Origin of the sequence: Streptomyces sp. NPDC028722, assembly GCF_040637655.1 — a bacterium.
In the GTDB taxonomy this organism is placed as follows: domain Bacteria; phylum Actinomycetota; class Actinomycetes; order Streptomycetales; family Streptomycetaceae; genus Streptomyces.
In genome coordinates this window covers 397,931-452,263 of record NZ_JBEZWU010000003.1, presented here as the reverse complement: position 1 = coordinate 452,263, position 54,333 = coordinate 397,931, and the positions used below count along the sequence as shown (strand labels likewise).

Annotated in this window: 59 protein-coding genes and 2 pseudogenes (2 of these 61 only partly in view); 35 read left to right on the top strand and 26 right to left on the bottom strand. The window is 72.4% G+C overall.

Annotation, left to right across the window (positions count from 1 at the left end):
* Positions 1–176, bottom strand: partial view of an ACR3 family arsenite efflux transporter gene (gene arsB / locus AB0F03_RS07390; RefSeq protein WP_361987412.1) — the 5' portion only. The gene continues 940 nt to the left of window position 1, outside the view; only the first 176 of its 1,116 coding nucleotides appear in the window; its start codon is at positions 174–176; its stop codon lies off the left edge, out of view.
* Positions 173–568, bottom strand: a complete 396-nt coding sequence (locus AB0F03_RS07385; protein WP_361987410.1) for a metalloregulator ArsR/SmtB family transcription factor — start codon at positions 566–568, stop codon at positions 173–175. Before AB0F03_RS07385 ends, arsB begins: the two co-directional genes overlap by 4 nt.
* 80 nt (positions 569–648) lie before the next feature.
* Between AB0F03_RS07385 and AB0F03_RS07380 the strand changes: the two genes are divergently transcribed.
* Both AB0F03_RS07380 and AB0F03_RS07375 read left to right on the top strand, forming a co-directional pair.
* The gene (locus AB0F03_RS07380; RefSeq protein ID WP_361987409.1) at positions 649–1,068 is read left to right on the top strand and encodes an ArsI/CadI family heavy metal resistance metalloenzyme; all 420 of its coding nucleotides are present in this window, start codon (positions 649–651) and stop codon (positions 1,066–1,068) included.
* A gap of 244 nt (positions 1,069–1,312) precedes the next feature.
* Complete coding sequence (locus AB0F03_RS07375) at positions 1,313–2,566, top strand: hypothetical protein (RefSeq protein ID WP_361987407.1); 1,254 nt, start codon at positions 1,313–1,315, stop codon at positions 2,564–2,566.
* 72 nt (positions 2,567–2,638) lie between these two features.
* On the opposite strand, the gene AB0F03_RS07370 is transcribed toward AB0F03_RS07375, so the two are convergent.
* From AB0F03_RS07370 to AB0F03_RS07360, 3 genes are read right to left on the bottom strand one after another with little or no spacing between them, the layout of a single operon-like run.
* Positions 2,639–3,820 (bottom strand): epoxide hydrolase family protein, encoded by a 1,182-nt coding sequence (locus tag AB0F03_RS07370; RefSeq protein WP_361987405.1) that lies wholly within the window; start codon positions 3,818–3,820, stop codon positions 2,639–2,641.
* Complete coding sequence (locus tag AB0F03_RS07365) at positions 3,817–4,101, bottom strand: DUF397 domain-containing protein (protein ID WP_361987404.1); 285 nt, start codon at positions 4,099–4,101, stop codon at positions 3,817–3,819. Before AB0F03_RS07365 ends, AB0F03_RS07370 begins: the two co-directional genes overlap by 4 nt.
* On the bottom strand, positions 4,083–4,922 hold the full coding sequence (locus AB0F03_RS07360; RefSeq protein ID WP_361987529.1) for a helix-turn-helix transcriptional regulator: 840 nt from the start codon (positions 4,920–4,922) through the stop codon (positions 4,083–4,085). The genes AB0F03_RS07365 and AB0F03_RS07360 overlap by 19 nt, the downstream gene beginning before the upstream one ends.
* Positions 4,923–5,088: 166 nt before the next feature.
* Here AB0F03_RS07360 and AB0F03_RS07355 point away from each other — a divergent pair, with 166 nt between their 5' ends.
* Together AB0F03_RS07355 and AB0F03_RS07350 are read left to right on the top strand one after the other, a co-directional pair.
* The gene (locus tag AB0F03_RS07355) at positions 5,089–5,490 is read left to right on the top strand and encodes a hypothetical protein (protein ID WP_361987402.1); all 402 of its coding nucleotides are present in this window, start codon (positions 5,089–5,091) and stop codon (positions 5,488–5,490) included.
* Positions 5,487–5,801, top strand: a complete 315-nt coding sequence (locus AB0F03_RS07350) for a hypothetical protein (protein ID WP_361987400.1) — start codon at positions 5,487–5,489, stop codon at positions 5,799–5,801. Before AB0F03_RS07355 ends, AB0F03_RS07350 begins: the two co-directional genes overlap by 4 nt.
* Before the next feature lie 97 nt (positions 5,802–5,898).
* On the opposite strand, the gene AB0F03_RS07345 is transcribed toward AB0F03_RS07350, so the two are convergent.
* From AB0F03_RS07345 to AB0F03_RS07330, 4 genes are all read right to left on the bottom strand, one after another.
* Positions 5,899–6,186, bottom strand: coding sequence for a DUF1416 domain-containing protein (locus tag AB0F03_RS07345; protein ID WP_356818050.1), 288 nt, complete (start codon positions 6,184–6,186; stop codon positions 5,899–5,901).
* 48 nt (positions 6,187–6,234) lie between these two features.
* Entirely contained in the window at positions 6,235–7,080 is an 846-nt protein-coding gene (locus tag AB0F03_RS07340) for a sulfurtransferase (RefSeq protein WP_361987398.1), read from the bottom strand.
* 125 nt (positions 7,081–7,205) lie between these two features.
* Positions 7,206–7,286 carry an Ms5788A family Cys-rich leader peptide gene (locus AB0F03_RS07335; RefSeq protein WP_351055874.1) on the bottom strand — a complete coding sequence of 27 codons (81 nt, stop codon included), beginning with the start codon at positions 7,284–7,286 and terminating at the stop codon, positions 7,206–7,208.
* 215 nt (positions 7,287–7,501) lie between these two features.
* The gene (locus AB0F03_RS07330) at positions 7,502–8,239 is read right to left on the bottom strand and encodes a DUF2993 domain-containing protein (RefSeq protein ID WP_361987396.1); all 738 of its coding nucleotides are present in this window, start codon (positions 8,237–8,239) and stop codon (positions 7,502–7,504) included.
* A gap of 130 nt (positions 8,240–8,369) precedes the next feature.
* Between AB0F03_RS07330 and AB0F03_RS07325 the strand changes: the two genes are divergently transcribed.
* Complete coding sequence (locus AB0F03_RS07325; RefSeq protein ID WP_361987394.1) at positions 8,370–8,633, top strand: DUF3099 domain-containing protein; 264 nt, start codon at positions 8,370–8,372, stop codon at positions 8,631–8,633.
* 39 nt (positions 8,634–8,672) lie between these two features.
* On the opposite strand, the gene AB0F03_RS07320 is transcribed toward AB0F03_RS07325, so the two are convergent.
* Entirely contained in the window at positions 8,673–9,035 is a 363-nt protein-coding gene (locus AB0F03_RS07320; protein ID WP_111583976.1) for a DsrE family protein, read from the bottom strand.
* A gap of 111 nt (positions 9,036–9,146) precedes the next feature.
* Between AB0F03_RS07320 and AB0F03_RS07315 the strand changes: the two genes are divergently transcribed.
* The 6 genes from AB0F03_RS07315 (at position 9,147) to AB0F03_RS07290 (ending at position 14,000) form a co-directional block, all read left to right on the top strand.
* On the top strand, positions 9,147–9,938 hold the full coding sequence (locus AB0F03_RS07315; RefSeq protein WP_361987393.1) for a hypothetical protein: 792 nt from the start codon (positions 9,147–9,149) through the stop codon (positions 9,936–9,938).
* On the top strand, positions 9,935–10,801 hold the full coding sequence (locus tag AB0F03_RS07310; RefSeq protein ID WP_361987391.1) for a hypothetical protein: 867 nt from the start codon (positions 9,935–9,937) through the stop codon (positions 10,799–10,801). Before AB0F03_RS07315 ends, AB0F03_RS07310 begins: the two co-directional genes overlap by 4 nt.
* Positions 10,798–11,736: a hypothetical protein gene (locus tag AB0F03_RS07305; protein ID WP_361987389.1), complete on the top strand. Its 939-nt coding sequence runs from the start codon at positions 10,798–10,800 to the stop codon at positions 11,734–11,736. Before AB0F03_RS07310 ends, AB0F03_RS07305 begins: the two co-directional genes overlap by 4 nt.
* A gap of 210 nt (positions 11,737–11,946) precedes the next feature.
* Complete coding sequence (locus tag AB0F03_RS07300) at positions 11,947–12,522, top strand: FABP family protein (RefSeq protein WP_361987387.1); 576 nt, start codon at positions 11,947–11,949, stop codon at positions 12,520–12,522.
* 65 nt (positions 12,523–12,587) lie between these two features.
* Complete coding sequence (locus AB0F03_RS07295; protein WP_361987385.1) at positions 12,588–13,025, top strand: transcriptional repressor; 438 nt, start codon at positions 12,588–12,590, stop codon at positions 13,023–13,025.
* A 9-nt stretch (positions 13,026–13,034) separates the two neighbouring features.
* Positions 13,035–14,000 carry a folate-binding protein gene (locus AB0F03_RS07290; RefSeq protein ID WP_361987384.1) on the top strand — a complete coding sequence of 322 codons (966 nt, stop codon included), beginning with the start codon at positions 13,035–13,037 and terminating at the stop codon, positions 13,998–14,000.
* A gap of 84 nt (positions 14,001–14,084) precedes the next feature.
* On the opposite strand, the gene dtd is transcribed toward AB0F03_RS07290, so the two are convergent.
* Positions 14,085–14,510, bottom strand: a complete 426-nt coding sequence (gene dtd, locus AB0F03_RS07285; protein WP_361987382.1) for a D-aminoacyl-tRNA deacylase — start codon at positions 14,508–14,510, stop codon at positions 14,085–14,087.
* Between the two features lie 198 nt (positions 14,511–14,708).
* On the opposite strand from dtd, the gene AB0F03_RS07280 reads away from it, so the two are divergent.
* From AB0F03_RS07280 to AB0F03_RS07250, 7 genes are all read left to right on the top strand, one after another.
* On the top strand, positions 14,709–15,329 hold the full coding sequence (locus AB0F03_RS07280; protein WP_361987380.1) for an aerial mycelium formation protein: 621 nt from the start codon (positions 14,709–14,711) through the stop codon (positions 15,327–15,329).
* Positions 15,330–15,807: 478 nt separating this feature from the next.
* Entirely contained in the window at positions 15,808–16,716 is a 909-nt protein-coding gene (locus AB0F03_RS07275) for a winged helix-turn-helix domain-containing protein (RefSeq protein WP_361987378.1), read from the top strand.
* A 114-nt stretch (positions 16,717–16,830) separates the two neighbouring features.
* On the top strand, positions 16,831–17,709 hold the full coding sequence (locus tag AB0F03_RS07270; protein WP_361987376.1) for a winged helix-turn-helix domain-containing protein: 879 nt from the start codon (positions 16,831–16,833) through the stop codon (positions 17,707–17,709).
* A complete protein-coding gene (locus AB0F03_RS07265) occupies positions 17,709–18,461 on the top strand; it encodes an HAD-IA family hydrolase (RefSeq protein ID WP_361987374.1) in 753 nt (250 codons plus the stop codon). Before AB0F03_RS07270 ends, AB0F03_RS07265 begins: the two co-directional genes overlap by 1 nt.
* A gap of 285 nt (positions 18,462–18,746) precedes the next feature.
* Positions 18,747–20,972, top strand: a complete 2,226-nt coding sequence (locus AB0F03_RS07260; protein ID WP_361987372.1) for an aminoglycoside phosphotransferase family protein — start codon at positions 18,747–18,749, stop codon at positions 20,970–20,972.
* 9 nt (positions 20,973–20,981) lie between these two features.
* On the top strand, positions 20,982–21,605 hold the full coding sequence (locus AB0F03_RS07255) for a TetR family transcriptional regulator (RefSeq protein ID WP_361987370.1): 624 nt from the start codon (positions 20,982–20,984) through the stop codon (positions 21,603–21,605).
* A gap of 40 nt (positions 21,606–21,645) precedes the next feature.
* A complete protein-coding gene (locus AB0F03_RS07250; protein ID WP_361987368.1) occupies positions 21,646–23,676 on the top strand; it encodes an AAA family ATPase in 2,031 nt (676 codons plus the stop codon).
* A 25-nt stretch (positions 23,677–23,701) separates the two neighbouring features.
* Here AB0F03_RS07250 and AB0F03_RS07245 read toward each other — a convergent pair whose 3' ends face one another.
* Both AB0F03_RS07245 and AB0F03_RS07240 read right to left on the bottom strand, forming a co-directional pair.
* Entirely contained in the window at positions 23,702–26,077 is a 2,376-nt protein-coding gene (locus tag AB0F03_RS07245; RefSeq protein WP_361987527.1) for an excinuclease ABC subunit UvrA, read from the bottom strand.
* 47 nt (positions 26,078–26,124) lie between these two features.
* Entirely contained in the window at positions 26,125–26,418 is a 294-nt protein-coding gene (locus AB0F03_RS07240; protein ID WP_361987366.1) for a hypothetical protein, read from the bottom strand.
* A gap of 174 nt (positions 26,419–26,592) precedes the next feature.
* On the opposite strand from AB0F03_RS07240, the gene AB0F03_RS07235 reads away from it, so the two are divergent.
* The 3 genes from AB0F03_RS07235 (at position 26,593) to AB0F03_RS07225 (ending at position 28,270) form a co-directional block, all read left to right on the top strand.
* Positions 26,593–27,066 (top strand): helix-turn-helix transcriptional regulator, encoded by a 474-nt coding sequence (locus AB0F03_RS07235; RefSeq protein WP_361987364.1) that lies wholly within the window; start codon positions 26,593–26,595, stop codon positions 27,064–27,066.
* An 82-nt stretch (positions 27,067–27,148) separates the two neighbouring features.
* Positions 27,149–27,811, top strand: coding sequence for a hypothetical protein (locus AB0F03_RS07230; RefSeq protein ID WP_361987362.1), 663 nt, complete (start codon positions 27,149–27,151; stop codon positions 27,809–27,811).
* Positions 27,812–27,919: 108 nt separating this feature from the next.
* Positions 27,920–28,270: a DUF2516 family protein gene (locus AB0F03_RS07225; protein ID WP_356944518.1), complete on the top strand. Its 351-nt coding sequence runs from the start codon at positions 27,920–27,922 to the stop codon at positions 28,268–28,270.
* A 196-nt stretch (positions 28,271–28,466) separates the two neighbouring features.
* Here AB0F03_RS07225 and AB0F03_RS07220 read toward each other — a convergent pair whose 3' ends face one another.
* From AB0F03_RS07220 to AB0F03_RS07210, 3 genes are all read right to left on the bottom strand, one after another.
* Entirely contained in the window at positions 28,467–29,768 is a 1,302-nt protein-coding gene (locus AB0F03_RS07220) for a fused response regulator/phosphatase (protein WP_361987360.1), read from the bottom strand.
* A gap of 283 nt (positions 29,769–30,051) precedes the next feature.
* A complete protein-coding gene (locus AB0F03_RS07215) occupies positions 30,052–31,161 on the bottom strand; it encodes an NlpC/P60 family protein (protein WP_361987358.1) in 1,110 nt (369 codons plus the stop codon).
* Positions 31,162–31,371: 210 nt separating this feature from the next.
* A complete protein-coding gene (locus tag AB0F03_RS07210) occupies positions 31,372–32,109 on the bottom strand; it encodes a class I SAM-dependent methyltransferase (protein ID WP_361987525.1) in 738 nt (245 codons plus the stop codon).
* Between the two features lie 354 nt (positions 32,110–32,463).
* Between AB0F03_RS07210 and mshA the strand changes: the two genes are divergently transcribed.
* Positions 32,464–33,801: a D-inositol-3-phosphate glycosyltransferase gene (gene mshA, locus AB0F03_RS07205; protein WP_361987356.1), complete on the top strand. Its 1,338-nt coding sequence runs from the start codon at positions 32,464–32,466 to the stop codon at positions 33,799–33,801.
* Positions 33,794–34,294, top strand: a complete 501-nt coding sequence (locus AB0F03_RS07200) for a YbjN domain-containing protein (protein ID WP_361987354.1) — start codon at positions 33,794–33,796, stop codon at positions 34,292–34,294. The genes mshA and AB0F03_RS07200 overlap by 8 nt, the downstream gene beginning before the upstream one ends.
* Before the next feature lie 18 nt (positions 34,295–34,312).
* On the opposite strand, the gene AB0F03_RS07195 is transcribed toward AB0F03_RS07200, so the two are convergent.
* Positions 34,313–34,858: a hypothetical protein gene (locus AB0F03_RS07195; protein WP_361987352.1), complete on the bottom strand. Its 546-nt coding sequence runs from the start codon at positions 34,856–34,858 to the stop codon at positions 34,313–34,315.
* Positions 34,859–35,019: 161 nt separating this feature from the next.
* Between AB0F03_RS07195 and AB0F03_RS07190 the strand changes: the two genes are divergently transcribed.
* Complete coding sequence (locus AB0F03_RS07190; protein WP_361987350.1) at positions 35,020–36,669, top strand: glycosyl hydrolase family 28-related protein; 1,650 nt, start codon at positions 35,020–35,022, stop codon at positions 36,667–36,669.
* Here the strand turns inward: AB0F03_RS07190 and AB0F03_RS07185 are convergent.
* Positions 36,651–37,445 (bottom strand): AraC family transcriptional regulator, encoded by a 795-nt coding sequence (locus AB0F03_RS07185; protein WP_361987348.1) that lies wholly within the window; start codon positions 37,443–37,445, stop codon positions 36,651–36,653. The genes AB0F03_RS07190 and AB0F03_RS07185 overlap by 19 nt on opposite strands.
* 73 nt (positions 37,446–37,518) lie before the next feature.
* Between AB0F03_RS07185 and AB0F03_RS07180 the strand changes: the two are divergent.
* Positions 37,519–37,731: pseudogene (locus AB0F03_RS07180) on the top strand (DUF2000 family protein); the annotation flags it as partial.
* A 14-nt stretch (positions 37,732–37,745) separates the two neighbouring features.
* Here the strand turns inward: AB0F03_RS07180 and AB0F03_RS07175 are convergent.
* The 4 genes and pseudogenes from AB0F03_RS07175 to AB0F03_RS07160 form a co-directional block, all read right to left on the bottom strand.
* On the bottom strand, positions 37,746–38,219 hold the full coding sequence (locus AB0F03_RS07175; RefSeq protein ID WP_361987346.1) for a carboxymuconolactone decarboxylase family protein: 474 nt from the start codon (positions 38,217–38,219) through the stop codon (positions 37,746–37,748).
* A 110-nt stretch (positions 38,220–38,329) separates the two neighbouring features.
* Positions 38,330–39,585: pseudogene (locus AB0F03_RS07170) on the bottom strand (MFS transporter).
* Between the two features lie 150 nt (positions 39,586–39,735).
* Positions 39,736–41,727 (bottom strand): stealth family protein, encoded by a 1,992-nt coding sequence (locus tag AB0F03_RS07165; RefSeq protein ID WP_361987344.1) that lies wholly within the window; start codon positions 41,725–41,727, stop codon positions 39,736–39,738.
* A gap of 12 nt (positions 41,728–41,739) precedes the next feature.
* Entirely contained in the window at positions 41,740–43,536 is a 1,797-nt protein-coding gene (locus AB0F03_RS07160) for a stealth family protein (protein WP_361987342.1), read from the bottom strand.
* 193 nt (positions 43,537–43,729) lie between these two features.
* Between AB0F03_RS07160 and AB0F03_RS07155 the strand changes: the two genes are divergently transcribed.
* The gene (locus tag AB0F03_RS07155; protein WP_361987340.1) at positions 43,730–44,491 is read left to right on the top strand and encodes a phosphoglyceromutase; all 762 of its coding nucleotides are present in this window, start codon (positions 43,730–43,732) and stop codon (positions 44,489–44,491) included.
* 171 nt (positions 44,492–44,662) lie between these two features.
* Here the strand turns inward: AB0F03_RS07155 and AB0F03_RS07150 are convergent, their stop codons facing one another.
* Positions 44,663–45,157 (bottom strand): hypothetical protein, encoded by a 495-nt coding sequence (locus AB0F03_RS07150; RefSeq protein WP_361987338.1) that lies wholly within the window; start codon positions 45,155–45,157, stop codon positions 44,663–44,665.
* A 423-nt stretch (positions 45,158–45,580) separates the two neighbouring features.
* Between AB0F03_RS07150 and AB0F03_RS07145 the strand changes: the two genes are divergently transcribed.
* Both AB0F03_RS07145 and AB0F03_RS07140 read left to right on the top strand, forming a co-directional pair.
* A complete protein-coding gene (locus AB0F03_RS07145; RefSeq protein ID WP_361987336.1) occupies positions 45,581–45,736 on the top strand; it encodes a hypothetical protein in 156 nt (51 codons plus the stop codon).
* Positions 45,737–45,810: 74 nt separating this feature from the next.
* Positions 45,811–46,149 carry a type II toxin-antitoxin system PemK/MazF family toxin gene (locus AB0F03_RS07140; RefSeq protein ID WP_361987334.1) on the top strand — a complete coding sequence of 113 codons (339 nt, stop codon included), beginning with the start codon at positions 45,811–45,813 and terminating at the stop codon, positions 46,147–46,149.
* Positions 46,150–46,210: 61 nt separating this feature from the next.
* Here the strand turns inward: AB0F03_RS07140 and AB0F03_RS07135 are convergent, their stop codons facing one another.
* A complete protein-coding gene (locus AB0F03_RS07135) occupies positions 46,211–46,366 on the bottom strand; it encodes a hypothetical protein (RefSeq protein WP_361987332.1) in 156 nt (51 codons plus the stop codon).
* Positions 46,367–46,856: 490 nt separating this feature from the next.
* On the bottom strand, positions 46,857–47,546 hold the full coding sequence (phoU, locus tag AB0F03_RS07130; protein ID WP_361987330.1) for a phosphate signaling complex protein PhoU: 690 nt from the start codon (positions 47,544–47,546) through the stop codon (positions 46,857–46,859).
* 234 nt (positions 47,547–47,780) lie between these two features.
* On the opposite strand from phoU, the gene AB0F03_RS07125 reads away from it, so the two are divergent.
* Together AB0F03_RS07125 and AB0F03_RS07120 are read left to right on the top strand one after the other, a co-directional pair.
* The gene (locus tag AB0F03_RS07125; RefSeq protein WP_361987328.1) at positions 47,781–49,028 is read left to right on the top strand and encodes an ATP-binding protein; all 1,248 of its coding nucleotides are present in this window, start codon (positions 47,781–47,783) and stop codon (positions 49,026–49,028) included.
* Entirely contained in the window at positions 49,025–49,705 is a 681-nt protein-coding gene (locus AB0F03_RS07120; protein WP_010358452.1) for a response regulator transcription factor, read from the top strand. The genes AB0F03_RS07125 and AB0F03_RS07120 overlap by 4 nt, the downstream gene beginning before the upstream one ends.
* Positions 49,706–49,787: 82 nt before the next feature.
* Here AB0F03_RS07120 and AB0F03_RS07115 read toward each other — a convergent pair whose 3' ends face one another.
* Positions 49,788–50,474: a DUF461 domain-containing protein gene (locus AB0F03_RS07115; RefSeq protein WP_361987326.1), complete on the bottom strand. Its 687-nt coding sequence runs from the start codon at positions 50,472–50,474 to the stop codon at positions 49,788–49,790.
* Between the two features lie 684 nt (positions 50,475–51,158).
* Here AB0F03_RS07115 and AB0F03_RS07110 point away from each other — a divergent pair.
* From AB0F03_RS07110 to cysS, 5 genes are all read left to right on the top strand, one after another.
* The gene (locus tag AB0F03_RS07110; RefSeq protein ID WP_003953493.1) at positions 51,159–51,641 is read left to right on the top strand and encodes a CarD family transcriptional regulator; all 483 of its coding nucleotides are present in this window, start codon (positions 51,159–51,161) and stop codon (positions 51,639–51,641) included.
* Between the two features lie 313 nt (positions 51,642–51,954).
* On the top strand, positions 51,955–52,707 hold the full coding sequence (gene ispD / locus AB0F03_RS07105) for a 2-C-methyl-D-erythritol 4-phosphate cytidylyltransferase (RefSeq protein WP_361987324.1): 753 nt from the start codon (positions 51,955–51,957) through the stop codon (positions 52,705–52,707).
* Positions 52,697–53,209 carry a 2-C-methyl-D-erythritol 2,4-cyclodiphosphate synthase gene (gene ispF / locus AB0F03_RS07100; RefSeq protein ID WP_361987322.1) on the top strand — a complete coding sequence of 171 codons (513 nt, stop codon included), beginning with the start codon at positions 52,697–52,699 and terminating at the stop codon, positions 53,207–53,209. Before ispD ends, ispF begins: the two co-directional genes overlap by 11 nt.
* Positions 53,210–53,264: 55 nt before the next feature.
* Positions 53,265–53,669: a PPOX class F420-dependent oxidoreductase gene (locus AB0F03_RS07095; protein WP_361987320.1), complete on the top strand. Its 405-nt coding sequence runs from the start codon at positions 53,265–53,267 to the stop codon at positions 53,667–53,669.
* 59 nt (positions 53,670–53,728) lie between these two features.
* On the top strand, positions 53,729–54,333 hold the 5' end (the start) of the coding sequence (cysS, locus tag AB0F03_RS07090; RefSeq protein WP_361987318.1) for a cysteine--tRNA ligase. Its footprint extends 799 nt past the window's final position; only the first 605 of its 1,404 coding nucleotides appear in the window; it begins with the start codon at positions 53,729–53,731; the stop codon falls past the right edge of the window.

Below are 54,333 nucleotides of genomic sequence, written 5' to 3'. Positions count from 1 at the left end.
GGCAGCGAGACCCCGGTGACGGTCACCTTCGCGAGCGCGTCCCCCAGGCCCGGGACGAGGCGGCCCAGGCCGAGGCCGGCGGCCATCGCGGCGAGGATCCACAGGGCGAGGAACCGGTCCAGGAACGACAGCCGGCCGGCGACCGGTCCGGCGGACGCGGCGGTGCCGGTGCTCACGAGGCGGCCCCGGCGGACCCGGGCAGGGGTGCTCCGGTGGGGCGGGTGAGGACCGCGGCCAGCTGGTCGGTCATCTCGGGCAGCAGCCGGTAGTACACCCACGTCCCGCGCCGCTCGGAGCCGATCAGTCCGGCCTGCCTCAGCAGCTTGAGGTGATGGGAGATCGTGGGCTGCGACAGGTCGAAGGCGGGGGTGAGGTCGCAGACGCAGACCTCGCCGCCCGCCCGTGAGGCGATCAGTGACAGCAGCCGCAGCCGCACCGGGTCGCCCAGCGCCTTGAACACCTTCGCCAGCGTCTCGGCCCGGACCTCGTCCAGGGGAGCGGTCAGCAGGCCGGGACAGCATCCGTCGGCGTCGTCCCGGCCGAGCACCACGACCTCTTGTTTCGACATGCCTCTATGTTGACGTTCTTCGATCCAAGGCGCAAGGTTGCATCGACAGGCATCGATCCAACCTGATCGGAGTGACCGTCATGTCCCGTGTCCAGCTCGCGCTCCACGTCGCGGACCTCGAGGCGTCCGTCGTCTTCTACTCCAAGCTGTTCGGTGTCGAGCCCGCCAAGCGGCGCCCCGGTTACGCGAACTTCGCGATCACCGCCCCGCCGCTCAAGCTCGTCCTCATCGAGGGCGAGCCCGGCCAGGAGACCCGCCTCGACCATCTCGGCGTCGAGGTCGACACCACCGACGAGGTCACCGCCGCCGCCACCCGCCTCAAGGACGCGGGGCTCGCGACCTTCGAGGAGAACGACACGTCCTGCTGCTACGCCCTCCAGGACAAGGTGTGGGTCCACGGCCCCGGCAAGGAGCCGTGGGAGGTCTACGTCGTCAAGGCCGACGCCGACCGGATGGGCGCGCGTCCCGTCCCGGGCGGAGCTACCGGGTGCGGGTGCTGACCGGCCACCGGCGGTGGCTCCGCCGGCGAAGTCCGAGCCGGTGATGGTGACCGAGCAACCCGCCTCCCCCGGCGGGACGGCTATGACGATCTTGTCCGTCCGTAGATGATCCCACCCGGTGAGGACTCCGATCAGGGGGGCGGCCAAAGGAGTGATGTCGGCAAGTTCCGAGGTCACGGCGGTGTTTGTTGCGAGATTGTGATCACGCTCGGTACCGCGAGCATGACGCAGAGGAGTCCGCCGCATGTCCACGCCCGTTGTCAGCATCTTCACCCCCCTCAGCCCCCCGGAAGCCGCCCCGCGAGCCCTGGCCGCCGCCCCCTATGACACCCACTGGCCGCTGGACGGCGGCACCGCCTGGGTGTTCTACAGCTCTGCGGACCAGACGCAGGTCAAGCGGCCGGTGATCCTCGCCGACGGGTTCTCCCTCGGGAAGAGCAACGTGGACGCCCTGTACGACGGTCTGGAGAACGGCGCGTTCCCGTTCGTCACCGCGCTGCGCGAGCAGGGCCACGACCTCGTGCTCCTCGGTTTCGACGAGCGGTCCGCGTCGATCCTCGACAACGCCGCCGTCGCGATCGAGTGCATCAAGAAGGCGATCGACGACCGCGAAGGCTCCGCCCCGCTGACGGTGGGCGGCTTCAGCATGGGTGGCCTGGTCACCCGCTACGCCCTGGCCAAGCTGGAGAGCGAGGGCTTCCGTCACGAGACCGAGACCTACATCTCGTACGACACCCCGCACCGCGGCGCGTGGCTCCCCATCGGCGTGCAGGCGTTCGCGCACTACGTGCGGCAGCACTGGGGCGGGATGCCCCTGGTCGGTGAGCTGCTCGGCCGCTTCTCCACGATGGTCAACAGCCCGGCCGCGCGCCAGCTGCTGCGCTGGCACATCGAGACCCCCGAGGGTGCCGCGGACCAGGCCCGGGCGCGCACCGACTTCCTCGACGAACTCGCTCGGGTCGGCAGCTGGCCGACCAACGTCCGGCTGCTCGGTGTCGCCAACGGCGCGGGCAACGGCATCGGTAACGCCATCCCCAAGGGTGTGTCCGCGATGAGCAGCACGGGTCCCGTCCTGAACGGCACCGAACTCTTCACCCAGGACATCGGCAACCCGGTCGTCGCCAACCTGCACGGGGCGAACAAGGAGTCGGTCGTGGTCCGCACCGACGGCCTGCCCGACATCGACGGCGCCCCCGGCGGTCTGTTCCCCGTGACACCCGGCCTGCCCGGCAACCCCGCCAACTTCGGCACCGCCGCCATGCTGGCCGAGACGCTCGACCGCAAGCCGGCCGAACTGGTCTACAACGCCAGCGTGTTCGTCCCCACCGTCAGCGCCGTGGCCGCGGGCGACATCGACGACCGGCACATGCTGTACGGCAAGGTCGACCCGGAGGCCAGCGAGCTGGACGAGTTCCTGTGTGCCAGTGAGAACGAGGGGCACACCGTCATGACCGAAGAGCTGGGCCGGTGGATCCTGGACCGGATCTCGGCCGGCTGACCACGTGCGGGCGCGGGGAGCCGCTCACACGGCTCCCCGCGCCGTCAGGCGGTGCGGCCGGTGTTCGTCCGCTCAGGACGCGGTCGCGTCGCGCAGGCCGCGGAAGAAGGCCCGGATGTCGCCGACGAGCAGGTCCGGCTGCTCCATCGCGGCGAAGTGCCCTCCCCGGTCGAACTCCGTCCAGCGGACGATGTTGTCGGTGCGTTCGGCGATGTGGCGCAGGGCGATGAAGTTCTCCTGGGGGAAGGCGGCGAACGCGGTAGGCGTGGTCGAGGGCTCGGGCGGATCTCCCCGGTAGGCCGCGTGGGCACGCTCGTAGTAGATGCGCCCGGCCGAACCGGCGGTCCCGGTCAGCCAGTACAGCATCACGTTGGTCAGGAGATGGTCACGGTCGACGGCGTCCTCCGGCCGGTCGACCGAGTCCGTCCACTCCTTGAACTTCTCGGCGATCCAGGCGAGCTGGCCGACGGGTGAGTCGGAGAGCGCGTAGGCGAGGGTCTGCGGACGCGTGGACTGGATGTCCGCATAACCCTGCTGGTCCCGGCTCCACGCCCGCATCCGCTCCCAGGAGGCCCGGGTGCGCTCGCGTTCGGCGGGGTCGAGGGCGGCGAGTTCCGCCTCCGTCGGCTCGGCCGTGGCCCCGGCGCCCGGGATCAGGTTCAGATGGACGCCGATGACGTGGTCGGGGCGGATGCGCCCCAGTTCGCGGGAGACGGCCGCGCCCCAGTCGCCGCCCTGAGCCCCGTAACGGGGGTGGTCCAGGCGGCGCATCAACTCGGCGAACGCGGCCGCGACACGGCGGTACTCCCAGCCCCTTTCGCGGGTGGGGCCGGAGAACCCGAAGCCGGGGATGCTCGGCAGGACCAGATGGAAGGCGTCCGCGGGGTCGGCGCCGTGCGCCCGGGGGTCGGTGAGCGGGCCGGCGATCCGCTCGAACTCGACGATGGACCCCGGCCAGCCGTGCGTGATGATCAGGGGCGTGGCGTCCGGCTCCGGCGAGCGGATGTGCGCGAAGTGGATGTTCGCGCCGTCGATGGTGGTCGTGAACTGCGGCCACCGGTTCAGGCGGGCCTCCGCGGCCCGCCAGTCGTACTCATGCCGCCAGTAGTGCGCGAGTTCCCGCAGGTAGTCACGCGGAACACCGTAGGACCAGCCGACGCCCGGCAGTTCGTCCGGCCAGCGGGTCCGGTCGAGGCGGTACCTCAGATCGTCCAGCTCGCTCTCCGGGATCGAGACCCGGAACGGTCGGATCATCCGAGCGGGCTCTCGTGCTTGATCCCGGACACGAAGGCCACCCAGGTGCTCGCCCGGAAGACGAGGGCCCCACGGGCGGGGGCCTTGCTGTCCCGGACGGGGACGACGGAGGGGAGGTTGTCGGCTACCTCCAGGCACTGGCCGCCGTCCGAGTTGCTGTAGCTGCTCTTGCGCCAGTCAGCGCCCAGGAAGTCGTCGGAGACTTCGACGCAGTCGCCGCCCGTCGTGTTACTGCGGCTGCTCTTGCGCCACGTCGCTCCGCTCAGGTCGATGACTCGCAAGGCTCCTCCAACATCCGCAGGATGAACGTCTGCGACTCGGCCGGGTACAGCGACAGGTCGCGCACTGCATCATAAGTGCGCTGCAAATGCTCAACCTCGCTGTTTTCCTCGATCAGTTCGCCGCGTACATCGTTCTCGGTGTAGGCAACGGTACGGCCGTCCAGCAGTCGCAGGAACTTCACAGCGGTGTTCATCAAGCCATGAGGGCCGGCGCCGAAGGGCAGTACGTGAAGCGTGATATTCGGTCGCTCCGACGCCTCTGCCAGGTACTCCATCTGTTCCCGCCAGGCCCTCGCGTCACGCAGCGGAGTCCGCAGCACCGCTTCGGAGAGGATGACGCGGAACGGCGGGGCGTCGTCACCTTCCAGCAGCATGCGTCGCCCTACACGCGCCTCGACCTGCTGGTCCAGCTCTGATCCTCTGAGGCCGCCTGCTGCTAGCGCCTCACGCGCGTATCCGGCCGTCTGCAAAAGACCGGGCGGCGCGCTCACCGCGTAGTGCCACAGGCTGATCGCCTCCGACTCCAAAACCATGTACCGCCGATACTGCTCCCTGAACTGCGTCGGGTCGGCGACCGCCAGTTCCCACAGGGTCACCAGCAGCCCCGGGGTGCCGTAGTACTGGTCCAGTGCCTGTACGACCTCGGGACCGCCCAGGGTCTGACCGCTCTCCATCTTGCTGAACTGGGACGAGTCCCAGCTCACCTCCTTGGCGAGGTCCCGCAGGGACAGGCCGCGTTCGCCGCGCAGGCGCCGCAGCTCCTCGGTGAACCGCGTCCTCGGTTCCTGGCTCCGTCCCGTGATCACCAGCCGTTGTGGCATCGCGCTCCTGTCGAATTTGTTGAATTTGGCGGGCCCAGCGTTGAATTTGGGCCTCTCAGCAGCCCGAACGCGCTTTTCGTGGGCCATGCTCGTAGACATTCCGAACACGCAGGGTAGTCCTACGTATGCGCTGCGCTCAGGCGTTCATGGAAAGGAGCAGGCCGCGATGACAACGACGTCGGAGCCCCACGAGCCGGGACGTCTCCTCTACGACCCGGCCACCGACAAGGTCGGCGAGTACCGCGACCGGGCCGGCCCGTACGCGTTGCTGCGCCCCGTCGGCGGTGGGGTGGAGTGGGAGGCCGACCCGGCGACGCTGCGTCCGGCCACGGACCGCGAGCGGCTCGGTGCGTGTGTCCGGGCCGCCAACCGCCGCACGGGGGCACTGCCTTCGCTGCCTCCGCCGCTGGACGACGTCAGCCGGCCGCCGCGCCCCGTCCCCGGCTGTGCCGCCTGCGCGGAGCTGGTGGCGCGACGGGAGGACGTGCGGACGGCGTACGACCGCAGCGCCGAGACCGACGCCAATGTGCTGCTGCGCCAGCACCAGCGACAGGAGCACCGGGCATGACGGTGACGGAGGGGCTGCCGTACGAGGAGTGCGGGCGGTGGGGGGAGCGCTCGCCTCGGGACGGGACGGTCTCGTGGCCGGCCTACGCCCTGCCGCCGTTCCGCCCGGCGCCCAGGCCGCCCGTCTCCCGGCCACCCGCGCCCAGGCCGCCCGTCTCCCGGCCGCCCGTGGCCCGGCCGTACGTGCACCGGTCCGGGCGTCGGGTCCGGCGGGTGGTCGACGGCGCGGCGGTGAGCGGCGTGCTCACCGCGCTCTGCGCCGCCGCGTTGCTCGTGACCGTGGTTCTCGCGACCGTCCGGACGCGGGGCTGACGGACGGTCAGGGGACAGCCGAAAGGCCGCACCCCCCACTGGCGTCCAACCCAGGGGATGCGGCCCTCAGCCGTCGGTGAGTCTGCCCTCGGGCAGCTCAGACCGCGATCGCGACCTCGGCCAGGCCGCCGTGCTGGGCGACGACCGTGCGGTCGGCCGTGCCGCCCGGGACCAGCGCCCGGACGGTCCACGTGCCCTCGGCCGCGTAGAAGCGGAACTGGCCGGTCGCGGAGGTGGGAACCTCGGCGGTGAACTCGCCGGTCGAGTCGAGCAGTCGGACGTAACCGACCACGGGCTCGCCGTCGCGGGTCACGTGGCCCTGGATCGTGGTCTCACCGGGCTTGATGGTCGAGGCGTCCGGGCCGCCGGCCTTCGCTCCACACATACTGTCTCTCCGTAAGGGGTCTGACCGGGAAGGTCGGTCGGAAATGGGTTACTTGCCGGAGCCGAGTTCGATCGGCACGCCGACGAGGGAGCCGTACTCGGTCCAGGAGCCGTCGTAGTTCTTGACGTTCTCCACGCCGAGCAGCTCGTGCAGCACGAACCAGGTCAGGGCCGAGCGCTCACCGATGCGGCAGTAGGCGATCGTGTCCTTGGCCAGGTCGACGTCCTCCGCGACGTAGAGGGCCTTCAGGTCCTCGTCCGACTTGAACGTGCCGTCGTCGTTGGCGTTCTTCGACCACGGGATGTTCTTGGCGCTCGGCACGTGACCCGGGCGCTGCGACTGCTCCTGCGGCAGGTGCGCCGGGGCGAGCAGCTTGCCGGAGAACTCGTCGGGCGAGCGGACGTCGACCAGGTTCTGCGCGCCGATCGCGGCGACGACGTCGTCCCGGAAGGCGCGGATCGCCTTGTTCTGCGGCTGGGCGGTGTAGTCGGTCTTCGGACGCTCGGGAACCTCGTCACCGGCGACCAGCTCGCGGGCGTCCAACTCCCACTTCTTGCGGCCGCCGTCGAGGAGCTTGACGTTCTCGTGGCCGTACAGCTTGAAGTACCAGTAGGCGTACGACGCGAACCAGTTGTTGTTGCCGCCGTAGAGGATCACCGTGTGGTCGTTGGCGATGCCCTTCTCCGACAGGAGCTTCTCGAAGCCCTCCTGGTCGACGAAGTCACGGCGGACCGGGTCCTGGAGGTCCTTGGTCCAGTCGATGCGGATCGCGTTGCGGATGTGGTTCTTCTCGTAGGCGGACGTGTCCTCGTCCACCTCGACGATCGCGATGGTCGGGTCGTCCAGGTGCTCCTGGAGCCAGTCGGCGTCGACCAGGACGTCGCTGCGGCTCATGCTCTTTCTCCTCCGGGGCAGTTACGGCGGGGCGTGCGAAGTAACGAGGGGCGCGCGCTCGGTGCCCGAGCGGCGCACGAATGCCCTGACGACAGGGCGGTGAGATGCGGGAGCAGGGCTCCCGCTCAGAAGGGGCGACAGAGCATGGCGGCAACGCGGCACAGGTCCACTGCCCGCCGCTTCGTGAGATCCGCCTGTCGCCTCATGACGACGATCGTAGGGACGTACGGGCGGGCATGTCACCGGCGTGTCACATGGCGAGACGCGATCGTCCGAATGGCGGGATATGAAAAGCGCCCGGGGGTCCTCCGGGGACCTCCGGGCGCTCACGCGGACCACCGCGCCTACGCTGCGAGCGGGACCGTCTCGCCAGTCGGACAATCGGTGTCCACCGGCGGTCCGGGCCCGCGACGCTGCTCGACTACCCCGCCAGCCTCACGCCCGAACCCTTCACGCTGATCCTCACGCCGTCGGACGCGGCCTGCACCTTGTCCAGCTTGATGCCGCCGGGCAGCTGGTCGATGGCCTGCTGGAAGTCGGTGATCTCGCGGACGCGGCTCTCGACGAGGGTGGCGGGTCCCAGCTTGGGCAGGGAGTCCGCGTGCACCTCGACCCTGTCGTTCACCACGGCCACCGAGCTGAGCACGGACACCGTCTGCGTCAGCCCCAGGGACGCGACGGTTCCCTCCACCGCGACCTTGATCTTCCCGTTGCCGCCGTCGGAGAGCCCGACGATCCGGGCGGTGACCCCGGGCGCCACCTCGGTCGGCTCGGACTTGGCGGTCTTCAGCAGCTCGGCGTACGAGACCGTCGCGGTCCCGGTCGCGCTGTCCGCGACGGCGGAGCTGTAGTCGCCGGAGAACTCCACGCCCTTCATGTGGGCCTTCAGGTCGTCCACACGGATGGTCCTGCCGGCCTTGCCCGTCGCCGCCCGGTAGTCGTCGATGCCGACCTCGACGTCATCGAGGGAGCCGCCCGCCACCTGGGTGAGGAACGGGAAGCCCTTGATGTCCACGTGCGGGGTGGACGCCAGGTTCTCCGTCGTCTTCAGTCTGTCCGCGGCCTTGCCCTCCGCGAAGTGCACGGCGACCCGGTCCGCGATCACGAACAGCCCGCCCAGGATCACGACGAGGATCAGCAGTATTCGCAGGGCGCGCATGTGGTGGGTCCCCCGGGTCGGTGACGGTGGTCGGGATGCGTACGTCTACGCCACGGTAACCCCGCGGGTGCCGGGGGGACGGGCATTGTCGATCAGTTGTGACAGGGCCGTCCGGCCCTACCCTGGAAGCATGTACGCCCGGCGGCGGCACCTGTACTTCGCCATGATGGGGATCTGCATCGGCCTCTTCGTCCTGGCGTGGGGGGTCGTGCGCATGTGGTCCGTGCCGGCGGCCGTCGGCATGTGCGTCGTGGCCATGGTCATCCCGCCCGTCGCGGCGATGGTCGCCAACCGCCGCGGCCCGGAGGACCGCTGGTGGGACGACCCGTCCGGGGACCCGGAGTCCGACGACTGGTGGGACGAACTGGACGGCCGGAAAGGCCCGCGCCCCTGACGCCGGTCGAGGGGCCCGGTACACGAGCGGCCGTGGGGCTCAGTACACGAGCGCCTGGGTGTCGTCGGCCAGCGCCTCCTGCACGAACACCTGCGCGCCCGCGATCCGCACGCCCTCGACGACGTCCTTCTCCGTGATCTCCCGGCGGGCGGCGCACTGCGTGCACAGCGTGACCCGCCCGGCCGCGAGGACCGAGTCGATGAGGTCCGGCAGCGGTGCCGCGTGCGGCAGTTCGAACTCCGCGGCCCGGCCCGGCAGCGCGAACCAGGACGACTCCCCGGTCAGCCACAGGGAGACCTCGACGCCGCTGGCCACGGCCACCGCGGCCACCGTGAACGCCTGCGAGCAGCGCTCGGGGGCGTCCGCCCCGGCCGTCACCTTGATCACGAGCTTTTTCGCCATGACCGAATCGTAATGCGCTTGCCCACAACTGCATGCGCATGCCATCAGTCTCCGATGCGTGCGCGGACGAGGAAGCCGCGATTTTCGTTCCCTGGGGGGAGATCCGTGGAAGTGTCCGAGACGACCGGTCCCGAGCCGGAGATCACCGGCCCGGCCGAGCCGGGGGCCGCCGGTACCGGGGCGGCCGGCGCGCGGCCGGCGCGGCGGCGGGGCCGTACGCCGGTGTTCCTGGCCGGTGCCGCCCTGCTCGGCCTGATCGCCGGCACCTGCGCCGGCTACCTCGTCCAGGCCGGCCGCGCACCCACCCCGCTGCCCCCGCTGTCCCAGCCGACGCTCACCCAAGCCCGGGGACCCGCGCCGGAACCGCTGTCCGCCGCCCAGGACCACAAGGTCAGGACCGACGGCGACCTGCGCCGACTCCTGTTGAAGAAGCCGGCGGGCGCGCGCGAGACCCCGTACGGCGGGGACCGGGACGGCTGGCTCGAACTGCTCCAGGTCGCCGCGTCCTACAACAGCCCCGCGAACGCCTACGGCTGGCAGCTCAGCCAGGAGTTCCGCCGCGCCGCGACCGCCGGCTGGCGTGAGGACGGCGACCGCACGGTCGTGATCCACCTGTTCCAGTACCGGCAGGAGGACACGTTCGGCGCCCGTGACGCCGCCAAGGGCGACTACATCTCCGCCGCGGAGGGGGGCGGCGCCGACAGCTGGGCGATCCCCGGCACGGGCGACGGCACGGCCTACGCGCGGCGCACGCCCGAGACCGCGTTCGGCGGGAGCGTGTACACGGCGGAGGCGCACGCGTGGCGCGGGGACATCGCCATGGAGATCTACATGTACGACACCCACCCGGTCCCGAAGAAGACGATCGTGGACCTGGCGAAGCGGCAGATGGAGCGGCTGTGACGAACGGAAGCACCGAGCACGAAGCACAGCCGGTCCCGCCGGGGACACCCGCGCCCGCCACGGCCCCGGAGGACCCCGCCGACGCTGCCGTACCGGACGGACCCGGCCGCCCCCGCCGCTTCCGGCGTCGTCCCGCGCTCGTGGCCGGTGCCACCGCGCTGCTGCTCGGCGTGGTCGCGGCGGTCAGCGTCACCGCGGTCACCGTGTACTACGCCCGCCTCGCCCCGGGCGCCGCCACCTGGCACCTGCCCGAGCCCTCCGAGGGCCGGCCGGGCAAGCCCGCGGCGACCGGGCTGAGCGGCCTGCTGCTGCCCTACGGCGAGGACCGGTACGGGCGCGGCCCGGACGTGGCCGAGTTCGGCTCCGACACCGAGCTGTCCGGCCGGCAGGCCACCGCCCTGCGCAAGCGGTCGCTGGCGGCGCTGCCCCGTTCCCAACGGCTGCTGCTGGAACGCCAGATCGACCGGAACCCGATCAAGGGCATGGCGATGCGCAGCTACCTGAGCGCCCCGCGGACGACCGACGCGGAGGGCGCCTCCGGGCGGGTGTTCACCCTGGAGATCGTGCTGACCCGCATGGACCGGCGGACCGCGCGCTCCTCGACGGCCGGGCAGCGGGAGTTCCTGGCGGCGATGAAGAACCTCCGCAAGGGGCCGGCCGTCGAGGGACACGACGACGCCGGGTGCTTCCTGCCGCCAGCCGGCTGGACCGACGAGCTCGACATGATGGTGTGTTCCGGGTACGTCGGAGACGTCCTGGTCACCGCCACCGCGACCGCGGCCGGGCCGCTGGACCAGAAGGGGGTGGCCGACATGGTCGCCGCCCAGCTCGACCGCATCAAGGACCCGGGGAAGGCCGTATGACCGAGCGGACACAGGCGGAGCGACCGGGCGTCGGCCCTGCGGCCCAGCGGGGCGTGGAGCCGGAGGCCCGACCGGGCGTGGAGCCGGAGGCCGGCCCTGCGGCGGCGGGTGTGCCGGCGTTGCCCGGGAGTGCCCCGCGTCTCCCCGGCCCCGGCCCCGGCCCGCAGGAGGGCCGCGGGCTGGTGCGGGGCGTGCTGCGGTGGACGGCCGGCGTCGCCGTGTGCGCCCTGGTCGCGTCCGGGACGGCGTACGGGATCACCCGGGCGGACCGGACGGACCTGCCGGGCCTCGCCACCCTCTCCGACGGGCGCTGGGACTACCCCGATCTGGTCAGGCCGCCGCTGCCGGCCGGCAGCCCGGGACCGCTCGCGGCGGCGAACCGGACCGGCACGCACTACGCCGACCTGCGTGCCCTGCTGCTGCCCGCACCCGAGGGGGCCACGCCGGACCCGGCACCGCGCGGCGCGGGCGGATGGCAGACGACGAAGGACTTCCTCGCCCCGTACACCGGCGCGGACAACCGCCGGGAGCTGGGCCAGACTCTCACCGACTACGGCCTGCGGCACATCGCGGCCCGCGGCTGGACCACCCCGGACGGCACCCGCACCCGGATCGAGCTGCTGCAGTTCGACAGCGCCGTCGTCGCCGACGACCTGCTGAACGATCACCTGGTCCGCGCCGCGGAGCCCGCCTACCTGGTGCGCGGCACCGACCACGACGAACTGGACGTCACCTTCCCGGCCAAGGCGCAGATGGGGGGCGAGGTCACGCTCGTGCCGTACGCGGAGATGAAACCGTACGGCGCCGAGCAGGTCCGGCAGGCGTACCTCGCGGCCGGGGACACCGTCGCGATCATCACCCAGGCCCGCAAGGGTGGGGCGGACGCCGTCCCGTTCCGGCAGACCGTGACCCTCCAGACCGAGCTGCTCACCTGAGCAGACCTCGTCGGGAGGGCGGGGTCCGGGCCGCGTAAGCTGGTCTGCGGCTCTGTCGTCCGTCCACCTTCGCTCAAGGAGCACCCGTGGAACTCTTCTACGAAATCCTGCTCGTCCTGGTCTGCGTCGGCGTGCTGGCCTTCGCCGGTCTGACCGTGAAGAAGCTGTACCAGGGCCAGCGCTGACCCACCCCAAGGAAAGCTGTCGCTCATGATCGAGATCCCGTCCGACCTGCACAAGGACCTCGTCCCGCTCGTTTTCCTGCTCGGCAACTGGGCCGGTGCGGGCGTGTACGACTTCCCCGGCTCGGAGAAGTGCAACTTCGGGCAGGAGGTCGCCTTCACCCACGACGGCCGGGACTTCCTCGAGTACCGCTCCCACACCTGGGTGCTGGACGGCGACGGCAACAAGATCCGCCCGCTGGAGTCCGAGTACGGCTTCTGGCGGATCGACGCCGACCGCAAGGTCGAGGTGACGATGACCCGCGACGACGGCGTCATCGAGATCTGGTACGGCGAGCTGGCCGACAAGAAGCCCCAGATCGACCTGGTGACGGACGCCGTCGCCCGCACGGCCGCCTCGCAGCCGTACAGCGGCGGCAAGCGGCTGTACGGGTACGTGAAGGGCGACCTGATGTGGGTCGGCGAGAAGCAGACCCCCGAGGTCCCGCTGCGCCCCTACATGTCCGCGCAGCTGAAGAAGGTCGTCACTCCGGACGACGTCGAGCGCTGGGCTAAGGCCCTGCCGGACGACCTCCCGGACGACGGCATCGCCTTCTTCAAGTAGGCGGGCGGCGCCCACTGCCCGCCGGTCGCCCCGGACCCACCGGCGGGTGGTCCTAGACTTCCAGTGTGGTGAGCACCGACTGGAAGAGCGACCTCAGGCAGCGCGGCTACCGGCTGACGCCGCAGCGCCAGCTTGTCCTCGAAGCCGTGGACACCCTCGAACACGCGACCCCCGACGACATCCTCGTGGAAGTGAGGAAGACGGCGTCGGGGGTCAACATCTCCACCGTCTACCGCACGCTGGAGCTGCTGGAGGAGCTGGGCCTGGTCAGCCACGCCCACCTCGGCCACGGCGCGCCGACGTACCACCTCGCCGACCGCCACCACCATCTGCACCTGGTGTGCCGGGACTGCGAGAACGTCATCGAGGCGGACACCGGGGTGGCCGCGGAGTTCACGGCCAAGCTGCGCGAGCAGTTCGGGTTCGACACCGACCTGAAGCACTTCGCGATCTTCGGCCGGTGCCAGGACTGCTCCCTGAAGGGCTCAACTACCTCGTCGTAGGCTTGCGGTATGAAGAGCCCCCTGCTGTCCCTGCCCGGCGCCGTCCCCGCCGAGGGCGTGGACGAAGGCGTCGCCGCCCACTACGGCGACCTGTTCCGTGAACAGCGCGCCCTCGCCGACGGCACCGGCTTCGTCGATCTCTCGCACCGCGGTGTCGTCACCGTCAGCGGCGAGGACCGGCTGAGCTGGCTGCACCTGCTGCTCACCCAGCACGTCAGCGACCTGCCCGCGGGCGAGGCCACCGAGGCCCTGATCCTCTCCGCGCACGGACACATCGAACACGCGCTGTACCTGGTGGACGACGGCACGACCGTCTGGGCACACGTGGAACCCGGCACCCAGGAAGCGCTGATCGCGTACCTGGAGTCGATGAAGTTCTTCTACCGGGTGGAGGTCGCCGACCGGACCGCGGACATCGCCGTGGTGCACCTGCCCGCCGGCTCGATCACCGAGCCGCCCGCGGACGTGGTCGTCCGCGAGACGCCGTACGGCCGTGACCTGTTCCTGCCGCGCGCCGCGCTGGAGGACTTCGCCGCCGGGCACGGACCGGCCGCCGGGATCCTCGCCCACGAGGCGCTGCGCGTGGAGCACCACCGGCCCCGGCTCGGCTTCGAGACCGACCACCGCACCATTCCGCATGAGCTGGGCTGGATCGACACGGCCGTCCACCTCCAGAAGGGCTGCTACCGGGGGCAGGAGACCGTGGCCCGGGTGCACAACCTGGGCAAGCCGCCCCGGCGGCTGGTCTTCCTGCACCTGGACGGCAGCGAGGTCCACCTGCCGCCGGCGGGCACGGAGCTGCGGCTGGCCGACGAGGAGCCCGACGGCCGGAAGATCGGGTTCGTCACCACGTCCGTACGCCACCACGAACTGGGACCCGTGGCCCTGGCCCTGGTCAAGCGGAACGTCCCGCTCGACGCGCGGCTCCTGGCCGGGGACACGGCCGCCGCCCAGGAGGTCGTCGTGGCGCCCTAGGACCGGAGCGCCGGGCGGCCCTGGTCCCGTGGGGTCCCCGGCGTCCCGAGTCTCCTCGGCGGTGGCCCGGGGTCTCCCGGCGTCCTAGATCTCCAGCAGTACGGTGAACGGGCCGTCGTTCGTCAGCGACACGCGCATCCGCGCGCCGAAACGGCCCGTCGCCACCGTCGCGCCCAGCGCCCGCAGCCGGGCCACCACCTCGTCCACCAGGGGCTCGGCGGCCTCGCCCGGGGCCGCCGCGTTCCAGGTGGGCCGGCGGCCCTTGCGGGCGTCGCCGTAGAGGGTGAACTGGCTGATCACCAGCAGCGGGGCGGCGGTGTCGCTGCACGACCGCTCGTCGTGCAGCATCCGCAGCGTCCACAGCTTGCGGGCCAGCTGAGCCGCCTTCTCGGGGGTGTCCTCGTGGGTCACCCCGACCAGGACGCACAGCCCCTCGCCCTCGATCGCGCCCACCGTCTCGCCGTCCACGACGACGCTCGCGCCGTCCACTCTCTGCACCACCGCACGCATGCGGACCATCATGCCCGGTGCCGCACGCCCGGCCGCGGGGGGCCGCGGGGGTCGCGGGAGTCGTGGGCGGGCCGCGGCGGGCCCAATTTGGTTCTGTTACCGCCCATCTGGGGCTGTTCGAGGGCACTCGGTCACATAGTGGCCGGTTGGGGTGGCACGATGCTGTCACACGCCGGGCGAGGGGACGGTCACCACCTGATGAGCACACCGAGTACCAGCGGGCGGCTGGGGACACAGAAGGCGTGCCGGCCGCCCGCACAGCGCGCCGACGACACCACGGGCCCCGAGTCCCGCCCGGGCCTCCCGGGCGCGGGGTGCTCCCAGCCGCACGAGCTGGCCCGGCTGAGCCTGCCCGAACTCCGCGCCCTGCGCCGCGACGCCCAGCGCGACGAGGCGGACCTCAGCTACGTGCGGCGGCTGTTGCAGGGCCGGATCGACATCCTGCGCGCGGAGCTGGGCCGGCGGGGCCGGACGTCGGTGCCGGCGCCCGTGGACGGCTCGATGGTCGACCGGCTCCCGGAGATCCTCCAGGACGCCCCGGCCCGGCAGCGCTCCTCGGCCCGCCATGTCACGCTCGGCACCCCGCACAACGAGGAGTACCGGCAGCTGGCCGCCGAGATGCTCGGCGAGGTCGAGCTGTCCGACCTGACGGCCCGTACGGATCCCGAACTCGCCGCCGCCATGGGCCGGCTGGTCTGCTACGAGCAGGAGGTCTCCCGGCGCCGCCAGCGGCTCCAGCACACGGCCGACGATTGCAGCGGAGAGATCACGCGCCGCTACCGGGTGGGCGAGGCCCAGGTCGACGACCTGCTGATCTGACGGCACGCCGCCCGGCCCGCGATCGGCGCGCGCAGGGCCCGCCATCGGCACGCGCCGGTGCCGTCCGGCGGGCGTCCGGGGTGCGCGCCGGGCGGGCGAGAGGGCGCCGTCCGGTGGCCGGCGCCCTGGTGTGCCCGTCCGGGCGGCTGCGCTGCCCGGACCCGTCGCGGCGGCTCCCCTCTTCCGGCGGCGCTGACTGTTCATCCGTAGCGTGCTGTTCAGTTGTGGCTGTGCGATGCAGGTGTTCAGTTGTGGCTGTGCGGGATGTTCAGTTGTGACTGTGCGCTCCGGTGGCCGTCCCCGGTCCGGGCTCCCGGCTCCCCTCCGGGAGGGAACCCGGGCGGCCAACCACTGGGAAGCTCGACCAGGTCGGGCAAGTTGGCTGCCAACTTCACTGTACTTATCTCCGCCGGGAAGCGGCTCATAACCAGCTACCGGCGAACTGCCCGAAGTTGGCGAGAAGTTGTACGGTTCAGGGGTGGACCCGGAGCACGCCTTGGCCAGTGGGCGGACGAGGCCCCAGCGGCACCGCCCGTCCCACCGCGAGATCGCCGACGAACTGCGCCACCGGATCAGGTCCGGCGTGCTGCGCCCGGGCGAGCGCATGCCCACCCAGGCGAGGCTGGCCGACGAGTTCGGGGTCGAACGCGGGGCCGTACGGCAGGCGCTGCGCATCCTCCAGTCGGAGCATCTGCTGACCGACGTTTCCAAGGGCAGCCCCGCCACCGTGGCGGCGGACCCGGGGTCCGCGCGTTCCCCGGCCGGCCCGGCGGCACCGCCGCAGCCCACCATGGTGGCCCTCGCGCCGCGGATCGCCGGCGCCTTCGCCGCCCCGCACGTGCGGATCGACGCGCTGTGCCTGACCGCCGTCTCGCTGACCATGGCGATCGGGGAGCCGCTGCGGCAGATCCACGCGGGACAGCTGGAACCGGCCAAGATCGACCTCCGGCTGCTGCTGCCCAGCCGGAACATCGACCTCGCCTTCCCGGCACCGGTGGACGCCGACGACGGCGGCCGGCTGCACCGGCGCTGGCTGTCCCAGCGCAACGCCCAGGGCCTGGTGCTGCGGCAGAACCTGCTGGCCCTGCGCGCCACCCACGGCATCGACGTGCGCATCTCCTTCCGGGCGCTGCCCTTCACCCCACCGGTGAAGCTGTATCTGCTCAACGGCTCGGAGGCGCTGTTCGCGTACTACACGCTGGGGCGCCGCGAGCGGGAGATCGAGCACGAGCCCGTGGAGATGTACGACGCCGACGGCACCCGGTCCGTGCTGTTCGCGTTCGGGCAGCGGACCGGGCGGCGGGACGCGGCGTTCGTGGAACAGTCCCGCCTGTGGTTCGACGCGCTGTGGGACACGATCAGTTCGGAACTGGCCCTGACCCCATGACAGCTGCCAACTCCGCCGGGTTGCCGACCAACTTCGCTTGCGATGTTCTTACTTGGCTGTCTGCGGCGAACAACTCGCGCACAACTCCCCAGAGATGGATCAGGGGCGTAGCTTTTGGTCGTGACCCAGGAGAACATGGCAGCCAACGGCGGCGGACGGCGCACGTCGCAGCAGATCGCCGACGCCCTGCGCGACCGCATCCGGTCCGGCGTCCTGCGGGCCGGTGAGCGGCTGCCGACCCAGGCCGAGCTGGCCGGGGAGTTCGGCGTGGAGCGGGGCGCCGTACGCCAGGCCCTGCGGGCACTCCAGGAGGACGGCCTGCTCAGCAATGTCAGCAAGGGCAGCCCGCCCCGGGTCGCCGGGCCGGCCCCCGCGCACGACGAGCCCCAGCCGACCATGGTGGCCCTCGCCCCCCGGCTGACCGAGGCCTTCGCCGCGCCGCACGTACGCATCGACGCCGTCTGCCTGACCGCGCAGAGCCTGATACCGGCTCTCGGCGAACCGCTGCGGCTCATCCACGACGGCCGGCTGCGGCCCGGCCGGGTCGACGTACGTGTCCTGCTGCCGTCCCGGGACATCGACCTCGCCTTCCCGGTCTCCGTCGACGCCGGCAGCGACGACGACGCGGTCCACCAGCGCTGGCTGGCGATGCGCAACGCCCAGGGCCAGGTCCTCCAGTACAACCTCCAGGCGCTGCGCGGCACGCACGGCATCGACGTCCGGGTGACGTTCCGGGCGCTGCCGTTCACCCCGCCGGTGAAGCTGTACCTGCTCAACGGGTCGGAGGCGTTGTTCGCGTACTACACGGTCACGCGCCGCGAGGAGCGCACCGAGGACGGGACGCTGGAGATGTACGACGCGCTCGGCTCCGAGTCCCTGCTGTTCTCCTTCGAGCGGCGGGCCGGACAGCGGGACGCGGCGTTCGTGGAGCAGTCGCAGAAGTGGTTCGACGCCCTCTGGGAAACCATCACCACGGACCTGACACTCTCCTAGTGACTTCTGATGCGACTTCTGATGCGACTTCTGTTGCGAGCGAGATCGAGAAGCTACGGGGACTGATCACACCGGCCCGTTTCGTGCTGTGGGACTTCGACGGGCCGATCTGCCGGCTGTTCGCCACGCACCGGGCCGAGCGGGTGGCCGCGGACCTGGTGGACTGGCTGGAGCGGCAGGGCCTGCGCGGGCTGCTCACCGACGCCGAGCGGGAGACCCTGGACCCGCAGGTCGTCCTGCGCGCCGTGGGCCGCCGCCGCCCGGGCAGCGACCTCGTCGCCGGCCTGGAGGAGCGGCTCACCCAGGAAGAACTGCGGGCCGCCGCCTCCGCGCTGCCCACCGCCTACGCCGACCCGCTGATCCACACCTGGACGGCCGTCGGCGCCCGCCTCGCCGTCACCACCAACAACTCACCCCGGGCCGCCCGCACCTACCTGGAGTCCCGCGGCACCGCCGGCTGCTTCACCCCTCACCTGTACGGCCGCACCGAGCATCTGCACCACCTCAAACCGGACCCGCACTGCCTCAACCGGGCCCTCAGCGCGCTGGGCGCGGCCCCCACGACGGCCCTGATGATCGGCGACTCCCTCTCGGACCTGACCGCGGCCCACCGGGCCGGCGTCCCCTTCCTGGGCTACGCGCGCCGCACCCAGAAGGCGAAGGCCCTGCGCGCGGCGGGCGCGGACCACGTCGTCCGCTCACTGGAACCCCTGCTGCGACTGCTCCGCGGCGGCCACGGCGCCCACCGCTAGCGTGCCGCCGCCGTGCCCTGCGGTGCGTTACGATGCCGCCACTCCGGGCCACCGCCCGGGACGTGTGCGTCATACCCGGCGCAGGTGAGCGGCCGACCACCCGTCGGGCCGCTCGTCCTGGGCGCGCGGGCACGGCGGGCCCCCGCAGGCCCCGGCGTTCCGACCGGCTGGTCCCGGCGGCGCCGTCCCGCGGCCCCGGCCCCGCCTGTCCCGACCCGCCTTTCCCGCCTTTCCTTTTCCGACCCACCTTGTCCGACTTTCCGCACGACCTACCCGGAGCGGCCCGTGGGCGCACCGCCTGTTCCCCGTGCCGTGGCCGGGGAGCACGCCGGCACGGTCCGGACCGATGCCCTCGTCCGGGAGTTCGTGGCCTGTGCCGTCGCGGCCGGCCGGGCGAACGGCGGCCACCATCGCAGCCGCGTCGTCCCGCTCACCGCGCCCCTGGCCCGGCTGCTCGGCCGCGAGCCCGGCACCCCGGTGACCGTACGGGTGCCGCGACCGGACGCGGTGCCGGTGGTCATCCGGACCTGGCGCAGCGAGCCGGAGATCCTGCGCGCCGTGCACAGGGCCCTGCCGAACGTGCCCGCATGCCTGGCGGCGGGGCCCGGCTACGCCGTCCACAGCCATGTGGACGGCACCGTGCTCGCCGACGTCTGCGGCCCCGGCGAACCGGTCGACGCACCGCTGCTGCGGGAACTGGCCGACCTGCTCGCCGCGATCACCCAGGTGCGCGGCGGCGTCCTGCCGCCCCTGCCGGCCCACTGGCCGCGCAACCACACCGACTCCCAGGGCTTCCTGCGCATCCTCGCCCACCTGGCCGACCAGCAGATCCGCCGGCCCAACCGACGCCGTTACGGCGGCCTGTTCACCGCCCTCGGCGTGCCCGAGGACGCCCTGTCGCGGTTCGCCGACCGCGTCCCCGCGCTGACCCGGCGGCCGTACGGGCTGATCCACGGCGACCTGCACCGCGGCACCCTCGTCCGGCCGGCCGCCGGTCACGCGCCGCTGACCTGCGTGGACTGGGAGCTGGCGAGCTACGGCGACCCGCTGCACGACCTCGCCGTCCACCTGGTGCGGATGCGCTACCCGGAGCACCAGCGGCGCGAGGCCGTCGACGCCTGGGCCGAGGCGGTGCACCGGGTGCGGCCCGCCGCCACGGCCGGCCTCTCCCGGGATCTGCGGCACTACCTCGCCTTCGAGTACGCCCAGTCCCTGTACGCCGAGGTCATCCGGGCCGCGCGCTCGCTGGAGGACGCCTTCGACCAGCGGCGCCTGGACGCGGCGGCGGCCACCGTCCGCGACGCGCTGCGCGCCGCCGCCGGTCCGCTGCGGCTGGGCCGGGTGCCCGAGCGGCGGGAGGTCGAGCGGATCCTGTTCCGGCGGGCGGCGTCCGGAGCCGTGCCCCGGCGCCCCGCACCCGCCCGCGCCCTCGGCTGGACCCCCGACCGGCGCGTCCCCGAACACCCCGACTTCCCCTACCCCGCCGTCGCCGACGCGCTGTTCCTGGAGGGCGCCGCCCCGGCCGACCGGGTGTTCAAGGGGGCCGCGCACCTCACCACGGTGCTCCGGGTGCCCGGAACCGCCTTCCCCGTCGTCGTCCGCCGGGAGGCGGCCGTCGTCCTGCGCCGCGAGACGGGCTTCCTCAGCGAGCACGCCGTGCTCCGGGCGATCGAGCGCTCCGGGGTGCCCGTGGCCGCGCCCCGGGTGCTCGCGCTGGGCACCAGCCACGCCACGGATCCGGCCCACCGGTACGGCGGGGACGCCTTCACCGTCCACACCTACGAGGGCGCCCGCGACCTCGGCCGCCGCCCCGAGCACCCCGTGCACGGGCTGCTGCCGCACGAGGCGGACTGCCTGGTCGACCAGCTGGCCGCGCTCACCGGCGTCGACTACACCCCGACCGACCCGGTGGCCGGCGGCCCCGGCTTCTACGGCTGGCTCAGCGACCAGCTGGTCGCGCTGGTCGCGGGGTTGCCCGGGGAGTCCCAGCGGGCGGCCCGCTTCCTCGGCCTGCCGGACGCGCCCCGGCTGCGCGAGATCCTTGCCCGGCACCGGGTCACCGACCGCGCCTGCGCCCTGCTGCACGGCGACCTCAACCCCTGGAACCTGGTGCGCCGCGACGACGGCCCGCCCCTCACCCTCATCGACTGGGAGATGGCACTGGTGGGGGACCCGCTGTACGAGCTGGTCCGGCACATGCACCTGACCCCGACCCGGCCGGAGATCCGGGACCGCATGTTCCGCCGCTGGGACGCCCGGCTGCCCGCGCGCTTCACCGAGGGCTGGCAGCGGGACTGGCGGGTGTACCGGTGGATCGAGATCGTCCGTTCGGCCTACGTCGACCTCGACCGGCTGGTCACCGGCACCAGTCTGGACGCCCCCAACGTACGGCGCGCGGTGGACTCGTACGCCATGACGCTGGCCGCGGCCACCGCCTCCCTGGGCCTGTCGACCCGGCGGCGCGGCTCCCCGCACCCGGCCTGGCCGACCGGCCCCGGCGCCCCTGCGTAGGCTCGCCCCATGGGTGAGATGGGCCTGCGTGAACGCAAGAAGCGGCAGATGTACCAGGACGTGTCGGACATCGCCGTGCGGCTGTTCCTGGAGCGGGGCTTCGACGCGGTGCCCGTGGCGGAGGTCGCCGCGGCGGCCGGGATCTCCAAGCCGACCCTGTTCCGGTACTTCCCCGCCAAGGAGGACCTGGTCCTGCACCGGATCGCGGACCACGAGGCGGAGGCCGCGCGGGTGGTCGCGGGAGCGGCCGACCCGGTGGACGCGCTGCGGCGGCACTTCCTCGCCGGACTGGAGCGGCGCGACCCGGTCACCGGCCTGAACGACCATCCCCAGGTGCTCGCCTTCCACACCCTGCTGTACGGGACCCCGGCCCTGGTGGCGCGGGCGTACGGCCATCTGGAGCGGTCGGAGGCGGCGCTCGCCGACGCTCTCGGCGGCGGGCTGGACGCCCGGCTGGCGGCGGGGCAGATCATCGCCGTCCAGCGGATCCTCGCGCAGGACAACTGGCGGCGGATCGCGGCGGGGGAGCCGGTCGACGCGGTGGCGCCGGACGCGGTACGGGCGGCGGAGCGGGCGTTCGGGCGGCTGGCCGCGAGTCTGCCGGAGCCGGACCCCACCACTGAGACTCGGTAAAAAATGTAACTGAGTAACGTTATGGCGGTAGGCTGGTGCCATGACGTCACTCGACCCGGCCCTCACCGACACCCTGCACGCCGAGCGCGCCTACCACGACACCTGCCGCGCCGCCCTCGCCGCCATGGTCGAGGGTGCCGCCGAACAGGTCGTCATCGGCGAGGACGTCTCCGCCTCCGGCGCCGACGCCGAAGTCCTCGGATTCCGGCTGCGCAGCCAGGACGCGGCCATGCGCGAACTCCCGCCGGGCCCGCTGTTCTTCGGCCGGCTCGACTTCGGCGCGGACGATCCGGAACACGGCGGGCAGCACTACCACGTCGGCCGGGTGCGGATCACCACCGACCCCGCCGCCCCGCCCCTGGTCGTCGACTGGCGGGCCCCCGTCTCCCGCGCCTTCTACCAGGCGAGCGCCGGCGACCCGCAGGGCGTGGCCGTCCGGCGCCGGTTCGGCTGGGCACCCGGCAGCCGGGGCGACTCCGCCGACCTCACCGGCCTGGAGGACGAACACCTCGGCCGGGGCGAGGCGCGGCCCGGCGACCTCCTCGCCCGCGAGATCGAACGGCCCCGCATCGGACCCATGCGGGACATCGCCGCCACCATCCAGCCCGACCAGGACGACCTCGTCCGCGCCGCCCTCGCCGACTCGGTGTGCGTGCAGGGCGCCCCCGGCACCGGCAAGACCGCCGTCGGCCTCCACCGGGCCGCGTACCTGCTCTACACCCACCCCCGCCGGCTCACCCGCTCCGGCCTGCTCATCCTCGGCCCCCACCGCACCTTCCTGTCGTACATCGCCGAGGTGCTGCCCTCCCTCGGCGAGAGCGGCGTCCGCCAGGCCACGCTGCTGGACGAGATCGCCCGCCACCCCGTCACCGGCACCGACACCGTGCCGGCCGCCACCGTCAAGCACGACCCGCGCATGGCCGAGGTGCTGCGCCGGGCGCTGTACGCGCGGGTGAGCACCGAGGGCGTCACCGACCTCGCCGTACCCGACGGCTCCTACCGGTGGCGGGTGCCCGCCGCCGAACTCGCCGCGATCGTGGCGGAGGTACGCGCCGAGGAACCGCCGTACGCCGTCGGCCGCGAACGGGTCCGCACCCGGGTCGTACGGCGGCTGCGCGACCGGGCCGAGCGGCGCTCCGGGGTCCTGCCGGCCTCCTGGACGCGCCGCGTCGAACGGTGCCGGCCGCTCACCGCGCAGCTCGACGCCGTCTGGCCCCGGGTCCGCCCCGAGGAGGTCCTCGCCCGACTCCTCACCGACCCGGCCGTGCTCGACCGCGCCGCCGACGGGCTGCTCGACCCCGAGGAGCGGGCGGCACTGCGGTGGCCCCGCCCGCCCCGCTCGGACAAGTCCGCCCGCTGGTCGGCCGCCGACCTGGTCCTCCTGGACGAACTCGCCGGGCTGATCGAACACCCCGAGGGCTACGGGCACATCGTCGTGGACGAGGCGCAGGACCTCTCGCCCATGGAGTGCCGGGCCGTCGCCCGCCGGGCCGCGTTCGGCTCCCTCACCGTCCTCGGCGACCTCGCCCAGGGCACCACCCCGTGGGCCGCCCGCGACTGGTCCGTCCAGCTGCGCCACCTCGGCCGGCCCGACGCGGCCGTGGTGCCGCTGACCACGGGGTTCCGGGTGCCCGCGGCCGTCGTGGAGCTGGCCAACCGGCTGCTGCCCCGCCTGGGCGTCGCCGTACCCCCCGCCACCTCCCTGCGCACCGACGGGGAACTGACCCTCCGGCCCACCGGTGATCTCCTCGGCACCACCGTGACCGCCGTCCGGGACGCCCTCACCCGGGAGGGCTCGGTCGGCGTGGTCACGGCCGACGCCGACACCGGGCCGGTGCGGGCGGCGCTCACGGCGGCCGGCCTCGCCCCGGCCGGCCCCGAAGCGCTCGGCGCCCGGCTGGCCGTCGTCCCCGCGAGCGTCGTCAAGGGCCTGGAGTACGACCACGTCGTCGCCGTGGAACCGGCCGCCGTGGTGGAGGCGGAGGAACGGGGCGCCCACCGGCTGTACGTCGTCCTGACCCGGGCGGTGTCCCGGCTCGACGTGGTGCACACCCGCCCCCTGCCGTTCTGACGCCGGGCGGGCGCCACGACACGGCTCAGGCGCCGACGTACTCCGCGAGGTGTTCGCCGGTGCGGGTGGAGCGGGCCGCCACCAGGTCGGCGGGGGTGCCCTCGAAGACGATCCGGCCGCCGTCGTGACCCGCGCCGGGACCCAGGTCGATGATCCAGTCGGCGTGCGCCATGACCGCCTGGTGGTGCTCGACGACGATGACCGACTTGCCGGAGTCCACCAGCCGGTCCAGCAGGCCCAGCAGCTGCTCCACGTCGGCCAGGTGCAGCCCCGTGGTCGGCTCGTCCAGGACGTAGACCCCGCCCTTGTCGGTCATGTGCGTGGCCAGCTTGAGCCGCTGCCGCTCGCCGCCGGACAGCGTGGTGAGCGGCTGGCCGAGGGTGAGGTAGCCGAGGCCCACGTCGGCCAGGTTCCGCAGCACCCGGTGCGCGGCCGGGGTCCGCGCCGCTCCCGCGCCGAAGAACTCCTCCGCCTCCGTCACCGTCATCGCCAGCACCTCGCTGATGTCCCGGCCGGCGAGGCGGTACTCCAGCACCGAGGCGTCGAACCGCTTGCCCTCGCACTCCTCGCAGGTCGTCGCGACACCGGCCATCATCGCCAGGTCGGTGTAGACGACACCGGCGCCGTTGCAGCCCGGGCAGGCGCCCTCCGAGTTGGCGCTGAACAGCGCCGGCTTCACGCCGTTGGCCTTGGCGAAGGCCTTGCGGACCGGGTCGAGCAGCCCGGTGTACGTCGCCGGGTTGCTCCGGCGCGAGCCGCGGATCGGTGCCTGGTCGACCGACACCACACCCTGCCCGGCCGGCACCGACCCGTGCACCAGCGAACTCTTCCCCGAACCGGCGACACCGGTGACGACGGCCAGCACCCCGAGCGGGATGTCGACGTCCACGCCCCGCAGGTTGTGCCGCGTCGCCCCGCGGATCTCCAGGGCCCCGGCCGGCTTCCGTACCGACTCCTTCAGCGCGGCCCGGTCGTCCAGATGCCGGCCGGTGAGCGTGCCGCTCGCCCGCAGCCCCGCCACGGTGCCCTCGAAACAGACGGTGCCGCCCGCCGTACCGGCACCCGGGCCGAGGTCCACCACGTGGTCGGCGATCGCGATGACCTCCGGCTTGTGCTCCACCACCAGCACCGTGTTGCCCTTGTCCCGCAGTCGCAGCAGCAGGTCGTTCATCCGCCGGACGTCATGCGGGTGCAGACCGGCCGTCGGCTCGTCGAAGACGTACGTGACATCGGTGAGGGAGGAGCCGAGGTGGCGGATCATCTTCGTACGCTGCGCCTCGCCGCCCGAGAGCGTGCCCGCGGGCCGGTCCAGCGAGAGATACCCGAGGCCGATCTCCACGAACGAGTCCAGGGTCTCGCCCAGCGACTTCAGCAGCGGCGCCACCGACGGCTCGGCCAGCTCGCGCACCCACCCGGCGAGGTCGCTGATCTGCATCGCGCAGGCGTCGGCGATGCTGATCCCGCGGATCTTCGAGGAGCGGGCCGCCTCGCTGAGCCGGGTGCCGTCGCAGTCGGGGCACGTGGTGAAGGTGACCGCCCGGTCCACGAACTCCCGGATGTGCGGCTGCATCGCCTCCCGGTCCTTGGCGAGCATCGACTTCTGGATCCGCGGGACGAGTCCCTCGTACGTCATGTTGATGCCCGCGATCTTCATCCGGGTCGGCTCGCGGTACAGGAAGTCGTGCAGCTCCCGCTCGGTGAACGCGCGGATCGGTTTGTCGGGGGAGTAGAGACCGGACTCGGTGTAGAGGCGGTGGTTCCAGCCGCCCGACTTGTAACCGGGAACGGTGAGCGCGCCCTCGCCGAGCGACCTGTCCGCGTCGTACAGCTGGGTCAGGTCGATGTCGGTGACCGAGCCCCGGCCCTCGCAGCGCGGGCACATACCGCCGGTGACGCTGAACTCGCGCCGCTCCTTCACCGTCCGCCCGCCGCGCTCCACGGTGACCGCGCCCGCCCCGCTGATCGAGGCGACGTTGAAGGAGAACGCCTTGGGCGAGCCGATGTGCGGTGTGCCGAGCCGGCTGAACAGGATCCGCAGCATCGCGTGCGCGTCCGTGGCGGTGCCGACGGTGGAGCGCGGGTCGGCCCCCATGCGCTGCTGGTCGACGATGATCGCGGTGGTCAGCCCGTCGAGGACGTCGACGTCGGGGCGCGCGAGCGTCGGCATGAAGCCCTGGACGAAGGCGCTGTACGTCTCGTTGATCAGCCGCTGCGACTCCGCGGCGATGGTGTCGAACACCAGCGAGCTCTTGCCCGACCCGGACACGCCCGTGAACACCGTCAGCCGGCGCTTGGGGATCTCGACGCTGACGTCCCTGAGGTTGTTCTCGCGCGCGCCGTGCACGCGGATCAGCTCGTGGCTGTCGGCGGCGTGCGGGGTGCCCGCCTGCGCGTCCGTCATCGTGTCCGTGCTCATCGTCTCTCCGTCCGTCGGGCCGCCCCGACACGCTAACGGCGCCCCTCCCCCCGCCGCTTCTCGATTCCTGACCGATCGGGAGCGGCCCACGTGGGGGCGGCGGCGACCAGCACGCGTGTACGTGCGCGGCGACCGGCTGCGCGCGAGTCCGATCTCGACGCCTCCGCCCCGATCAGCAGAGCCACACCGGAGACGACCAGCAGCAGCACGGGTACGCCGAACAGCCGGCCGAGGGGAGCGGCGGCGGCACAGACAGCGGCGAGCACCACCTTGAAGACACCGTCGGCGATGACCCCGATCATCCGGTGCGTCACCGGCGGTGCCACGACCTCATGAGCGTTCCTCCCCAACTGTCCCGACCCGCTACCAGCGGCCCCAACAGCGTGATCAGCCGGTTCTCCTGCGACCGGACGGACGCGGCGAGCCGCTGCCGGCCGACACGGAACACTTTTGCAAGCAGGTGCTTGCAAAAGTTAGCGCGGGTGGGGCAAGGTGGAGGCATGGCATCGCTGAACGTCGGCAACCTCGGTGAGTACCTGCGCGAACAGCGGCGGAACGCCCAGCTGTCGCTGCGGCAGCTCGCCGACGCCGCCGGGGTGTCCAATCCGTACCTGAGCCAGATCGAGCGCGGGTTGCGCAAGCCCAGCGCGGAGGTGCTCCAGCAGGTCGCCAAGGCTCTGCGCATCTCCGCCGAGACGCTCTACGTCCGCGCCGGCATCCTCGACGCCGAGCGGGACGGGGAGGAACGCCTGCGGGAAGGCGCGACCCGCGCCGTCATCCTCGCCGACCCCTCGCTCGACGAGCGGCAGAAGCAGGTGCTGCTCCAGATCTACGAATCCTTCCGCAAGGAGAACGGATTCGGGGGCGGCCGGCCCGCCGGGGACGAGGAGACCGGCTCGGGCGCCTACGCGACCGGCGCGGGCGATGCCACCGGAAGTGACACAGACGCCGGTCCACGGCGGACGGCCGGGTAACGCCGGACCAGGGCTCCGGACGCCCGCCGCGGACCACACCAACCCAGTCGAACGCGAATCCGATCCGGGAGGACCCTTCACCATGGCCATCACCGACGACCTGCGCAAGACCCTCAGCGACCCCACTCCGCTCTACTTCGCCGCCGGTACCGCCGACCTGGCGCTCCAGCAGGCCAAGAAGGTGCCGGCCCTGGTCGAGCAGCTGCGCGCCGAGGCACCGGCCCGCATCGACGCCGTGCGCAACACCGACCCGAAGGCCGTGCAGGAGAGGGCCGCCGCCCGCGCCAAGGAGGCGCAGGAGACCTTGCAGACCCGGGTCAACGAGTTCATCGGTTCCATCGACGTGAAGAAGTTCGGCGAGACCGCCCAGGACCTCGCGCTGCGCGGTGTCGGCGTCGCCGCCGAGTACGCCGTCAAGGCCCGCGAGACGTACGAGAAGGTCGCCGAGCACGGCGAGCAGGCCGTGAAGACCTGGCGCGGCGAGGCCGCCGAGGAGATCGAGGAACTGGCGATCGCCGTCGAGGGCAAGGCCGAGCCGGGCGACATCAGCGTCGACGAGCCCAAGCCGGCGGCCGGGCCGACCGTCGCCCCCGCGCCGGTGGTCACGCCGGCCGAGACGGTGACCACGCCGGCCCCGGCCGGGACGACCGCCCTGTCCGCCGAGGACCAGTCGGCGGCGCGGAAGGCTCCGGCCGCCCGCAAGACCGGCACCACCACGAAGAAGGCCACCCCGCCGGCCAAGTGACCACGGCCGGCGTGGCGCGTCCGGGCCGGGCACCTGTGGGGTGTCCGGCCCGTTCTCTGGGTACGGTGGCGGCGTAGCAGGATCGGGAAATCAACGGGCGGTGGGCGCATGCTGATGTTGGGCTTCGCGGGATTCATGGGCATCTTGAAGATCGTCCTGATGGCCCTGGCCGCGTTCGGGCTGTTCGACGCGGCGTTCCGGCGCGAGGACGCCTTCCGCGCGGCCGACAAGCAGAACAAGGTCTTCTGGCTGATCATCCTCGGCATCGCGCTGGTGGTCAGCTACCTGTTCACGATCCTGTCCATCCTGCCGATCGCCGGCGCCGTCGCCGCCATCGTGTACCTGGTGGACGTGCGCCCCGCCCTCCAGCAGGTCGGCGGCGGTGGCCGCGGCTGGGGCCGCCGTGGCGGCGGCAGCAGCAGCGACGGCCCGTACGGGCCGTACAACGGCGGCCGGTAGCGAGCGGACGGCGCGGCCCTCGCAGGGGCGGCGGGGCCCGGCCGGCTTCCGCCGCGCCGGGCCCCTCGTCGTCCGCCGGGCGTGCGTGGAGCGCCGCGCGGCACCCGCGCCGGGGCACGCTGCGACCGGTCCGCCGGGGCCCCGGGCCCCTACGGACGGCTCGGCGGCGCCTGCGCGGCGCCGAGCGGGACTTCCGTCAGGTGGTGCGGTCCAGCAGGACCACCGCGACGTCGTCGGTCAGCTCGCCCCCGTTGAGGTCGCGGACCTCGCTGACCGCGGCCCGCAGCAGTTCCTCACCCCGCAGCCCCTCGGTGAGCTGGCGGCGGATCATCTCCACCATGCCGTCCTGCCCGAGACGGTCCCCGTCCGCGCCGACCCGGCCCTCGATCAGGCCGTCGGTGTAGAGCATCAGGCTCCACTCGGCGCCCAGCTCCACCTGCGTCCGCGGCCAGCGGGCGCCGGGGAGCAGTCCGAGGGCGGGGCCGTTGTTCTCGTACGGCAGCAGCCGGGCCGGCCGGCCGGGGCGGGCGATCAGCGGGGCCGGATGTCCGGCCAGGCACAGGCCCGCACGGCGGCCGTCGGGGGCGATGTCCACCGTGCACAGCGTCGCGAAGATCTCCTCGTCGGAGCGCTCGTGCTCCAGCACCTGCTGGAGGGTGTTCAGCAGCTCGTCCCCGCACAGCCCGGCCAGGGTCAGCGCCCGCCAGGCGATGCGCAGCTCCACACCGAGCGCGGCCTCGTCCGGGCCGTGCCCGCAGACGTCGCCGATCATGGCGTGGACGGTGCCGTCGGGGGTGCGGACGGCGTCGTAGAAGTCGCCGCCGAGCAGGGCCCGGGAGCGGCCGGGGCGGTAGCGGGCGGTGAAGCGCAGCCCGGAGCCGTCCAGCAGCGGGGTCGGCAGCAGGCCGCGTTCCAGGCGGCGGTTCTCCTGGGCGCGCAGCTTGCCCTCGGCGAGCCGCCGCTCGGCGGTGTCGGACCGTTTCCGCTCCACCGCGTACCGGATGGCGCGGCTGAGCAGCCGGCCGTCCAGCTCGTCCCGGAACAGGTAGTCCTGGGCGCCGACGCGCACGGCCTCGGCGCCGCGCTCGGCGTCGCCGGAGGCGGTCAGCGCGAGTACGGCGTGCCGGGGCGCGAGCTGGAGGACGTGCCGCAGCACGGCCAGCTCGTCGTCGGTGTCGCTGCCGCCCGGCGCCGGGAGCGCCAGGTCCAGCAGGATGCAGTGGACGTCGTCGGTGAGCAGCCGTCCGGCCTCGGTGAGGTTGCGGGCGGTGCGGACGCGGATCGGCTTGCCGGCCGGGTCCAGCAGGTCGGGCACGATCGGCATACCGGCCGGATCGTCCTCGATCAGCAGCAGGGTGAGAGTGGTGCCGGTGCTGTGCACGGGCGCGGCGTCGCGGTGGGCCTCTTCCTTGAGGGGGCCGCCGACTGTGCGGGCGGCCGGCGCCTGACCACTCTCCACGGCCGGGATCGCTCTCTGCCGCGGTACGGGTACGGGCATCGTCCTGGGTTCCTTCCCTCCCCCCGAGGGCACGGCGGCGTCGAGGGTCTCGACCCACCGACGGGTGACCCTAGCGGCTGCGACCGCCCCGGCGGAATGGTGTGAGCCGCGTCGCTCTGCCGCCCGCCGCTGTCATATGCCGCGTTCCGTACCGCAGTTGGACACCGCCGCGGCGGGCGGGGGATGACGAAGCTCACGTCCTGTACCGGTTTGGGCGGGGGTTGGGCGTGCGGTGGGTCACATGACGTACTTCACCGGGCAGATGACCCGCGCGCGGGGCCCGTCACGCGTCCGGCCGGCCGTGCGACGGGTCCGTGGCGTTCGGCCGTACGACCCCGAGGATCGGCATCGAGCCGGCGCCCGCGACCGTCACCGTGCGCCCGGGACGCGGGGCGTGGATGATCCTTCCGTCGCCGATGTACATCGCGACATGGCTGGCGTCGTCGAAGTAGATGATGAGGTCACCGGGGCGCATGTCCCCGACGTCGACGTGCGGGAGCTGTCTCCACTGCTCCTGCGAGGTCCGCGGGACGGGGTGCCCGGCCGCCGCCCAGGCCTGGGAGGTCAGGCCCGAGCAGTCGAAGGAGTCCGGTCCCTCGGCGCCCCACACGTACGGCTTGCCGAGCTGGGCGGTGGCGTACCGCACGGCCTCGCCGCCCTGGACGGAGGTTCTGCCGTCGGCCCGGTCGAGGACGCCGGTGTCCAGCCATGCCGTCTGCGCCTTGGCGGCGGCCTCCCGCTCCAGCTGGGCGAGCCGCTCCTTCTCCTTCTTCTCCAGCCGGGACTGGAGCTTCTCGGCCGTGTCGATCTGCCTGCGGATCTTCCGCTGGGCGGCGGCCCGGGTCTTGCGGTCGGCCTCCAGCTCCTTCCAGCGGGCGGCGGCGTCGTCGGCGTACTCCTGCAAGTCCTGCTGGGCGCGGGCCACTTCGGAGATCAGCGTCTTCGTCGCCCGCTGGCCCTGGAGCACCCGGCCGGCGCCGTCCAGGAACCGGCCCGGGTCGTCGCTGAGCAGGAACTGTGCCGTGGGTGACAGGCCGCCGGTGCGGTACTGGTCCCGGGCCGCCGCGCCGGCCCGGTCCTTCAGCTCCGCCAGCCGCTGCCGCCCCTGGGTGATCTTCTTCGTCAGGGCGGCGATCTCGGCGGACTGCTTCTTCGCCTTCTCCTCGGCGCCGTTGTAGGCGTCGGTGGCGACGGCCGCGTCGTGGTAGAGCCGGTCGAGCTTCTCGCGGACCTCTTCGAGGTCCTTGCCGGGCGGGGGAGCCGCTGTCGGCGTGGGGGCCGGGACGGGGAGGGGGGCGGGGGCCGCGAACGCCGTGCCGGGTGCCGCGAGAACGGTCACCGCGCAGATCACGGTCAGGGCGGCGGTGAGCAGGCCGCGCTTGCCCGTACCCATACCTGGTCCCCCCAGCTGATTTACCGTCAGTAACTTAGGCCGTCCGGGGGATCGTGCCACGGTCGGGCGCAAAACGACAGAGGTCGTCCGGAGCCGGATGCCCCCGGCCCGGGCCCGCCCCGCTCACGCCCCCCGCGTCCCCGCCCGTACGGCGATCCCTCCGCGATGTGACGAACGGCGCGGGGAAGCCGTTCCCTCGGCCGGTGCCGCTCAGCCGACCGGCGCCAACGCCCCCCAGGACACGGTTACTTCGCCCTGCCGCCGACGGGCCGGCCCGTCCATCACGGGCCAGTCCACCGCCAGGTCCCGCACCGCGCGCAGCCAGCGCTGTCGGGCGCCGTAGGAGGCGTAGGGCGCGGCGGCGGCCCAGGCGCGGTCGAAGTCGCGCAGGAAGGCGTGCACCGGCTCGCCGGGGACGTTGCGGTGGATCAGTGCTTTCGGGAGGCGTTCGGCGAGGTCGGAGGGGCGGTCCAGGGAGCCCAGCCGGGTGGCGAAGGTGACGGTGCGGGGGCCCTCGGGACCGAGTGCCACCCACACGTGCCGCCGGCCGATCTCGTCGCAGGTCCCCTCGACGAGCAGCCCGCCGCGCGAGCCGCCGCCCGCCGGGGCCAGCCGGGCGCACAGCCGCTCCCACACCGCGGCGACCTGGCCCTCGTCGTACTGCCGCAGCACGTTCGCGGCCCGGATCAGCACCGGACGCCCGGGCACGGGGATCTCGAAGCCGCCGTGCCGGAAGGTCAGCCCCTCCCGCTCGTACGGCTCGGCCGCCGCCACCCGCGCGGGTTCGATCTCGACGCCGACCACGCGGGCACGGGGCGCTACGGTGCGCAGCCGGCCGAGCAGCTCGACGGCGGTCCAGGGTGCCGCGCCGTAGCCGAGGTCGATCGCCACGGGATCCGCGGCGCGCCGCAGCTCGGCGCCGTGCACGGCCGCGATCCAGCGGTCCATGCGGCGCAGCCGGTTGGGGTTGGTCGTCCCGCGCGTCACCGTTCCCACGACGGGGGTCCCACCGGTCGAGCGAAGCCGGGAGTGGGGGAGGGTCGTCGCGCGGGCTGCCATGCCTACGAGGGTAAGCGGGCTGCCATGCCTACGAGAGTAAGAGGACGGCGCCCCGGACCCGGTTGCGGCGAGGGGCGCGGAGCCCCGTCCCCACCCACCGATCTCGAACAGTTGATCCCCTTCAGGTAATGATTCGGCAAACCCGCTTGATCGGGAAATGGCCGGGCACCCGCCGCTGTTCCACTCCGTGGAGGGCGACGGCGGTCCTCCGGCAGGCATGCCCGCAGCGAGGAGGAACGCCACGTGAGCCAGTACGTCAGCAGGCTCGGGCGACGCTCCCCGTCGGCCGCCACCCGGCTCCGGCTGCACCGGCGCCCCCGCCGCGTCGCCATGCTCTCCGTGCACACCTCCCCCCTCCACCAGCCCGGCACCGGCGACGCCGGCGGCATGAACGTCTACATCGTGGAGCTGGCCCAGCGGCTCGCCGCGATCAACATCGAGGTCGAGATCTTCACCCGGGCCACGGCCGGCGGCCTGCCCGCCGCCGTCGAACTGGCCCCCGGCGTCCTGGTCCGGCACGTCGACGCGGGCCCCTACGAGGGCCTCGCCAAGGAGGATCTCCCGGCCCAGCTGTGCGCCTTCACTCACGGCGTGATGCAGGCGTGGGCCGGCCACCGCCCGGGCTACTACGACCTCGTCCACTCCCACTACTGGCTCTCCGGCCACGTCGGCTGGCTCGCCGCCCAGCGCTGGGGCGTTCCCCTGGTGCACGCCATGCACACCATGGCCAAGGTCAAGAACGCCAGCCTGGCCGACGGCGACACCCCCGAGCCCGCCGCCCGGGTCATCGGCGAGACGCAGATCGTGGCCGCCGCTGACCGGCTCGTCGCCAACACCGAGGAGGAGGCCGGCGAGCTGCTGCGGCACTACGCGGCCGACCCTGCCAAGGTCGCCGTGGTCCACCCCGGGGTGAACCTGGAGCGCTTCCGCGCCGCCGACGGCCGGGCCGCCGCCCGCGCCCGCCTCGGCCTGCCCCCGGATGCGCTGATCCCGCTCTTCGCCGGCCGCATACAGCCCCTGAAGGCGCCGGACATCCTGCTGCGCGCCGTGGCCGTCCTGCTGGAGGAGCGTCCGGAGCTGCGCTCACGCATCCTCGTCCCGGTCGTCGGCGGCCCCAGCGGCAGCGGGCTCGCCAGGCCGGAGGGCCTGCACAAGCTCGCCGCCCGGCTGGGCATCGCGGACGTCGTACGGTTCGTCCCGCCGGTCGGGCAGGAGCGGCTGGCGGACTGGTTCCGGGCCGCGTCCGTCCTCGTCATGCCGTCCTACAGCGAGTCCTTCGGCCTGGTCGCCATCGAGGCGCAGGCGGCCGCGACCCCGGTGATCGCGGCCTCGGTCGGCGGTCTGCCCGTGGCCGTGCGCGACGGCGAGACCGGGTTCCTCGTCCAGGGCCACAACCCGGCCGACTACGCGCGCGTGCTGCGCCGGTTCGCCGACGAGCCGTCCCTGACCCCGCGCCTGGGCGAGGCCGCCGCCCGGCACGCCCAGTCCTTCGGCTGGGACACGGCGGCCGCCGCCACCGCTGACGTCTACACGGCCGCGATCCAGTCCCACCGCCGTCGCGTACGCTCGCACCATGGGTGATGTCGAGAAGGCCGGACAGGTTCTGGAGGCCGTCTTCAAGGACGCCGGACTGGAGTGGGAGAACCCGGAGCCGGGGAACTACGTCGTCACACTCCCCGGCAGCCGCAAGCTCTCCACGACGGTCGCCTTCCTCGTCGGCCGCCACTCCCTCTCCCTCAACGCCTTCGTCATCCGCCACCCCGACGAGAACGAGCCGGCCGTGCACCGCTGGCTCCTGGAGCGCAACCTCCGTCTGTACGGCGTGAGTTATGCCGTGGACCGCCTCGGCGACATCTACGTCACCGCGCGCCTCCCCCTCGCCTCCGTCACCCCCGACGACGTCGACCGCCTCCTCGGCCAGACGCTGGAGGCCGCCGACGGCGCCTTCAACACCCTCCTGGAGCTGGGCTTCGCCTCCTCCATCCGCAAGGAGTACGCCTGGCGGGTGTCCCGCGGCGAGTCCACGCGGAACCTGGACGCGTTCAAGCACCTGATCGACCGTCCGACGGACTGACCGAGGTCGGCCGCAGGCTCAGGACGGGTCCGGCGCGGGCGTCCCGTTCCCGCCGCTGTGGTCGAGTTCGTCGGCGAAGGCCCGCAGGGCGTCGGCCAGTTCCTTCTTGGTCGGCAGCCGGTCGACCTTCTTGTCCAGCTCCGTGATGCGCCGGTTCAGCTCGTCGAGGCCGGCCGGCCCGGTGGGCCCGCCCGATGGTGCGGGGCCGCTCGGGCTCGGGTCGGCACCCCCGTCGGCGCCCACGCTGCCGGCTCCGTCGACGAGGCCGCCGGTGCTGCCGGAGCCCGCGACGTCGCCGGCGTCCGTGCCGCCGCCGGACGCGCTCCCGGTGTCCGCGCCGGACGAGCCCCCGGTGTCCGTGTCCGGCGGGACGGTGCTCGTGACACCGTGCGCGGGGCGGGAACCGTGGTCCAAGGGTGCCGCGAGCGCCACACCGACGCCAAGGGCGGCCAAGGCGGCGGCACCCGCGACGGCGACCGAGAACCGTCCGATCGGCGGCGTGCGGATGTGGCTGGATGAGTCGCGTGGCGTCTGAGGGTCCTGTGCTTTCTGTACGTCATCCATGGCCGGAGATTAACCAGCGGTGCTCGACGGACGGGTGGCTTCCGCCCATCTCCCCGGGTCCCGTACGACCCCTTCCCCTCGAAGCCGCAGCGGTGGCATGCTCACCGCCAACGTATTCCTGAACATAGTTCATCCCTATGAACGAGAAGGAGCGGGCGGACATGACCGGCGACGCACACCTCACCAGAAGGACCCTCCTCGCCGGCGCCACCGCCGTGGCCCTGGGCGCCGCGGCCGGCACCGCCCACGCGGCCGAAGTCCCGCCGCTCTGGCACGAGTTCCGGCGCACCCCGTTCACCCACCCGCAGATCCCCTACGTCGGCCGGTCCGGCTGCCGCGCCGGAGCCACCCGCCTCCCCCGTCCCCGGGTCGTCGCCGACGTCACCGCCTTCGGCGCGGTGGCCGACGGCACCACGGACTGCGCCCCCGCGATCAACCGCGCCCTCGCCGCCGCCGCGAGGGCCGGCGGCGGCACGGTCACCGTCCCGCCCGGCACCTACCGCGTCGACGACGTCATCCGCATCGCTCACTCCGGCGTCGTCCTGCGCGGCGCGGGCAGCGGCCGGACGACCCTGTACGCGACGCGGAACCTCACCGAACTGATCGGCGTCTACGGCTCCCGCTACGGCGGCGACAAGTCCTCCTGGTCCTGGGCGGGCGGTCTCGTCTGGCTCGCCCCCGAAGCCCGTTGGCAGTCCCTGACCGCGGCCATCAGGGCCCGGGCCTGGCCCTTCGAGGGCTGGACCGGCAACACGCGCGACGAGTGGACCACCCTCACCCCCGTCGCACCGGCACGCCAGGGCTCCTGGACGGTCACGGTCGCCGACGCCCGGGCGCTGCGCCCCGGCCGGCTCGTCCTCCTCCGCCTGGCCGATGACGCCGCCCACACGCTCCTCCAGCACATGGCGGGCGGCGGCCCCGGCCCGGCGTCGTACTCCTGGGACGACAAGACGAAACTGACGTCCTACGTCCCCTACGAATGGCCCGTCCGCATCACCCGCGTCCACGGCCGCCGCGTCACCCTCGAACGCCCCCTCCCGCTGGACCTCCGCCCCGAGTGGGACCCCCGGCTGACCACACACGTCCCCGAACTGACCGGCTCCGGCGTCGAGGGCCTGACCCTGGAGGCCGTGCAGACCCCGCAGTCACCGCATCTCCTCGACAAGGGCTACAACGGCGTCGTGCTCCAGTGCGCCTACGACTGCTGGGTGGACGACGTCACCGTCCGGCACGTCGACAACGGCTTCGGCCTGGTCGCCGCCTCCGCCTGCACCCTGCGCCGCACCCGGGTCGCCGGCCGCGGCGCGCACCACCCGTACTTCTGCCGCGAGGGTTCTCACGACAACCTGATCGAGGACTTCACCATCGAGGAACGGACGGTTCCCGCACCCCCGGACACCCAACTGCACGGCATCAACGTCGAGGGCCTGTCCTCCCACAACGTCTGGTCGCGCGGCGACATGCGGATGGGCACCTTCGACAGCCACCGCGGCCTGCCCTTCGCCAACGTCCGCACCGACATCACCGTGAACAACAACGGCCGCCACGGCGGGGACGCCAGCGCCGGACCCCTGTTCGGCGCCCGCTTCACCCACTGGAACATCCGGGTCACCAACGGCCGCGCCGGCCTGGTGAGGATCGACGGTCTGGCCCCCTGGTCGGCGACCGTCGGACTGAACGAGGTCCGCGAGTTCGACCAGACCGACGTCCCCGACTTCACCGGCGACCCGCACTCCCGCCTGGAGCTGTACGGCACGACGGACGCCGTACGCCCGCGCAACCTGTACGAGGCTCAACGCGCGTTGCGGTAGCGCCCGGGCGTGACTCCGACCAGCCGCCTGAAGTGCCGGGTGAGATGGGCCTGGTCGTGGAACCCGGTCACCGGCGCGACCTCACCGGGCGCCAGCCCGTCCAGCAGCAGCCGGCGGGCCAGGCCGACCCGGCGGGACATCAGGTACTGGTGCGGGGGGATGCCGTACGCACCGCTGAACGCCCGCACCAGATGGGCCGGATGGGCGTGCAGCAGCCGCGCCGCCTCCGCCAGCGGGATGCCGTCGACGACCCGGGCGTCCAGCAACTCCCGCAGCCGGCGCGCGAGTACCGGGTCACGGTGCCGGCGTGGCTCGTCCGCCCGATGCCGCAGATGGTCCCGCAACCGCTCCCCGACGAGGGTCAGCCGGCTCTCCGCCTCCAGTTCGTCCCCGGGCCGGGCGAGAGCGGCGTGCAACTGCCCGACCCGCAGCCGCAGTACGGGATCCCGCAGGTCCGGCCCGTCGACGGCCGCACCGATGAACTCGTCCCCGAGCCGGCTGCTGTCGAGGTAGACGACCCGCTTGCGGAACCCGCCCGGCGTGGCCGGCGAACCGTTGTGCGGCACGTGCGGCGGCAGCAGTGACACGGTGTCGTGCGGGGTGCCGTGCTCCTGCCGGTCGAGGTCGTACCGTACGGCCCCGTCGTCCACGATGAGCAGCGTCCAGGCGTCGTGGACGTGCATCGGATAGGCGTACTCGGTGAAGTGGGCGTGGAAGACCTCGGTGACCCCCGGGACACGGGGGCGCCACGCGGTGACTTCCTGCCGGACGGCCATGCAAAGAACGTACAAGACGAGGGCGTACGGCGGTCGGCAGTCTCGTCCCATGAGCACTGGACCCCGCCGTGGGGAGACCCTGCGGGCGGCCCACGGCAGGGCGCTGAGCCGCGCCCTGCCCCGGGCGGTGTTCACGGCCGACCTGTTCGCCACGGGCAACGACCACGACAACCGGGCGGCGGTGCGGGCCGTGTCCACCGCCGGCCTGGATCTGGTCGGGCTGGCGGTGTACGGCCCGCGCAACGGCGTCGACAAGGTGCTGAAGGGCGCGCGCATGCACCCGTGACTCCGCTGCCGCCCTCAGCCGAACATGCCGGGCACGTAGTCACCGGCCGGCTGCCGCACGATGACGTTGACGCGGTTGTAGGCGTTGATCAGGGCGATCAGCGCGATCAGTGCGGCGAGCTGGTCCTCGTCGTAGTGCTTGGCCGCGTTCGCCCAGGCCTCGTCCGTGACGCCGCCGGCCGCGTCGGCGATCCGGGTGCCCTGCTCGGCCAGCTCCAGCGCGGCCCGCTCCGCCTCGGTGAACACCTTCGCCTCTCGCCAGACCGCGACCATGTGCAGCCGGGTGGCGCTCTCCCCGGCCGCGTCGGCGTCCTTGGTGTGCATGTCCGTGCAGAACGCGCACCCGTTGATCTGGCTGGCCCGGATCTTCACCAGCTCCTGCGTGGCGGCCGGCAACGCGGAATCCCCGATCACCCGGCCCGCCGCGTTGAAGTGCTTGAACAGCTTCCCGGCCAGCGGGTTGTCGAGAAGGTCGAGCCGAGCTTCCATGATCTGCTCCTACGTGGTCGAGGTGGCTTGCACCTCATTGACGGCCACGCCGGGCGGGATGTGACAGGGGCCAGTGTGGCGCGCGTCACATGTGCTGCGGCTCGGCTCTCTCAGGCCGTACGGACCTCCGCCTCCGTGTCGGTCCGCATGCCGCCCGGTGCCGGGCGTTCCGCCGGCAGGCGTCGCATCACCACTGCGTACCCGACCCCGGCCGCCGTGCCGACCACCGCGCACATGCCCCACAGCCACTGCGCGCCGAGGCGGTCGATGACCGTGCCGGACATGAGCGGGGCGACCAGGGCGGCGACGGACCAGGAGAGGGTGTACACGCCCTGGTAGCGGCCGCGGCCGTGGACGGGGGAGAGGCGGACGACGAGGCCGGTCTGGGTGGGGGCGTTGACGATCTCGGCCAGGGTCCATACGCACACGGTCAGCATGAAGGCGCCAACCGAACCGGCGAAGACGGTGAGCCCGAAGCCGTACCCGGCGAGCAGCGAGGAGGCGACCAGGAGGGTGCGCGGGTCGCGGTGTTCGATGAAGCGGGTGACGGGGATCTGGAGAACCACGACCAGGATGCCGTTGACGGCCAGGGCGCTGCCGTAGTCGGCGGGCGAGAACCCGGCCCGGCCCATCGCCACCGGCAGCCCGACCGACCCCTGCTGGAAGACAGGGCGACGAGGAAGGACAGCCCGACGACGGCCATGTACCGCCCGTCCCGCAGCACCGTGCGCAGGCCGACGTCCGCCGCCCCCGCCTGCCGGGCCGGGGCCGCGGGCCGGGACTCCGCCACCCGGGCGAAGACGACGATCGCGCAGGCCAGGGTCATCCCGGCCTCGATCAGGAACCCGGCGAGATAGCTGACCTCGGCGATGAACCCGGCGGCCATCGAGGAGACGGCGAAACCCAGGTTGATGGCCCAGTAGTTGAGGGAGAACGCGCGCACCCGGTCCTCGGGGCGGACGATGTCGGCCATCATCGTCTGCGCGGCCGGCCGGGAGGCGTTGGAGGCCATGCCGACGAGGAAGGCGACGCCGGCGATGGCGACCGGGCCGGTCACGAAACCGAGCAGGGCGACGGATGCGGCGGTGGCGGTCTGGGCGATGAGCATCGTGGGCCGCCTGCCGAGCCGGTCGGCCATCACCCCGCCGCCCAGCGAGGAGACGACCCCGCCGAGCCCGTGCAGGGAGGCGACGAGACCGGCGTACGAGGCGGAGTAGCCGCGGTCCAGGGTGAGGTAGAGGGCCATGAACGTGGCGACGAACCCGCCGAGCCGGTTGACGAGCGTGCTGATCCACAGCCACCAGAAGGCGCGGGGCAGCCCGGAGACGGACTCCCGGGCAGCACGTCTCAGACCGGTTGGTGACATTCGCGATCCCCCGCATGAGTAAGTGGCCCGACTGGCATGCGCACCTTACCGAAGCGGCTCACGGGAGCGCCAGCGGTTTAGGAGGAGGGAGGAGGAAGCTGCTCGGGCGTGGGGGGCGTGCCCCGCCCGGTTCGCGGGACGCGTCCGGCGTCAGTTCGCGGGGCGGACCGGACGCGCCGGCGCCGCTGCTGCCGCCCGCACCGTCGCCGCCGCTCCCGCCGCCGGGGCCTCACCGTGCGCACCGTGGGCACCTCGCGCCGTACGAGCCCCGCGACCGAGCCCCGTGCGTCCCGTACGCCCCACACGGTCCGTCCGGTCCGTACGTCCCCCGACCGCGCCGCTCCGGGTGGCCTCCCGGGGTGGTCCGACCGGACACGGCCCGCCCCGCTCCGTCCGCTCGAAGCGGCTCGGGAAGGGGAACTTCCGCTCCAGGAACGCCCCGATGGCCGCCCGGGCCGCCGCCCGGTCCGCCGGGTCGGTGTCCACGTCGTTGAGGCAGAAGAAGTCGACGTCCTCACCGGCCGCCAGGCGGGCCAGGCGGCGCCGCATGTCCGGCGTGCCCAGCTGCACGTACCGGAAGCGGTAGTCGGCCGGGACCGCCCGGCCGGTCGCGATCGCCCAGTGGTGGTGCAGCGTCGACGCCGGAGCCACGTCGGCGGTGGAACGGAACCGGGAGTACGACGTCCGCTCCAGCTCCTCGATGCCGAGCCCCTCCATCTCCCGCATGACCGACAAAAGTTGGGGGTGCGGGGTGTGCAGCGACTTCTGCGTGACGTACCGGCCGTGGAAGCGCCGGATCACCTCGCGGGCGTTCTTCCCCGCGGAGTTCGGCGCCGGCTCCAGCGGATGCGGGGCTCCGGCGCCCAGCTTCAGCGGAGACAGCGGGATGCGGGCGATGCCGTTGCCGTGGAAGAAGTGCCCCGCACCCACCGGGCGGTTGATGAAGACGTCGTCGTTGAAGTACAGGTAGTGCTCGGACAGGCCGGGTATGCGGTGCAGCCGGCTCTCGATCGCGTGCGAGTTGAAGACGGGCAGCGCGTCGGCCGGAAGGATGTCCCGGTGGTCGACGACGGTCAGGCCCGCCGCCTCCGGGTCCAGCCAGGACGGGATCTGGGCGTCGGTCACCAGGTAGACGTGCCGGACGAAACCGGCGTACATCTCCAGCGAGCGCAGCGCGTACCGCAGTTCGTCATGGCTGGTGTAACGGGACGCGCCGGTCTCGCGGGCGGCGATGGCGTTGTCGGAGAGCACCTGGTGCGCGCGGCGCTTCACGGCCATGGCCGGGTCGTCCCCGTCGACCCACGTGTACACGACGTCGACGGGGAAGCACACCTCGTCGATGCCCGGCTCGGCGAACGCCGCGAACGTCGGCACACCGCGCCGCGCCCCGGCCGTGCTCACGGTCGCGTCCAGGCCCGCGGTCACCGTCGCGGGCTGCCGTGCCGTGTCCGGCAGCACCTCGGACACGGCGTTGCGGCGCGGTGCGACCAGCGCCGGACCGAAGTCGTCGGCCAGCCTGCTGCCGGGCACGGTGAGATACCCGGGATCCCCGCCCAGCTCCCGGCCGTACCGCCAGAACTCCAGCTCGCAGCCCGTCTCCAGCCCGGTGAGCACCTGCCCGCCCGGGCCGAGGCGCACCACACCGGTACGCAGCACCGGCGCCCGCCGCAGCGCCCGGGGCAGCCGGCCGTCGGCCCACAGCACCGCGCCCGTCACGGCGCCGTCCGGCCCGACCGCACCGACGTACCTGGCCGTAGGGGCCAGGTGCCGCGCGGCCTGGGCGAGGACCGCGCCACGGTGGGACTCCTCCACCCCGATCACCTGTCGCGGCGTACCGGGTCCCTGCTCGGCGGGGACCAGGAAGTAGGGGACGCCGGCCGCCTCCAGCAGGGCGCACACCTGCTCCAGGTCGGCCGCGGCGGCGTCCGCGGCGGTGTAGGCGGCGACCGTACGCCCGTACAGCCGCGCCGGTCCGCACGTGATCCGGCGCAGCCCCGGGACATCCGCCCGCAGCCGCCGGCGGGCCGGGGCCGCGCGCAGCGCCCAGAGCCGGGCCGACAGCCACAGCCGCAGCCGCGACAGGAGGTCACGGACGGTCCGCAGCCCCCTCGGCCGCGCCGCGAAACGGTGACGGATGTCCATGGCCGCGGCCCGTCAGCTCTGCGTCTCGAAGGAGGCCGGAGCGGGGACCGGGGCAGCCGACTGCCGCGTCGCGGGGACCGAGGGGGCCGTCCGCGGTGTCGCGGGCGCCGTCTCCCGCTTCTCGAAGGGGCTGGGGAAGGGGAAGTAGTGCTCCAGGAACTCGTGCATCCGCACGCTGACCTGCTCCCGCTCCTCCGGCGGCACGTCGACGTCGTTGAGGCAGAAGAAGTCGAACCGGCGGTTGCGCCGCAGGTCGGCCAGGCGCCGCTCGGCGTCCGGGCGGCTGATGTTCACGTACCGGTAGCTGAACTTGCCGGGCACGCCGCGGCCCGTCATCAGCGCGTACTGGTAGAGCAGCGGCGCCGTCACGGCGATGTCCTGCGGCGAACGGAACCGGGACGCGGTGGTGCGGCGGATGTCCTCGGGGAACAGGTCCTCCAGCTCCTGGAGCGTCGCGCGCTGCTGCGGCAGCGGGGTGTGCATGAAGTTGTTCGTCGTCAGCCGGCCGAACGCCTCCAGCAGCAGCCGCCGTACGTTCTTGCTGGCGGAGTTGGTCGCCGTCTCCTCGGCGTGCGGCTCGCCGACGCCGATCTTGAGCGGGGAGACCGGGATCTTCATCAGGCCGCTGCCGAAGAAGAAGTGCTCGGGGGTGACCCGGCGGCCGACGAAGACGTCGTCGTTGAAGTACAGGTAGTGGTCGGACAGGCCCGGTATGTGGTGCAGCCGGGTCTCGATCGCGTGCGAGTTGAAGACGGGCAGGACGTCCGCGGGAAAGATGTCGCGGTGGTCGACGACCGTGATCCCGGGGGCGCTGTCGTCGAGCCAGTGCGGCTTCTGGCCGTCGGTCACGAGGTAGATGTGCCGCACGAAGTCGGCGTACATGGCGAGCGAGCGCAGCGAGTACTTCAGCTCGTCGTGGCTGGTGTAGCGGGAGGCGTTGGTCTCCTTGTCCAGGATCTCGGCGATGCCGTGGTCCTGGTGGCGGGCCCGCTTGGCCCGCATCGCCGGCTCCTCGCCGTCCACCCACGTGTAGACGACGTCGACGGGGAACGTCACCTGGTTCACGGTCGGCAGGGCGAGCGGGGCGAAACTCGGCAGCTCCCGGTCACCGACCCGGACGGTGACCGGCGTCTGCTCGGCGGCCGGCAGCACGTCCGTGATCCCGTTGTTCCGGGGCGTGACCAGCGACTCGGCGAAGACGCCGGCCGACGCCTGCGGCTGCACCTTGGCCAGTCGCCGGGGCCCGTCGGCGGACGCGAGCAGCTCCCCGCCGTCCTCCCAGAACTCCACGTCACAGGCCAGCTCCGGCCCGGCCAGCAGCTGCCCGGCCGGCCCGAGGTGGTTCTCCCCGATCCGTAGCACGGGCGCCGTGCGCAGCGGGGCCGGCAGCGCGCCGTCGAGGAACAGCGCGGGGTGCTTGAGCTGACCGCCCGGCAGGGGGCGGCCGATGAACACGGCCGTGTCGGCGTTCCGCGCCTCCAGGGCGGCGAGGAACCGCTCCCGGTCCACGACGTTCACGGCGACCGTGTGACGGATCCGGGACGACGACGGCACCAGGAAGTAGGAGATACCTTCCTGCTCCAGCGCCGCCACCACCAGACCGAGGTTGGAGCCGGCCGCCTCGGCCGCGCGGAACCGGTCCACGACCCGGCCGTAGAGCTGCTGGCCGCGCACGGCCACCGGGCGCAGCACCGGATCCGTGACCGCCGCCCTGCGGCGCCGCCGCATGGTACGCAGCTGCCACACCCGCTCGGCGGCCTTCCGCTCGACCCGCGGACGCATCCGCCGCGCAAAGGAACGCACGGTCACGTTCTGGACTCCTCTTCCTCGGCCCCGGCCTTCCTGACGACAACAAGACAGTCAGATATGGCGAAAGGTTGTAGAAGAATTAACCGGAACGTGCAGAAGAGGCCCGCGACGACCCCGGCCCCCGGCCTGGTGGCCCGTGCCACCCCCTCGGCGGGCGGCGCGGCCCCGAAACCCCTTAGGTAGGCTGAAGGCCATGGCCGACGCACCGTACAAGCTGATCCTCCTCCGCCACGGCGAGAGCGAGTGGAACGCGAAGAACCTGTTCACCGGCTGGGTGGACGTCAACCTCAACGAGAAGGGCGAGAAGGAGGCGGTCCGCGGCGGTGAGCTGCTCAAGGACGCCGGCCTGCTGCCCGACGTGGTCCACACGTCCCTCCAGAAGCGCGCCATCCGCACGGCCCAGCTCGCGCTGGAGGCCGCGGACCGCCACTGGATCCCCGTCCACCGCTCGTGGCGCCTGAACGAACGCCACTACGGCGCCCTCCAGGGCAAGGACAAGGCGGCCACGCTGGCCGAGTTCGGCGAGGAGCAGTTCATGCTCTGGCGCCGTTCGTACGACACCCCGCCGCCCCCGCTGTCGGACGACTCCGAGTTCTCCCAGGCCCACGACGCGCGCTACGCGACGATCCCCCCGGAGCTGCGCCCCCGCACGGAGTGCCTGAAGGACGTCGTCTCCCGCATGCTCCCCTACTGGTACGACGCCATCGTCCCCGACCTCCTGACCGGCCGCACGGTCCTGGTCGCCGCCCACGGCAACTCGCTCCGCGCCCTGGTCAAGCACCTGGACGGCATCTCCGACAGCGACATCGCGGGCCTCAACATCCCGACGGGCATCCCGCTCTCCTACGAACTGGACGCCGACTTCCACCCGATCACCCCGGGCGGCACCTACCTCGACCCCGACGCGGCGGCGGCGGCGATCGAAGCGGTCAAGAACCAGGGCAAGAAGAAGTAGGCCCGCACGATCAAGCCCCCTACCTGCGGGTTCTCCGCGAGTAGGGGGCTTGTTGCTGCTTTGGGCCGTCTCTGGGTCATCAGGTGCTGGACGGCCCCGCAGCGACCGCCGCCTTGTCCGTTACGGACGGTTACGTCGTCGCTCGATCAGTGGCCAAGCTGAAACACCTCACTAGCCAACGCCCGCCCCGGTGGAACGAATACGGTGAGACCTCCACCAACCCCAGACCGTGTGGCCCACCAGAGCGACCGCAACGGCGACAGCCGTGAACCGAACGGTGGTCCAGGTGCCCAGAACAACCTGACTCGGCCCGCGCGACTCCGTCTTCAGGCGCATGGAAGTCTCATAAAAAGCTACCAGGGGAACAAGCAGCCGGAAGAACAGGCCGCCGATGCCCGGCACCTGTGCGAGGTTCCCCAGGAGCCCAAGGGGTGCTCCGAAGAATATTGCCAGTACACCCCAGAGGGCAATTCCGGATGATCCCGCACCTGATGAATCCAGTCCACCCAGGGAGGCCAGATTTTCCTTGGTCAGGTAGTAGGTCATGACACCGATAGCCAGCCCCAGAGGCGCGAGGACAACCGATTCGGTTTTAGACCGGCGGAAATAACCCACCAGAAACGCGTAACAGGCCCACGGCCACCCACCGGTGAAGACGGCGCCCACGGCCGCACCTGGACGGCCGCCCCCATGCTCAGCGGTAGGCCCTACCAGGCCAAGCAACAATCCAAGCCCGAGTGGCACCGCGAACGACGCGACCCGGGCACCCCGAAAACTCACTGTCTCCCCTTCCGGCCCTGATGCGGCACTACTCCGGGCCCGTGTGTGCCCGGAATAAGGCCCACCCGAGGGAGATCAACCCTCATCGCGACGGACATCCCCCTTCGCCACCGAGCCACTTGAATGGTCAACGTTCTGGACGGCTTCTTTCCAGCCGACACCAGATCGTACCGATGGCGCCACTTGCCATGAGTCACATTCGCGCAGGTATTCCCTTTCAGCTGAGCGGCCGAATCTTTGATTTCTAGCTCTGCCACGCCCACTCAGAGGCCCAAGCAGGGCGGCGGCAACGCGACCAGCGTGGCGCAGGTGCGGCTGCGTCCGGACGAGCTGGCGGATCTCCAGCAGGTGATGCGAACCCTCGATCTGCACTCGCTCTCCGATGCCTTGCGTGAAGGGCTCCGGTTGTTCTCCCGCGAGGCGACCGAGGTCGCCGCCGCTCAGGAGATCCGTGACTTCTACTAGGGCGCCCAGGCACCAGCTCCCGAGGGCGTCCCGCCCGCGACAGCGGACGAACTGGCGGCGGCGGACCAGACCGAATGGTGACCATCGGCTCCGCTCCGCGGGGCGAAGTGTGGGGTTGCGCCCTGCCCAGCCCCATCGGCCCGCATCCGGTGGTCGTGCTCACGGTCAACCGTGTCGCCGAACCGCTGTCGGCGCTGGCCGTCGCCGTGATCACCGGAATGCCCGGCCCCACCTCCACCCACGTACCGGTCGGCGGGGACTGCGGGGTGACCAGGTACGACGACTCCTACGTGAACTGCACCGACCTGCACACGGTGGACAGACCGAGACTCCGGAGGTGTCTCGGCCTCCTCGCCCCGAGCGAGATGCGACGCGTGGAAGAGTGCGTTCGCGTGATCCTGGGGCTGGCGTGACGGAGGCCGCCGGACCGGCGAAGGCCGGTGTGAAGCGAGTCCACACCGGCCCGGGGTTCGTTCAGCCGCACTGGCAGGGGTTGCCCGACTGGCATCCGCAGCCGCATCCCGATCCGCAGCCGCACGCGCCGAACAGCGGAAGGCTGCTGATCTCGGCGGGCTGGTCGGTCTCGCGCTCCTGAGTGGGATCGGGGGTGGTGCCGGGGGATTCGGCCATGGGTCCCTCCTAGACGCTGGGGCAGGGGTGCCCTCGCCCATTCCATGCCCGTTCCGCCGGGCGCATCAACGGCGCACGGAGGCGCCCCGCGCCCGACCGGACGGACGACAAGCCCCCTCGGCCGCGCGACCGCCATCCCGCGAGCCCCCTCGGCCGCAATCCGGCAACCCACGAGCCCCCTCGGCCCGGCAGCCGGCAGGCCCCCCGACCGCGTAACCGGCACCCCGCAGGCCCCCTTCCCCCGGCACCGCAGGCAACTCGGCCCGGCAGCCGCCACAGTCGGCAGGCCCCCCACCCGGCATCCCGCAGGCCCCCACCGGGCGACCCGCGGATCCCCGGCCGGCCGCCCGCCGAGCCCGGGCAACCCATGACCCCGACCGCCCCCCGGCGGCCGGGATCCGGGAACCGGGCCCCGTGACCCCGGCCAGCCCTCGGGCCGCTGCCGACCAGCCCCCGAGCCACCCCCGAGATCCCCCGCCCCCCGGCAGGGCTACGCGCCGTCCACCCCCGTCACCGGCTGGACATCCGCCTGGAGGGCGTCCGCGTGTTCGCCCGTGACGAGGTAGACGACCCTCTTGGCGACGGCGACGGCGTGGTCGGCGTAGCGCTCGTAGTAGCGGCCCAGCAGGGTGACGTCCACGGCCGTCTCGATGCCGTGCTTCCAGCGCTCGTCGATCAGGTGCTGGAACAGCGTGCGGTGCAGCAGGTCCATCTCGTCGTCGTCCTGCTCCAGCTGGAGCGCGAGGTCGACGTCCTTCGTGATGATCACCTCGGCCGCCTTGGCCATCAGCCGCTGCGCGAGCTGGCCCATCTCCAGGATCGTGGCGTGCAGGTCCTGCGGGACGGCCCGCTGCGGGAAGCGCAGCCGGGCCAGCTTCGCCACGTGCTGGGCGAGGTCACCGGAGCGCTCCAGGTCGGCGGACATGCGCAGCGACGTGACGACGATGCGCAGATCCGTGGCGACCGGCTGCTGCCGGGCCAGCAGGGCTATCGCCCGGGCCTCCAGGTCGTGCTGGAGTTCGTCGACCTTCTGGTCGGCCTCGATCACGCTCTCGGCCAGTTTGAGGTCGGCATCGAGGATGGCGGTCGTGGCGCGTCCGATCGCCGATCCGACCAGCCGGGCCATCTCCACCAGTCCGTCGCCGATCGAGTCCAGTTCCTCGTGGTACGCGTCCCGCATCAGGGTTCCCTCTCGTACGTGTGCTTGGGGGGTCTACGGGGGATGTGACACCACGCGCCCCGTGGCGAAACCGGCGGTGCGAACCCCACGCTCCCACGTTCCGTCCCGTACGCGTCCGTTTCCGCCACCCCAAATGAACCACCACCGGCCCCTAGGTGAACTCTGGGCGACGAGTGTTCGAGGTCGCACCTTCGTGGCTGTGGGCATGTCGTACCCCATGCCTAACCTAAAGGCATGGACGTGAACGCGGCGGTCGCCGCAGCGGCAGCGATCGCCGGGGTACTCACCGGTGTCATCGCCATGCTGGCGTTCCGCTGGAGTGAACGCGACCAGAAGCGGCCGACCAGGACATCTCTGCACACCGATGCCGTACTGCCACCCGGCGTGGACACCGTGCTGTCGGTGCTGCGCTCCTCCGCCGTCGTCCTCGACGAGGCGGACGCCGTGGTCAAGGCCAGCTCGGCCGCGTACGCCCTCGGGCTGGTGCGCGGCGGCAAGCTCGCCGTGGAGCCGATGCTCCAGATGGCGCGGGACACCCGGCGGGACGGCGAGATACGGCAGGTCGAACTGGACCTGCCCCGGCGCGGCACCGGACGCGGCGAGGCCCTCGCGGTCTCCGCGCGGGTGGCGCCGCTCGGTTCGCGCCTGGTCCTGCTGCTGGTCGAGGACCTGACGGAGGCCCGCAGGATCGAGGCGGTGCGACGAGACTTCGTGGCGAACGTCAGCCATGAGCTGAAGACGCCGGTCGGTGCGCTGTCCCTGCTCTCCGAGGCGGTGATGGACGCGTCCGACGACCCGGAGGCCGTCCAGCGCTTCGCCGGCCGGATGCAGATAGAGGCGACCCGGCTGACCAACCTGGTGCAGGAGCTGATCGACCTGTCGAGGGTGCAGAACGACGATCCGCTCGAGGACGCCGAGCCGGTCCGGGTGGACGAGCTGGTCGCCGAGGCCGTCGACCGCTGCCGCCACCAGGCCGGAACGAAGCAGATCACCATGGCCGCCGGAGGCGCCGACGACCTGCGCGTCTGGGGCAACCGCGGCCAGCTGGCCGCCGCCCTGGGCAACCTGGTGGAGAACGCCGTCAACTACTCGCCGGCCCGCACCCGCGTCGGCATCGCCGCCCGGCAGATCGCCTCGCCCGGCGGTGACATGATCGAGATCGCCGTCACCGACCAGGGCATCGGCATCTCCGACAAGGACAGGGAGCGCATCTTCGAGCGCTTCTACCGCGTCGACCCGGCCCGCTCGCGGGCGACCGGCGGCACCGGTCTGGGTCTCGCTATCGTCAAGCACGTGGTCGCCTCGCACGACGGGGAGGTCACGGTGTGGAGCGCCGAAGGCCAGGGCTCCACCTTCACCATCAGGCTGCCGGAGGCGGCCGCGGCCCGCGACCGCGCACAGCAGCACCCCGACCTCGACGACGAGGCCGGCCCCGACTCATCCCCGTACGCACCGCTTCCCGCCCCGGAGGTCCTTCCGTGACCCGAGTGCTCGTCGTCGAGGACGAGGAGTCCTTCTCCGACGCTCTGTCCTACATGCTGCGCAAGGAGGGCTTCGAGGTCGCCGTGGCGGCGACCGGTCCCGACGGACTGGACGAGTTCGAGCGCAACGGCGCCGACCTGGTCCTCCTCGACCTGATGCTGCCGGGGCTGCCCGGCACCGAGGTCTGCCGCCAGCTGCGCGGCCGTTCCAACGTCCCCGTGATCATGGTGACCGCCAAGGACAGCGAGATCGACAAGGTCGTCGGTCTGGAGATAGGGGCCGACGACTACGTCACCAAGCCCTTCTCCTCGCGCGAGCTGGTGGCCCGTATCCGCGCGGTGCTGCGCCGCCGCGGCGAGCCGGAGGAGGTCACCCCGGCCGCGCTGGAGGCGGGCCCGGTCCGCATGGACGTGGACCGGCACGTGGTGACCGTCAGCGGCTCCAAGGTCGACCTCCCGCTGAAGGAGTTCGACCTGCTGGAGATGCTCCTGCGCAACGCCGGCCGGGTCCTGACCCGCATGCAGCTCATCGACCGGGTCTGGGGCGCCGACTACGTGGGCGACACCAAGACCCTCGACGTCCACGTCAAGCGGCTGCGCGCCAAGATCGAGCCGGACCCGGGCGCGCCCCGCTACCTGGTGACGGTGCGCGGACTGGGCTACAAGTTCGAGCCGTAGGCCGTCGGGCCGCAGGGCGCGGCACGTGAGTACGGCGAAGGGCGGCACCCCGCGCGGGGTGCCGCCCTTCGCCGTACGGGCTTCAGTGACCGGCGGTCGACTGCGAGGCCGAGTCGCTCGGGGTGACGGCCGCGGCGGAGGCGCTGGACGACGAGCTCGCCCCGTCGCCCTTGCCCGGCTTGCCGCTCGGGGTGGCGGTCGTGCTGCCGGAGGCCGTGGCGCCCGGGGCGCCGGGGGCGGACGCGGGGGCGGACGGGATCTGGGACGGGCCCCACTGGCCGAAGTAGCTGGCGGCCGGGACGACGAAGGCGCGCAGGCTCACCTTGCCGGTCTTGCTGAAGGTGAAGGTGATCGTCTGGGCGTCGCCGTCCTTGACGGCCTCACGGCCGCTGGGCAGCACCGCGGAGGCGTTGCCCTTGCCGCCGAGGATCAGCGAGCCGCCGGCCGGGACGGTCAGGCTCTGCCCCTTGGCGGCCTTCAGCTGGGCGGACGCGCCGCTGCCCGCCACGGTGACCGACTGGAGGGTCTGGTCGGTCCTGCCGTTGTTGAACAGGTTCGCGGAGATCACCGCGGGGCCCGTCGCCTTCAGGTCGGGCTGGGTGATGACCACGGCGTTCTGGATCTTGATGTCGCCCACGTGGGTGGCCGCGTTGTCCGGCTGGATCTCCAGCGTCTGGGCGTTGTTTCCGGCGCCGCAGGCGGCGAGCGAGGCGATCGAGAAGGCGATGGCGGAGGCGGCGAGGGCGCCGCGTCGAAGGCTGCTGCTCACGGCGGCGGCAACTCCTTGAACGCGCGGGCGGCTCCCCTGATAAAGCCGCCCTAAGGGTCTGTCAGCGGGCTCAGGTTACCGAGCCGTTCCCGGACGACCGCACCCGACCCTCCCCCAAGCAGTGGCCTTCCCTCCGGGTGGGGGTACCCCACGGGTGCGCGAGCGACACCCTCGTCCCATTGGCGGGACCGCTCGTCTGCCATTCACATAACGCGGCGGCGAGCGGCTCGCGGGAAACGGCGAGAGGTCCGCGGCGAGAACGGCGAGAGGTCCGCGGCGAGACACGCGACATCCTCGCGGCACCACTCGCGAGATTTTCGTGAAGGATTCCGCATCGACCCCGATATTGATCACGGAGCGCCGCTCCGGCGGCCGTTGATCAATTTCGGATTCGGCTCACATCCGCCGGTGGACACCGAACGGAGTAGCGGGAGTCGTACGCTTGGGACCGGACATATCAGGACGTTCAGCCACTCGGGGTGACCTGCCCGGGTGTGTGACGTACTCGTTTCAGCCTGCCCGCAGAGCCCCTCCGACCTGCGAATACCCGCTTCCGCGGGCGCTCCGCAGCACGTTCCGGTTGCTGTTGTCAAGCCCCGAGATATGCCCTGACCTGCGAAAACGCCATTCAGAAGCCGCCGTATCCGTGTTACCCTGGATAGCCACGGAAGGGGTACCTGTCACATGACGTTCAAGGTTGGCGACACCGTGGTCTATCCCCATCACGGGGCCGCGCTGATCGAGGCTATCGAAACTCGTCAGATCAAAGGCGTGGACAAGACCTACTTGGTGCTGAAGGTCGCCCAGGGTGACCTGACGGTACGTGTGCCAGCGGACAATGCGGAGTTCGTCGGCGTGCGTGATGTGGTCGGTCAGGACGGGCTGGACCGGGTCTTCGAGGTGCTGCGCGCGCCGTATGCCGAGGAGCCCACGAACTGGTCGCGTCGTTACAAGGCAAACCTGGAGAAGCTCGCCTCCGGCGATGTCATCAAGGTCGCGGAAGTCGTGCGTGACCTGTGGCGTCGTGAGCGCGAGCGCGGACTCTCCGCCGGTGAGAAGCGCATGCTCGCCAAGGCCCGCCAGATCCTGGTGAGCGAGCTGGCCCTCGCGGAGAACACGAACGAGGACAAGGCCGAGGCCCTGCTCGACGAGGTACTCGCCTCCTGACGCGCAGCGGCAGCGAACCCTCGCTTCCGGCACGCCCAGCACAGTAAATGCCGCGGTGCCCGATGACACTTACCCTGTCGCCGGGCGCTGCGGCATGTTCGTCCCCGGAAGAACCCCGGAAGATCCCCGACGGCCGGACGGCACGCCGGAACGCCTGCCGGGCACCTCGGGAAAAGCCCCCCGTACGCGTCGTGCCGGGCCCGGGCCGATCGGCTCGACCGGGGGTCACGGAAAGGGTCCGGTCAAGGCGTCGCGCCCGGCACTCCCCAGGCCATACCCACGTAGGTCGAGCACACAAACCTGACAGGAACCGATGTCTGACGAATCGCGCCCCACGCCCGCGCAGAGCCCCGTCGCCGCCGTGATTCCCGCCGCCGGCCGGGGTGTCCGCCTCGGTCCGGGCGCCCCCAAGGCACTCCGCGCGCTGAACGGCACGCCGATGCTCATCCACGCGGTCCGCGCCCTCGCCGCGTCCCGCCATGTCTCCCTCGTCATCGTCGTGGCCCCGCCGGACGGCACCGCCGAGGTCAAGTCCCTGCTCGACGCGCACGCCCTGCCCGAGCGGACCGACTTCCTCGTCGTGTCCGGCGGCGAGTCCCGGCAGGAGTCGGTGCGGCTCGGCCTGGACGCCCTGCCGCCCGAGTACGGCGTCGTCCTCGTCCACGACGCGGCCCGCCCGCTGGTCCCGGTCGACACGGTCGACGGGGTCATCGAGGCCGTGCGCGACGGCGCGCCCGCCGTGGTCCCCGCGCTCCCGCTGGCCGACACCGTCAAGGAGGTCGAGCCCGCGGCCGTCGCCGGCGACCCGGAACCGGTCGTGGCCACGCCCCGCCGGGACCGGCTGCGCGCCGTCCAGACGCCCCAGGGCTTCGACCGGGCCGCCCTGGTCCGCGCCCACGAGGACGTCACCGGCGACGTCACCGACGACGCGAGCATGGTGGAACAGCTGGGCCTGACGGTCGTCGCCGTCCCCGGACACGAGGAGGCCTTCAAGGTCACCCGCCCCCTCGACCTCGTCCTCGCCGAGGCGGTCCTCGCGCGCAGGAGGCTCAACGATGGCTTCTGAGGCAACCGGCCCCCAGCCGCTGCCGGTGCTGCCCCGGGTCGGTGTCGGCACCGACATCCACGCCTTCGAGGAGGGCCGCGAGCTGTGGTGCGCGGGCCTGCGCTGGGAGGGCGAGGGCCCCGGGCTGGCCGGGCACTCCGACGCCGACGTCGTCGCGCACGCCGCGTGCAACGCGCTGTTCTCGGCCGTCGGGCTCGGTGACCTGGGGCAGCACTTCGGCACCGGCCGGCCCGAGTGGTCCGGCGCGTCCGGGGTCACCCTGCTCACCGAGGCCGCCCGGATCGTGCGCGAGGCGGGTTTCGCCGTCGGCAACGTCGCCGTCCAGGTGGTCGGCCCCCGCCCGAAGATCGGCAAGCGCCGGGACGAGGCGGAGAAGATCCTCTCCGCGGCGGCCGGCGCTCCCGTCTCCGTCTCCGGCGCCACCACCGACGGGCTCGGCTTCCCGGGCCGCGGGGAGGGGCTGATGGCGGTGGCCACGGCACTCGTGGTGCGGGTGAGCTGAGAGCGTGCGAGGGTACCCGGAGAGTCACCGCTGACGGCTTTGTGTGGAGGTACCCGTGTCCGCTGCCCTGTCCGACCGTGTGAAGTCCCTGCTCGACGGCACCGTGTTCATCGTCGTCGGCACCCTCCAGCCCGACGGCAGCCCGCAGATGTCGCCGGTATGGGTGAAGCGCGACGGTGACGACGTCCTCTTCTCCACGACGACCGACCGCCGCAAGTACCGCAACCTGGAGCGCGACCCCCGGGTGTCCGTCGTCGTCATGAATCCCGAGCAGCCCTACGAGTACGCCGAGATCCGCGGCGTCGCCGAGATGACCACCGAGGGCGGGCAGCAGCTCATCGACGAGCTGAGCCGCAAGTACACCGGCAAGGACTACGCCGACTTCAACCCGGCCTCGGCCCACGACGCCGAGCGGGTCGTCGTACGGATCCGGCCGCGGAAGGTCGTCGGCATGTCGTGACCCGCGGCGTTCCCGGCGGTGGGCGCATGGCACTGTCCGGCGCCCACTACCCTGGAGTGGTGACTATTCGCCTGTACGACACCAGCGCCCGGCAGATCCGTGACTTCGCCCCGCTCCAGCCGGGTTGCGTCTCGATCTACCTCTGTGGCGCCACCGTGCAGGCGGCCCCCCACATCGGCCACATCCGTTCGGGCCTGAACTTCGACATCATGCGCCGCTGGTTCGAGTACCGCGGCTACGAGGTGACGTTCGTCCGGAACGTCACCGACATCGACGACAAGATCATCGCCAAGAGCCACGAGCAGAACCGCCCGTGGTGGTCGATCGGGTACGAGAACGAGCGCGCCTTCAACGACGGCTACACCGCCCTCGGGTGCCTGCCGCCGGCGTACGAACCGCGCGCCACCGGCCACGTGCCGGAGATGGTCGAGATGATGCAGCGCCTCATCGAGCGCGGGCACGCCTACGAGGCCGACGGCAACGTCTACTTCGACGTACGGTCCTTCCCGTCGTACCTGGAGCTGTCCCGGCAGGAGCTGGACAACCTGCTCCAGCCGTCCGGCGAGGGCGAGACCGGCAAGCGTGACCCGCGCGACTTCGCGATGTGGAAGTCCGCCAAGCCGGGCGAGCCGACCTGGCCGACCCCGTGGGGCCCCGGCCGCCC

Coding starts and splice junctions, on each gene's coding strand:
- AB0F03_RS07335 (WP_351055874.1), bottom strand. CDS start 7,286: ATGAGGCGACAGGCGGATCTCACGAAGCGGCGGGCAGTGGACCTGTGC.
- AB0F03_RS07375 (WP_361987407.1), top strand. CDS start 1,313: ATGTCCACGCCCGTTGTCAGCATCTTCACCCCCCTCAGCCCCCCGGAA.
- phoU (WP_361987330.1), bottom strand. CDS start 47,546: ATGCGGGACGCGTACCACGAGGAACTGGACTCGATCGGCGACGGACTG.
- AB0F03_RS07165 (WP_361987344.1), bottom strand. CDS start 41,727: ATGGACATCCGTCACCGTTTCGCGGCGCGGCCGAGGGGGCTGCGGACC.
- ispD (WP_361987324.1), top strand. CDS start 51,955: ATGTCTGACGAATCGCGCCCCACGCCCGCGCAGAGCCCCGTCGCCGCC.
- AB0F03_RS07305 (WP_361987389.1), top strand. CDS start 10,798: ATGACCGAGCGGACACAGGCGGAGCGACCGGGCGTCGGCCCTGCGGCC.
- AB0F03_RS07330 (WP_361987396.1), bottom strand. CDS start 8,239: ATGCGCGCCCTGCGAATACTGCTGATCCTCGTCGTGATCCTGGGCGGG.
- AB0F03_RS07360 (WP_361987529.1), bottom strand. CDS start 4,922: ATGCCACAACGGCTGGTGATCACGGGACGGAGCCAGGAACCGAGGACG.
- AB0F03_RS07290 (WP_361987384.1), top strand. CDS start 13,035: ATGAAGAGCCCCCTGCTGTCCCTGCCCGGCGCCGTCCCCGCCGAGGGC.
- AB0F03_RS07125 (WP_361987328.1), top strand. CDS start 47,781: ATGGACGTGAACGCGGCGGTCGCCGCAGCGGCAGCGATCGCCGGGGTA.
- AB0F03_RS07200 (WP_361987354.1), top strand. CDS start 33,794: ATGGGTGATGTCGAGAAGGCCGGACAGGTTCTGGAGGCCGTCTTCAAG.
- AB0F03_RS07385 (WP_361987410.1), bottom strand. CDS start 568: ATGTCGAAACAAGAGGTCGTGGTGCTCGGCCGGGACGACGCCGACGGA.
- AB0F03_RS07320 (WP_111583976.1), bottom strand. CDS start 9,035: ATGGCGAAAAAGCTCGTGATCAAGGTGACGGCCGGGGCGGACGCCCCC.
- AB0F03_RS07230 (WP_361987362.1), top strand. CDS start 27,149: ATGGCCATCACCGACGACCTGCGCAAGACCCTCAGCGACCCCACTCCG.
- AB0F03_RS07225 (WP_356944518.1), top strand. CDS start 27,920: ATGCTGATGTTGGGCTTCGCGGGATTCATGGGCATCTTGAAGATCGTC.
- AB0F03_RS07175 (WP_361987346.1), bottom strand. CDS start 38,219: ATGGAAGCTCGGCTCGACCTTCTCGACAACCCGCTGGCCGGGAAGCTG.
- AB0F03_RS07280 (WP_361987380.1), top strand. CDS start 14,709: ATGAGCACACCGAGTACCAGCGGGCGGCTGGGGACACAGAAGGCGTGC.
- AB0F03_RS07190 (WP_361987350.1), top strand. CDS start 35,020: ATGACCGGCGACGCACACCTCACCAGAAGGACCCTCCTCGCCGGCGCC.
- AB0F03_RS07155 (WP_361987340.1), top strand. CDS start 43,730: ATGGCCGACGCACCGTACAAGCTGATCCTCCTCCGCCACGGCGAGAGC.
- AB0F03_RS07110 (WP_003953493.1), top strand. CDS start 51,159: ATGACGTTCAAGGTTGGCGACACCGTGGTCTATCCCCATCACGGGGCC.
- AB0F03_RS07135 (WP_361987332.1), bottom strand. CDS start 46,366: ATGGCCGAATCCCCCGGCACCACCCCCGATCCCACTCAGGAGCGCGAG.
- AB0F03_RS07345 (WP_356818050.1), bottom strand. CDS start 6,186: ATGTGTGGAGCGAAGGCCGGCGGCCCGGACGCCTCGACCATCAAGCCC.
- AB0F03_RS07255 (WP_361987370.1), top strand. CDS start 20,982: ATGGGTGAGATGGGCCTGCGTGAACGCAAGAAGCGGCAGATGTACCAG.
- dtd (WP_361987382.1), bottom strand. CDS start 14,510: ATGCGTGCGGTGGTGCAGAGAGTGGACGGCGCGAGCGTCGTCGTGGAC.
- AB0F03_RS07245 (WP_361987527.1), bottom strand. CDS start 26,077: ATGACGGACGCGCAGGCGGGCACCCCGCACGCCGCCGACAGCCACGAG.
- AB0F03_RS07140 (WP_361987334.1), top strand. CDS start 45,811: ATGGTGACCATCGGCTCCGCTCCGCGGGGCGAAGTGTGGGGTTGCGCC.
- AB0F03_RS07235 (WP_361987364.1), top strand. CDS start 26,593: ATGGCATCGCTGAACGTCGGCAACCTCGGTGAGTACCTGCGCGAACAG.
- AB0F03_RS07325 (WP_361987394.1), top strand. CDS start 8,370: ATGTACGCCCGGCGGCGGCACCTGTACTTCGCCATGATGGGGATCTGC.
- ispF (WP_361987322.1), top strand. CDS start 52,697: ATGGCTTCTGAGGCAACCGGCCCCCAGCCGCTGCCGGTGCTGCCCCGG.
- AB0F03_RS07380 (WP_361987409.1), top strand. CDS start 649: ATGTCCCGTGTCCAGCTCGCGCTCCACGTCGCGGACCTCGAGGCGTCC.
- AB0F03_RS07370 (WP_361987405.1), bottom strand. CDS start 3,820: ATGATCCGACCGTTCCGGGTCTCGATCCCGGAGAGCGAGCTGGACGAT.
- AB0F03_RS07185 (WP_361987348.1), bottom strand. CDS start 37,445: ATGGCCGTCCGGCAGGAAGTCACCGCGTGGCGCCCCCGTGTCCCGGGG.
- AB0F03_RS07210 (WP_361987525.1), bottom strand. CDS start 32,109: ATGGACCGCTGGATCGCGGCCGTGCACGGCGCCGAGCTGCGGCGCGCC.
- AB0F03_RS07300 (WP_361987387.1), top strand. CDS start 11,947: ATGATCGAGATCCCGTCCGACCTGCACAAGGACCTCGTCCCGCTCGTT.
- AB0F03_RS07220 (WP_361987360.1), bottom strand. CDS start 29,768: ATGCCCGTACCCGTACCGCGGCAGAGAGCGATCCCGGCCGTGGAGAGT.
- AB0F03_RS07350 (WP_361987400.1), top strand. CDS start 5,487: ATGACGGTGACGGAGGGGCTGCCGTACGAGGAGTGCGGGCGGTGGGGG.
- AB0F03_RS07195 (WP_361987352.1), bottom strand. CDS start 34,858: ATGGATGACGTACAGAAAGCACAGGACCCTCAGACGCCACGCGACTCA.
- AB0F03_RS07340 (WP_361987398.1), bottom strand. CDS start 7,080: ATGAGCCGCAGCGACGTCCTGGTCGACGCCGACTGGCTCCAGGAGCAC.
- AB0F03_RS07355 (WP_361987402.1), top strand. CDS start 5,089: ATGACAACGACGTCGGAGCCCCACGAGCCGGGACGTCTCCTCTACGAC.
- AB0F03_RS07250 (WP_361987368.1), top strand. CDS start 21,646: ATGACGTCACTCGACCCGGCCCTCACCGACACCCTGCACGCCGAGCGC.
- AB0F03_RS07215 (WP_361987358.1), bottom strand. CDS start 31,161: ATGGGTACGGGCAAGCGCGGCCTGCTCACCGCCGCCCTGACCGTGATC.